General features: G+C 42.2%; 50 protein-coding genes and 1 tRNA gene (1 of these 51 running past the window's edge). 21 read left to right on the top strand and 30 right to left on the bottom strand.

The window, feature by feature from the left end; translation table 11 throughout:
• The 4 genes from VK664_RS19770 to VK664_RS19755 form a co-directional block, all read right to left on the bottom strand.
• Window positions 1-465, bottom strand: partial view of an MFS transporter gene (locus tag VK664_RS19770; protein ID WP_461400426.1) — the start only. The gene continues 852 nt to the left of window position 1, outside the view; 465 of the gene's 1,317 nt are visible here — the first part of the coding sequence; its start codon is at window positions 463-465; the stop codon falls past the left edge of the window.
• Between the two features lie 139 nt (window positions 466-604).
• Window positions 605-1,390, bottom strand: a complete 786-nt coding sequence (locus VK664_RS19765) for an undecaprenyl-diphosphate phosphatase (RefSeq protein WP_461400425.1) — start codon at window positions 1,388-1,390, stop codon at window positions 605-607.
• Between the two features lie 162 nt (window positions 1,391-1,552).
• Entirely contained in the window at window positions 1,553-1,807 is a 255-nt protein-coding gene (locus tag VK664_RS19760) for a DUF3098 domain-containing protein (RefSeq protein WP_461400424.1), read from the bottom strand.
• A gap of 86 nt (window positions 1,808-1,893) precedes the next feature.
• Window positions 1,894-2,778: a cell division protein FtsX gene (locus VK664_RS19755; protein WP_461400423.1), complete on the bottom strand. Its 885-nt coding sequence runs from the start codon at window positions 2,776-2,778 to the stop codon at window positions 1,894-1,896.
• Window positions 2,779-2,945: 167 nt separating this feature from the next.
• Here VK664_RS19755 and VK664_RS19750 point away from each other — a divergent pair, with 167 nt between their 5' ends.
• The gene (locus VK664_RS19750; protein ID WP_461400422.1) at window positions 2,946-5,831 is read left to right on the top strand and encodes a leucine--tRNA ligase; all 2,886 of its coding nucleotides are present in this window, start codon (window positions 2,946-2,948) and stop codon (window positions 5,829-5,831) included.
• A 131-nt stretch (window positions 5,832-5,962) separates the two neighbouring features.
• On the opposite strand, the gene VK664_RS19745 is transcribed toward VK664_RS19750, so the two are convergent.
• On the bottom strand, window positions 5,963-7,057 hold the full coding sequence (locus VK664_RS19745) for a hypothetical protein (protein WP_461400421.1): 1,095 nt from the start codon (window positions 7,055-7,057) through the stop codon (window positions 5,963-5,965).
• A gap of 141 nt (window positions 7,058-7,198) precedes the next feature.
• Here VK664_RS19745 and VK664_RS19740 point away from each other — a divergent pair, with 141 nt between their 5' ends.
• Window positions 7,199-7,693 carry a hypothetical protein gene (locus VK664_RS19740; RefSeq protein ID WP_461400420.1) on the top strand — a complete coding sequence of 165 codons (495 nt, stop codon included), beginning with the start codon at window positions 7,199-7,201 and terminating at the stop codon, window positions 7,691-7,693.
• 87 nt (window positions 7,694-7,780) lie between these two features.
• Window positions 7,781-8,752, top strand: coding sequence for a hypothetical protein (locus tag VK664_RS19735; RefSeq protein ID WP_461400419.1), 972 nt, complete (start codon window positions 7,781-7,783; stop codon window positions 8,750-8,752).
• Window positions 8,753-8,822: 70 nt separating this feature from the next.
• On the opposite strand, the gene VK664_RS19730 is transcribed toward VK664_RS19735, so the two are convergent.
• Entirely contained in the window at window positions 8,823-12,080 is a 3,258-nt protein-coding gene (locus tag VK664_RS19730; RefSeq protein ID WP_461400418.1) for a S41 family peptidase, read from the bottom strand.
• A gap of 391 nt (window positions 12,081-12,471) precedes the next feature.
• Between VK664_RS19730 and VK664_RS19725 the strand changes: the two genes are divergently transcribed.
• Together VK664_RS19725 and VK664_RS19720 are read left to right on the top strand one after the other, a co-directional pair.
• Window positions 12,472-12,954: an ankyrin repeat domain-containing protein gene (locus VK664_RS19725; RefSeq protein ID WP_461400417.1), complete on the top strand. Its 483-nt coding sequence runs from the start codon at window positions 12,472-12,474 to the stop codon at window positions 12,952-12,954.
• Window positions 12,951-13,640, top strand: a complete 690-nt coding sequence (locus tag VK664_RS19720) for a peptidoglycan DD-metalloendopeptidase family protein (protein WP_461400416.1) — start codon at window positions 12,951-12,953, stop codon at window positions 13,638-13,640. The genes VK664_RS19725 and VK664_RS19720 overlap by 4 nt, the downstream gene beginning before the upstream one ends.
• 129 nt (window positions 13,641-13,769) lie before the next feature.
• Here VK664_RS19720 and VK664_RS19715 read toward each other — a convergent pair whose 3' ends face one another.
• Window positions 13,770-14,054 carry a hypothetical protein gene (locus VK664_RS19715; protein ID WP_461400415.1) on the bottom strand — a complete coding sequence of 95 codons (285 nt, stop codon included), beginning with the start codon at window positions 14,052-14,054 and terminating at the stop codon, window positions 13,770-13,772.
• Window positions 14,055-14,330: 276 nt separating this feature from the next.
• On the opposite strand from VK664_RS19715, the gene ruvB reads away from it, so the two are divergent.
• Window positions 14,331-15,359: a Holliday junction branch migration DNA helicase RuvB gene (gene ruvB / locus VK664_RS19710; RefSeq protein ID WP_461400414.1), complete on the top strand. Its 1,029-nt coding sequence runs from the start codon at window positions 14,331-14,333 to the stop codon at window positions 15,357-15,359.
• Window positions 15,360-15,496: 137 nt separating this feature from the next.
• On the opposite strand, the gene VK664_RS19705 is transcribed toward ruvB, so the two are convergent.
• Window positions 15,497-16,204: a response regulator transcription factor gene (locus VK664_RS19705; protein WP_461400413.1), complete on the bottom strand. Its 708-nt coding sequence runs from the start codon at window positions 16,202-16,204 to the stop codon at window positions 15,497-15,499.
• A gap of 156 nt (window positions 16,205-16,360) precedes the next feature.
• On the opposite strand from VK664_RS19705, the gene VK664_RS19700 reads away from it, so the two are divergent.
• Together VK664_RS19700 and VK664_RS19695 are read left to right on the top strand one after the other, a co-directional pair.
• Window positions 16,361-16,738 (top strand): co-chaperone GroES, encoded by a 378-nt coding sequence (locus VK664_RS19700; protein WP_461400412.1) that lies wholly within the window; start codon window positions 16,361-16,363, stop codon window positions 16,736-16,738.
• Between the two features lie 63 nt (window positions 16,739-16,801).
• Window positions 16,802-18,382, top strand: coding sequence for a helicase HerA-like domain-containing protein (locus VK664_RS19695; protein ID WP_461400411.1), 1,581 nt, complete (start codon window positions 16,802-16,804; stop codon window positions 18,380-18,382).
• A gap of 164 nt (window positions 18,383-18,546) precedes the next feature.
• On the opposite strand, the gene VK664_RS19690 is transcribed toward VK664_RS19695, so the two are convergent.
• Both VK664_RS19690 and VK664_RS19685 read right to left on the bottom strand, forming a co-directional pair.
• A complete protein-coding gene (locus tag VK664_RS19690) occupies window positions 18,547-20,454 on the bottom strand; it encodes a RecQ family ATP-dependent DNA helicase (RefSeq protein WP_461400410.1) in 1,908 nt (635 codons plus the stop codon).
• Window positions 20,455-20,627: 173 nt separating this feature from the next.
• The gene (locus VK664_RS19685) at window positions 20,628-22,889 is read right to left on the bottom strand and encodes a heavy metal translocating P-type ATPase (RefSeq protein WP_461400409.1); all 2,262 of its coding nucleotides are present in this window, start codon (window positions 22,887-22,889) and stop codon (window positions 20,628-20,630) included.
• Window positions 22,890-22,986: 97 nt separating this feature from the next.
• Here VK664_RS19685 and tsaE point away from each other — a divergent pair, with 97 nt between their 5' ends.
• Both tsaE and VK664_RS19675 read left to right on the top strand, forming a co-directional pair.
• Window positions 22,987-23,394, top strand: coding sequence for a tRNA (adenosine(37)-N6)-threonylcarbamoyltransferase complex ATPase subunit type 1 TsaE (gene tsaE / locus VK664_RS19680; protein WP_461400408.1), 408 nt, complete (start codon window positions 22,987-22,989; stop codon window positions 23,392-23,394).
• Between the two features lie 78 nt (window positions 23,395-23,472).
• Window positions 23,473-24,687 carry an alanine dehydrogenase gene (locus VK664_RS19675; protein ID WP_461400407.1) on the top strand — a complete coding sequence of 405 codons (1,215 nt, stop codon included), beginning with the start codon at window positions 23,473-23,475 and terminating at the stop codon, window positions 24,685-24,687.
• 3 nt (window positions 24,688-24,690) lie between these two features.
• On the opposite strand, the gene VK664_RS19670 is transcribed toward VK664_RS19675, so the two are convergent.
• The 5 genes from VK664_RS19670 to VK664_RS19650 all read right to left on the bottom strand — a co-directional run bounded on the left by VK664_RS19670 (window position 24,691) and on the right by VK664_RS19650 (window position 30,177).
• Window positions 24,691-25,305, bottom strand: coding sequence for an ABC transporter ATP-binding protein (locus VK664_RS19670; RefSeq protein ID WP_461400406.1), 615 nt, complete (start codon window positions 25,303-25,305; stop codon window positions 24,691-24,693).
• Complete coding sequence (gene lpxA / locus VK664_RS19665) at window positions 25,286-26,263, bottom strand: acyl-ACP--UDP-N-acetylglucosamine O-acyltransferase (protein ID WP_461400405.1); 978 nt, start codon at window positions 26,261-26,263, stop codon at window positions 25,286-25,288. The genes VK664_RS19670 and lpxA overlap by 20 nt, the downstream gene beginning before the upstream one ends.
• Before the next feature lie 75 nt (window positions 26,264-26,338).
• On the bottom strand, window positions 26,339-27,745 hold the full coding sequence (locus tag VK664_RS19660) for a bifunctional UDP-3-O-[3-hydroxymyristoyl] N-acetylglucosamine deacetylase/3-hydroxyacyl-ACP dehydratase (protein ID WP_461400404.1): 1,407 nt from the start codon (window positions 27,743-27,745) through the stop codon (window positions 26,339-26,341).
• 92 nt (window positions 27,746-27,837) lie between these two features.
• Window positions 27,838-28,884, bottom strand: coding sequence for a UDP-3-O-(3-hydroxymyristoyl)glucosamine N-acyltransferase (gene lpxD, locus VK664_RS19655; RefSeq protein ID WP_461400403.1), 1,047 nt, complete (start codon window positions 28,882-28,884; stop codon window positions 27,838-27,840).
• Between the two features lie 72 nt (window positions 28,885-28,956).
• Entirely contained in the window at window positions 28,957-30,177 is a 1,221-nt protein-coding gene (locus VK664_RS19650; protein ID WP_461400402.1) for an HD domain-containing protein, read from the bottom strand.
• 166 nt (window positions 30,178-30,343) lie between these two features.
• Between VK664_RS19650 and porX the strand changes: the two genes are divergently transcribed.
• From porX to VK664_RS19620, 6 genes are all read left to right on the top strand, one after another.
• Complete coding sequence (gene porX, locus VK664_RS19645; RefSeq protein WP_461400401.1) at window positions 30,344-31,900, top strand: T9SS response regulator signal transducer PorX; 1,557 nt, start codon at window positions 30,344-30,346, stop codon at window positions 31,898-31,900.
• Window positions 31,901-32,069: 169 nt separating this feature from the next.
• Window positions 32,070-32,345, top strand: coding sequence for a hypothetical protein (locus tag VK664_RS19640; protein ID WP_461400400.1), 276 nt, complete (start codon window positions 32,070-32,072; stop codon window positions 32,343-32,345).
• Between the two features lie 10 nt (window positions 32,346-32,355).
• The gene (locus tag VK664_RS19635) at window positions 32,356-33,132 is read left to right on the top strand and encodes an MBL fold metallo-hydrolase (protein WP_461400399.1); all 777 of its coding nucleotides are present in this window, start codon (window positions 32,356-32,358) and stop codon (window positions 33,130-33,132) included.
• Window positions 33,133-33,203: 71 nt separating this feature from the next.
• A complete protein-coding gene (locus tag VK664_RS19630; RefSeq protein ID WP_461400398.1) occupies window positions 33,204-34,208 on the top strand; it encodes a ComEA family DNA-binding protein in 1,005 nt (334 codons plus the stop codon).
• A 150-nt stretch (window positions 34,209-34,358) separates the two neighbouring features.
• Window positions 34,359-35,501 (top strand): acyl-CoA dehydrogenase family protein, encoded by a 1,143-nt coding sequence (locus VK664_RS19625; protein WP_461400397.1) that lies wholly within the window; start codon window positions 34,359-34,361, stop codon window positions 35,499-35,501.
• Between the two features lie 267 nt (window positions 35,502-35,768).
• Window positions 35,769-38,201: an FtsX-like permease family protein gene (locus VK664_RS19620; protein WP_461400396.1), complete on the top strand. Its 2,433-nt coding sequence runs from the start codon at window positions 35,769-35,771 to the stop codon at window positions 38,199-38,201.
• A gap of 8 nt (window positions 38,202-38,209) precedes the next feature.
• Here the strand turns inward: VK664_RS19620 and VK664_RS19615 are convergent, their stop codons facing one another.
• From VK664_RS19615 to VK664_RS19585, 7 genes are all read right to left on the bottom strand, one after another.
• A complete protein-coding gene (locus VK664_RS19615; protein ID WP_461400395.1) occupies window positions 38,210-38,383 on the bottom strand; it encodes a hypothetical protein in 174 nt (57 codons plus the stop codon).
• A gap of 236 nt (window positions 38,384-38,619) precedes the next feature.
• Entirely contained in the window at window positions 38,620-39,858 is a 1,239-nt protein-coding gene (clpX, locus tag VK664_RS19610) for an ATP-dependent Clp protease ATP-binding subunit ClpX (RefSeq protein WP_461400394.1), read from the bottom strand.
• 107 nt (window positions 39,859-39,965) lie between these two features.
• The gene (locus VK664_RS19605) at window positions 39,966-40,619 is read right to left on the bottom strand and encodes a ClpP family protease (protein WP_461400393.1); all 654 of its coding nucleotides are present in this window, start codon (window positions 40,617-40,619) and stop codon (window positions 39,966-39,968) included.
• 31 nt (window positions 40,620-40,650) lie between these two features.
• Window positions 40,651-41,343: a ClpP family protease gene (locus VK664_RS19600; RefSeq protein WP_461400392.1), complete on the bottom strand. Its 693-nt coding sequence runs from the start codon at window positions 41,341-41,343 to the stop codon at window positions 40,651-40,653.
• 218 nt (window positions 41,344-41,561) lie between these two features.
• On the bottom strand, window positions 41,562-42,941 hold the full coding sequence (gene tig, locus VK664_RS19595; RefSeq protein ID WP_461400391.1) for a trigger factor: 1,380 nt from the start codon (window positions 42,939-42,941) through the stop codon (window positions 41,562-41,564).
• Window positions 42,942-43,053: 112 nt separating this feature from the next.
• Window positions 43,054-43,875, bottom strand: a complete 822-nt coding sequence (locus VK664_RS19590) for a universal stress protein (RefSeq protein ID WP_461400390.1) — start codon at window positions 43,873-43,875, stop codon at window positions 43,054-43,056.
• 62 nt (window positions 43,876-43,937) lie between these two features.
• Window positions 43,938-44,019: transfer RNA gene (locus VK664_RS19585), tRNA-Leu, on the bottom strand.
• A gap of 126 nt (window positions 44,020-44,145) precedes the next feature.
• On the opposite strand from VK664_RS19585, the gene VK664_RS19580 reads away from it, so the two are divergent.
• The 4 genes from VK664_RS19580 to VK664_RS19565 all read left to right on the top strand — a co-directional run bounded on the left by VK664_RS19580 (window position 44,146) and on the right by VK664_RS19565 (window position 49,794).
• Complete coding sequence (locus VK664_RS19580) at window positions 44,146-46,386, top strand: RelA/SpoT family protein (protein ID WP_461400389.1); 2,241 nt, start codon at window positions 44,146-44,148, stop codon at window positions 46,384-46,386.
• An 88-nt stretch (window positions 46,387-46,474) separates the two neighbouring features.
• Window positions 46,475-47,740 (top strand): adenylosuccinate synthase, encoded by a 1,266-nt coding sequence (locus tag VK664_RS19575; RefSeq protein WP_461400388.1) that lies wholly within the window; start codon window positions 46,475-46,477, stop codon window positions 47,738-47,740.
• A gap of 224 nt (window positions 47,741-47,964) precedes the next feature.
• Window positions 47,965-48,429 carry a hypothetical protein gene (locus tag VK664_RS19570; protein WP_461400387.1) on the top strand — a complete coding sequence of 155 codons (465 nt, stop codon included), beginning with the start codon at window positions 47,965-47,967 and terminating at the stop codon, window positions 48,427-48,429.
• Between the two features lie 57 nt (window positions 48,430-48,486).
• Window positions 48,487-49,794, top strand: coding sequence for an anthranilate synthase component I family protein (locus tag VK664_RS19565; protein WP_461400386.1), 1,308 nt, complete (start codon window positions 48,487-48,489; stop codon window positions 49,792-49,794).
• Window positions 49,795-49,921: 127 nt separating this feature from the next.
• On the opposite strand, the gene VK664_RS19560 is transcribed toward VK664_RS19565, so the two are convergent.
• From VK664_RS19560 to VK664_RS19535, 6 genes are all read right to left on the bottom strand, one after another.
• Window positions 49,922-51,085: a lytic transglycosylase domain-containing protein gene (locus tag VK664_RS19560; protein WP_461400385.1), complete on the bottom strand. Its 1,164-nt coding sequence runs from the start codon at window positions 51,083-51,085 to the stop codon at window positions 49,922-49,924.
• Window positions 51,086-51,224: 139 nt separating this feature from the next.
• The gene (gene gatA / locus VK664_RS19555; RefSeq protein WP_461400452.1) at window positions 51,225-52,682 is read right to left on the bottom strand and encodes an Asp-tRNA(Asn)/Glu-tRNA(Gln) amidotransferase subunit GatA; all 1,458 of its coding nucleotides are present in this window, start codon (window positions 52,680-52,682) and stop codon (window positions 51,225-51,227) included.
• Between the two features lie 83 nt (window positions 52,683-52,765).
• Window positions 52,766-53,008, bottom strand: a complete 243-nt coding sequence (locus VK664_RS19550) for a Sec-independent protein translocase subunit TatA/TatB (protein ID WP_461400384.1) — start codon at window positions 53,006-53,008, stop codon at window positions 52,766-52,768.
• Between the two features lie 216 nt (window positions 53,009-53,224).
• The gene (gene rplS / locus VK664_RS19545) at window positions 53,225-53,602 is read right to left on the bottom strand and encodes a 50S ribosomal protein L19 (RefSeq protein ID WP_461400383.1); all 378 of its coding nucleotides are present in this window, start codon (window positions 53,600-53,602) and stop codon (window positions 53,225-53,227) included.
• Between the two features lie 71 nt (window positions 53,603-53,673).
• Window positions 53,674-55,239 (bottom strand): ribonuclease Y, encoded by a 1,566-nt coding sequence (gene rny / locus VK664_RS19540; RefSeq protein WP_461400382.1) that lies wholly within the window; start codon window positions 55,237-55,239, stop codon window positions 53,674-53,676.
• A 229-nt stretch (window positions 55,240-55,468) separates the two neighbouring features.
• A complete protein-coding gene (locus VK664_RS19535) occupies window positions 55,469-55,765 on the bottom strand; it encodes a cell division protein ZapA (protein ID WP_461400381.1) in 297 nt (98 codons plus the stop codon).
• Window positions 55,766-55,892: 127 nt separating this feature from the next.
• Here VK664_RS19535 and VK664_RS19530 point away from each other — a divergent pair, with 127 nt between their 5' ends.
• On the top strand, window positions 55,893-56,150 hold the full coding sequence (locus VK664_RS19530; RefSeq protein WP_458922504.1) for a hypothetical protein: 258 nt from the start codon (window positions 55,893-55,895) through the stop codon (window positions 56,148-56,150).
• On the opposite strand, the gene VK664_RS19525 is transcribed toward VK664_RS19530, so the two are convergent.
• Both VK664_RS19525 and VK664_RS19520 read right to left on the bottom strand, forming a co-directional pair.
• A complete protein-coding gene (locus VK664_RS19525; RefSeq protein WP_461400380.1) occupies window positions 56,151-56,438 on the bottom strand; it encodes a hypothetical protein in 288 nt (95 codons plus the stop codon).
• A 1-nt stretch (window position 56,439) separates the two neighbouring features.
• The coding region (locus VK664_RS19520; RefSeq protein WP_461400379.1) for a phenylalanine--tRNA ligase subunit beta at window positions 56,440-57,671 on the bottom strand (1,232 nt) is incomplete at its 5' end.

The raw sequence follows: 57,671 nt of genomic DNA, 5'->3' as shown, positions 1-57,671 counted from the left end.
GCGGGCACTGATGCGGTCGCGATCCTCTTCTGCTGCAATCTCGGGCAGGTAAGAATTATAGAAAACCAGGCTACCGGAATAGCCTATAGCAGCAAGAACGAAAACCGATACACCATATTCAACATTTGATCCATCAAAAAAATATAAGGAGCAACAAGACAGCGCACCCAGGTAACAGAAAAACTGCATGAACTGTTTTTTGTTTCCTCTTGTGTCACTGATTGATGTAAGTATCGGGTATAATAATGCAATGATAAGATAGGCACCTGCCAGCGCATAGTCGTACAAAGCCGAATTTACATAATCGCGGTTCAGAAACGGGATATGCTCCGTTCCGAAATGATCCTTGGTAGCAGCCGCAAAATATATTGGGAAAAAGGTGGTGGTAATAACGAGATTATAGACCGAATTGGCCCAATCGTACATTGCCCAGCCATTGATAACTTTCTTTGAAGCAGTTTGCATGTATATGATTAAAGCCAAATATCGGGTATTTCCTCATTCATTGAACAGGCATCTATTCAATGATCGGATCCTTCCAATCAGAATCAGCTGATCATTTATTCAACTATCAAACCCTTCCATATCATTCTCAGCAAATCATCTATTCAACTATCAGCCCCTTCCATATCAATATGAGAAGTATGATACCGGCAATGATCCGGTACCAGCCAAAGATTCTGAAACCATATTTTTGAAGGAAGCCAATAAAAAACCTGATAGCTATGATAGCCACTATAAAAGCTACCAGGTTACCGATCGCAAGCAGTTTAACATGATCTGGGGTAAATGACTCATAACCCTTTAAAAGCTTGTATCCGGTTGCCGCGGCCATAGTTGGAACAGCAACAAAAAACGAAAACTCGGCTGCAAGTTTACGGGTTAGTCCCTGTTGCATTCCACCAATTATGGTGGCAGCACTACGGCTCACTCCAGGCACCATGGCAATGCATTGCCACATACCAATCACGAACGATTTACCAAAGCTGATTTCTGATTCTTCATTGATAGCTGCCCGCTGAAAAAACCTGTCGATGAATAAAAGGATTATACCACCAAGGATCAGCGTAATGCCAACCGTGGTCGGGCTTTCAAGCAGTGCATCTATGTTATCAGAAAATAGAAGACCCAGTATGATTGCCGGTATAACGGCGACGATCAGCTTAAGGTAGAACTGCCACTTTTTAAAGTCAAAAAACTTTCTCCAGTATAATACTACCACCGCCATTATTGCACCTAATTGTATTGCAACAGTAAACAGCTTTGTGAATTCCTCTTTCTCAATTCCCATGAGGCTGCTGGCTATGATCATGTGACCGGTGGAAGAAACTGGTAAAAATTCTGTAATGCCTTCAACTATGGCGATGATAACAGCTTGTAAAATATCCATGTGATAAGAATTGCTTTAGGGAACTGATATAACGTACAATATAAAGTACTGTTACGTAGAATATAAAGTGCAATAAAGTACAATATAGTGCACAATAAAAAACCGGTTGAAAAATCTGAAACTAATCAAATTTTTTAACCGGCAACTTGTGTTGTATATGAATTAATTTTTAGGTTTTCTGAATATGGCAAAAATCTCTAATGCCAGACCTAGTAAGATAAGTATGGGAGCAACGGTGATCCTTGTCTTACTATACACTTCTTTGGGGTCAAAAACATTCGGATCATCACTTTTTCCGCCCGCCATCAGGAACAATCCCAAAGCGATACTGACGATCCCAGCAATAATCCAGATATAATTTTCTTTCCCAAACAAATTATCATTGGTAACACTTACTGGCTGTTTTTTCTCGATCATGATCTGAAATTGAAGCTGCAATATAGCAAAAAATTGAAATGGAGGCTGCCGCTGTTGGATTCCTGGCCTGCTGCCGGTTTAATCCACTAATAAAGATCGTCCAGCTTCATCCTGAGATATTTAACCACGCTTCTGTGTGTGCTGAACATCGTGATACCGATACCCAGTATAAAAAGCAGCAGAAATACAAGTAAAAGGCTGCTGTTATTGCGTAGATCTTTCAAATCCGGCACAAAGCTTTCAAACAGTATAATAATACCGTAGATCATGGCAATGGCGATCAGCGCCGCTATGGATCCATTGATTACAGCCCTGGTATTCAGCGGGCGTGAGATAAAACTGCGTGTGGCTCCAACCATTTGCATGGTTTTGATCAGGAACCGGTTGCTATACATGGCCAGCTTTATAGTATTATCTATCAGGATAATAGAGAACAATGAAAAAATGCAGGCAAGCACAACCAGGCCGATCAGTATCCAGCGCATGGAAGGTCCCATTTTCTCGACCAGGGCAGAGGGGTAGTTGACGCTTTCAACTACCAACGTTTTCAGTTCCAGGTCCGTCTTAATATTCGCAATTGTGTCCTTATGAACATAGTTGTTGTTCAGATTGAAATCGATTGAGGCAGGGAGCGGGTTGTCCGTTACGAGGGCATCGAAGTTTTCACTTTTCTCATCATTTGAGGCGAGCCATTTTTCCTTCGCTTTTTCTTTATCGATGTATTCAAGCGTTTTGGTATAAGGTTTGGCAATAATATAAGCTTTGAGAGAGTCGATATCGGCCTGGCTGGCAGTTTTGCGGAGATAGACCTGGATCGTAACATCTTCCTTCAGTTTCTTCACATACATCTGAGCATTCAGAAAGAGCCATCCAAATATGCCAACAAAAAACAAAACAATAGTAACGCCCAGGATCGCCATAAAATACGACGGCTTGGAACGCTTGGCGGATGCCTTTCCGAATTGAGCCATAACAAAAACTGTTTAAAAAAATTGGTTAGAAATTTAGGGCTGGCGCAAAATTAACGGTTTTAACGCCACTTTGCATAAATTTGCCCCCTCCTTAACGATAGGAAGGATAGAAAAATTTCAACAAAAAAAAGGTTTTTAACTTTTTAACAACGCATCAGCTCAGATACATGGAATATAACTTCAGAAGTATAGAACAGAAATGGCAGGAGAAGTGGAAGATCAATAATGCGTACAAGGTCCGCAACCCTTCCCCTGGAACGCCTGCGAAGCCAAAGTTTTATGTCCTTGATATGTTTCCTTATCCAAGCGGAGCCGGCCTGCATGTCGGCCATCCCCTGGGATATATAGCCAGCGACATATTTTCCAGGTATAAAAGAACGAGGGGATTTAATGTATTACACCCGATGGGTTATGATGCGTTTGGATTGCCGGCAGAACAGTATGCTATTGAACATGGTGTACATCCCGCTGAGAGCACCGCAAAAAATATTGAGAACTTTCGCAGGCAACTTGACAAGATGGGTTTCTCCTTTGATTGGGAAAGACAGGTAAATACCAGTGAGCCTGATTATTATAAATGGACACAGTGGATCTTCCTCCAATTATTCAAATCTTACTATAACCGCAAAAACAAGAAGGCTGAATCTATAGATTCCCTGGTAGAAGCTTTTCAAAAGGAGGGTAACAAAACACATACTTGTCCGGGTGACAGCGGGATCCGTTTCGACCAGTCGCAATGGAACAGTATGGATGAAGCTGATCGGCAGGATATATTGATGAACTACCGCCTGGCCTATTGCGGGTATGGAGAAGTGAACTGGTGTGAGGCCCTGGGTACAGTGCTGGCAAACGATGAAGTTGTAAACGGTGTAAGTGAACGCGGTGGGTACCCTGTAGTTAAAAAGAAATTAAGACAATGGTATCTCAGGATAACTGAATATGCAGATCGTTTATTGGATGGGCTGGAGAAAGTTGATTTCAGCGATGCAATGAAGGAAATGCAGACAAACTGGATCGGCAAAAGTTATGGTGCTGAAATCGATTTTGAAGTGCAGGGTTTAGCCGGACAATTCCTGAAAGTATATACCACCAGGCCCGATACCATCTTTGGTGTGGACTTCATGGTGATAGCGCCTGAACACGAGCTGGTTGATATGTTAACGATGCCGGAACAACTTGATGCGGTTCAGGAATACCTGGCATATGTAAAGAGCCGGAGCGAAAGGGAACGTATGGCTGAAAAAAAGATTTCAGGTTGCTTCACCGGTGCTTATGTATTAAATCCATTTAATAACCAGCCGATCCCGGTCTGGATTTCTGAATATGTGCTGGCGGGTTATGGTACAGGAGCCATCATGGCAGTGCCTTGTGGTGATGAACGTGATCATAAATTCGCTCACTACTACGATATACCGATCACAAATATTATTGGCGAGGCTTATAACGGGCTTGAAGCAAATCCTACTAAAGATGCCATCCTTCATAACAGCTATTTCCTGGATGGAATGGTAATGCGGGATGCTATGACTGTTGCGCTCGAAAAAATCGAGGAAAAGGGTATAGGCCAGCGAAAGGTAAACTACCGGATGCGCGATGCTGCGTTTAGCCGTCAACGTTATTGGGGCGAACCTTTTCCTGTTAAATGGATCAACGGCATTGCTTATCCGCTTGATGAATCTGAACTGCCCCTTGAATTGCCTAAGGTTGACAAATATTCTGCAGGCCCGGAAGGTGAAGGACCACTGGCTAATTTACCGGAATGGACTGGTCAGCACCTCGAGACCAATACAATGCCAGGTTATGCAGGGTCTTCCTGGTATTTTTTGAGATATATGGATCCGCATAACCCGGCAGCCTTCGCTGGCCGTGCAGCTTCTGATTATTGGGGACAGGTTGATATTTATATCGGCGGTACCGAACATGCCGTCGGTCATTTGTTGTATAGCCGTTTATGGACAAAGGTTTTGTTTGACCTGGGTTATATCAGCCACGATGAACCTTTTAAAAAACTGGTGAACCAGGGTATGATACAGGGCAGCAGCCGTTTCCTGTACCGGCTGAATATTACCCTTCACGAAACCAACACCCCTGTATTGAGCCGTGAGGTATATCTCAGCAAAGGCATCGCCGATCGTTTTGCCGCTGAAGAACTTTCAGTAGCAGAGCTGGTTGAGGAACTGAAAGGACAGGGTGCTGATATATCAGCGGTTTCCGAAACAGATGTTATATCGGTTAGTCCTATACATATTGATGTAAATGCAGTTGATGGCGTAGAGTTGAATGTGGATTTGGCCAGGAAAACAAAGCCTAATTATCAGGATGCATATTTTATTCTCGAAAATGGCCAGTATATCTGTGGGGTTGAGATTGAGAAGATGTCTAAGACCAAGTATAACACAGTCAATCCTGATGACCTTGTAAACAGGTATGGAGCAGATACATTCCGTATGTATGAAATGTTCCTGGGTCCGGTAGAAATGAGCAAACCCTGGGACACAAAAGGAATTGAAGGTGTGCACCGTTTCCTGAAGAAATTATGGCGTTTGTTTTATGATGAAACAAAGGGACAGGTCTGGAAGGATGAAGCACCATCGGCGGCTGAGTTGAAAGTTTTACATCGTACGATCAAAAAAATTGAAGAAGATACTGAACGCTTCTCATTCAATACTGCGGTAAGTGCGTTTATGGTTTGTGTGAATGAACTACATGATCTTAAGAGTCATAAAAAACCGATTCTTGCAGACCTGCTTGTTTTGCTGACTCCCTATGCACCGCATATCAGTGAAGAACTATGGCAACTGTTAGGAAATGAAAATATACTGGATGCACCCTATCCAGTGTTTGATCCGAAACATATTGCTGAATCAGCGAAAGAATACCCTGTTTCAATTAATGGTAAAGTGCGCACTAATATAAATATCGCATTGGATGCTTCGCAGAATGATGTTGAAGAGATCGTTCTGAAAAATGATATTGTGAACAAATGGCTCGAAGGCAGGCCGCATAAAAAAATCATCTATGTTAAAAACAAGATGATTAACGTAGTGGTTTAATTTTTTTGTGGTAAAGTATCGAACTGGCTGGCAATCCAAGGATGGCCAGCCAGTTTACTTTTACAGGAATTGACTTTAGCTCGCCGCTTGGGTATTGATACCACATAATAACTCCTGATTCGAATGTGTCGTTATTGCTTAACAAACCTTATCAGCGCAGAGCTGTTTTCGTTTGCATATAAGCGTGCCTCATAACGTTTGTCGCCCACAATCGCCACCATAAATGAAGTGTTCGGTGGGATCGACCCGAGATTTTCGGCAACCATTACCAGTTCATTGTCATCACCAAGGTCGCTGGCGTTCAGCATAAGCGTATATGCCTGGTCGGTGAGTCTTATGTTTTTAAACAGCATCCGGCCATTTAAAAACAAAGCAATCGAGTCGCCATCAACCTGCGCATTGTCATAAAATCTTAATTCAATCTTTTCTGCAGTTACAGGAATAACGGTTTGTAATTTATTCGTCCTTCCTGCAAATTTTTGTTCTATAGATTGGATAGGCGCTTTTTTTCCGGTTGCTTCAGGAACAATAACAGGATCGGCTGTTGCAACTGATGAATGCTCTGCGGTTTTGGGAATTTTTATCTCCGCCGAAGCCTGTGGTAAAGTAGCAGTCTCAGGAATACGCGCTGCCTTTAGCGATGGATCCGTCCTTACCAACGGCGGAGTCAACGTGCCTTCAAATCCTTTTGGAACCGGTGGCTGCATAAACGCAATGTTGGCAACACTATCGATGATGTCCGGATGATTTGCGCCTACGAAATAATTTTCCAACACGTAATCCCATTCGTCTGTAAAAGTAAAGCCTGTTGTTTTTTCCATCTGGACCGGGCCGGTCTGTTCGTCCATATCATCCTTATCGCTGGATCTCCCTTCAAGCAACATCTTGTTTTCACCCGGACAGTTGAAATCAGCCACTGATAAAAAGGGTTCTTTATGACTAAAACCTGAACCGCTGCCTTTTTCTTCCAGCAATACATCATCCCACCAGATTACATTATTTGTTTCCGGATCGAAATAGCCCTTGATTGAATATCGTCTGTAATTGTTCTTGCCTGAATAATAATAGGAAGTCCCCATCAGGCTATCGCCTTTTTTGATCAGCTTCAGTTCTGTTCTCATGGAACCAATCTTCCCTTTCCAGGCACCAGTGATAGTCTGGCCGGAAACCTGGGTTCTAAAGGCAAAGGATACAGTTAAAAATGCGATGCAGGCGGATAGTTTCAAATCAAATGTTTTAAGATTCAACCGGATAACAACGATTGAGGTAAGTTTATATTACATGAGCCCGGAGTTTTTAACATTCTCCGTGTTTTTTTGCCAATATCAAAGTGGAGAGATGTTCACTTTTTTTCGGAAATTACACGTATGACAACGAACGTGACAGCTGGCAGCCTGGGAGCAAAAACGGATATCCTCGTCGGGGGTCTGAGAACAGCTGCAAACAATTTGCGGAGCGGCGCTTTTTATGCCTGGGGACATCACGGAGCGTGCAACTGCGGTCATTTGTTACAGGTAGTAACAAGATTAAGTAAGGAGGAGATACAGTCTTATGCGCATACTGGCTATGGTGAGTGGACAGAGATTGTTGAGGAGTCTTGCGCAGTGACTGGAATTCCCCTTGGTTTGCTGATTACTGAACTGCGTTCAATGGGACTTACCAATATCGATATACATAATCTTGAGTACCTGGAAGATAGCGCCGTGCTTAATAATCTGCCTGGCGGTTTCCGCTGGCTCAAACGAAATCAAAGAGAAGATGTAATTGTTTATTTCGAAACATATGCAAACATGCTCGAAGAGAAAATGCTTGAGCAAATTGAAATACCGTCTTTTGATTTAAAAGAACCTGTCAGCTTATAGTGCAGCTAAGGTCCAACGAATGGATCAAAGCCAATAAGTCCACTTCAGGTCATTTGGTTGACCCCGTCTATGAAGATCTCAAAAAAAATGAACAAGTTTAAAAAAATAACAAAACGATTAGAGGGCCTGCATTACCCACAGGAATATTTATGTCTCTCAAAAGAATCTTTTCAACTTCCGCTCCAGCTCAGTCTTATTGAAAAAGGTAACATTGTAGCAGACGTTACAAATCATCATGCCTTTACAGGTTATTGCCCCCTTATTTTGGCCTTATCTTCAAATTACAATACGCACAGCTCTGAAAAAATTACCATCAACTTCAGTCAGAATCCATTACCAAAAAACGGATCTTTCAAGCTTAATGCAACCATTGCAAAGCTGGAGTTAAAAAAAATAAAATCAATAAATACTGATGATGGCGATATTAACTTTTATAAAGGGGTTAATGGCGAACATCATTTCACATCTTTATTTGGCCAGGCAGCTGGTCAATTATATAACAGGCTTTATAACTATAAACCGGGTAACGTTTTTCTGGCAGGCAATTTATATAAGCAGGTACAAATAGCATATTCGCTTCCAAGAACGATTTCCCTTATTACGGTTGAAAAAAGTGGACTTTTCAACCTTTTCCCAACTGACCTCCACGGACAGGTAAGTGCCAACTATTATGTAATTTCTCTAAGGCACGGAGGCCTGGCTTGTGCTCAGGTAGAAGCTTCAAAAAAGATCTTACTGTCTGATATGAATGCCGCCGCTTTTAAAATGGTTTACAGCCTCGGAAAAAATCACATGCAACCTTTAAAGGAAGCACTTGTTTTTCCTTTTTCAGCCCTTGTGTCAAACGGGTTTCAGCTTCCTATCCCTGAAGGATCTGTCAGCTATAAAGAGCTTCAGCTTGAAAGATCTTTTGATGCAGGTATTCATAGATTATTTGTTTTTAGAATTATGACCTCAGGCCAGGTTGATAGTTCTCTCCAAACCCTTGCACACATCCACAATGTTTATGCTACCTGGCGTTTTAAACAAGGAATTCAAAATACCTTTTTTCTTCGATAATCGTGTTCTTCTTATCACACAAAAAAACCGGCAAAATCAATTGCCGGTTTTTGCATATAAAACGATCGCATTAAAAAGCCTTTTTTACTGGTTTATTTTTGATCTCGTTCAGCATTTCCTGTACAGCTCTTTCCAATTGCTGATCCTTGCCTGACAAAATCGCTTTGAAATCATTAGGCACTTTGATATCCGGCTCCAGTTGAAGATTTTCAGTAGGCCTGTTCTCCTTGCCTATTGTAGCAACCATTGGAATACCAAACACCAGGGTAGGATCTATCTGGGTTTCCCACCACACAGCCGTACCAGTACCTGGGACAGGCATGCCAATCAGTTTGCCGAGTCCGAGGCTTTTATAAGCATAAGGGAAAAGGAAAGCATCAGAATAATTGCTTTCGCTCATAACTACCGAAGAGGGTTTGGCCCATTTATTTCTTGGCTCACCGGAAGTTGGTTTTGCGCCCTGTGGAGAAAAATCGAGATATGGTTTACCGCCAAGAAAAGATACCAGGTCATCGTGCAGCCAGCCCCCGCCGTTAAATCTGGTATCAACTATCAGCGCTTCCTTATCAGCATTTTTACCAAGCACATCTTCATAAACTGTTCTGAAACTTCCATCATTCATGCCTTGCACATGTACATAACCAACCTTGCCACCGCTTAATTCATCCACTTTTTTACGCATCATTTTCACCCAACGATTATAAAGCAATCCCTGTTCTTCAACTTGGGTGATTGGTTTCAAACTTTCATCCCAACGTTCTTTGGTGGCAGGATTATAAACCGTTAGTAATACGTTTTTAGTTGCCTTTCGATTCAGTAATTTGTTCCAGTCCATATCTGCGGTGATCGTTTCACCATCAATTTTTTCAATCACAACACCCCTGGTAAGTTTTGTTTTTGCATTTAAAAAAGGACCCCCTTCCAACACCTCCATTACCTTAACACCCGGGCCATCGAAGGTTTCGTCATAAAGCAAACCAAGGCTTGCTGTGATATCAGGATTTGTAATTGCGGGTGCGTAACGTCCACCAGTATGCGAAGCGTTTAACTCGCCCAGCATCTCGCTCAGCAACTCCTGGAAATCATTATTGTTATTTATATGAGGCAGGAATTTCGCGTAGGTTTCCTTATAGAGTTTCCAGTCTACTCCCTTCATTTCCGGGTCATAAAACTTTTTCAAAACCTGGCGCCATGCATGTTCAAAAATATATTGTCTTTCCGCGGCGGTATTCAGGTTCATTTCGCCGTTCACGATCACAGGCGCAACACGACCGGCATCAGCATCGACCTTCATTATCTTGCCATCACTCACAACAAAAATGTTTTTTCCATCTTTTGAAATTTCCATACCAGCAGGACCTCCATCAAGTTTGGAAAGAATTTTTGTTTCACGCGTCCTGGTATTAGTCAGCCATAAATCATAGCCTTTTTCAACCCTCGCCAGGTAATACAATTTCTCTCCATCCGTGGATAACAAATAATCTGAAATGTTACCGGAGTTGATAGTGAGCCTGACTTTACGGTTTTCCAGGTTTTCAAATAAAGGTTTCCAGTCTTTCTCCTTTTTCGCAATAGCATCCTGCAGCGCGGTATCCTTTTTTTCCTTTTTCTCGTTTTCTTCTTTTTCTTTTAAGAGTGAAAAATCATCTTTATTCAACTTGAAACGGTCATACAATTCCTGGTCGAAAAACATGGCATAAACATCCACTTCACGTGCACCCTGGAAAGCCAGTGGCTTTTTGCCGTCACGGTCAGTAGTCCAGATGATTGCTTTTCCACTCATGGTCCATTTTGCACCGCCATCAAAAAAACCGCTTTGGGTCAGATTAATTCTTTCACCTGAACCATCAGCTTTCATCAGTGAAACTTCAGCCCTGCTCCATGCTCCCTCTGCAGAATTAAAAGCTAACCATTTGCTATCAGGTGACCAGGTAAAATACTGGTCGCCATCAGCATAAGAAAAGTTTATTCCTTTTGGTACGATGGTCCTTGATTTTTTATCAGCGATGTTATAAACCCTGATGAGATTCCTTTCTTCCAGGTAAGCGATTTCCTTTCCATCTGGTGAATAGACCGGTTGAAATTCTTCTGCTTCGGTAGTTAGCAATGGCTCTTCTTTCAATACGGTTGAAGTATAGAAATAGGGTTCTTCTTTTCTTTCAATGGTAGAACGGTAAATGTTCCAGCTATTGTTTCTTTCTGAAGCGTAGACCAATGAACGGCCATCAGGACTGAATTCAACAGTTCTTTCCTGCACCGGGGTATTGGTTATACGTTTTGTAATTCCTCCTTCTACCGAAGTCACAAATACTTCACCACGAACAATGAAGGCTATTTCTTTTCCATTAGGAGAAAGTGTTGTTTGAGTAACACCGGTATTGATCGGGATAATTTTTTCGGTATTTGTTCGGCCATCAGTGTTGATTGTTATGGCAACTTTTTTGGGTGAATCGTTTTCCTTTAATGTATAAATCGAACCGTCATAAGTAAAACAAAGCATATTGTCATTGGAACGTGTAAGATGTCTTACCGGGTTTTTTGTAAACTTCGTCACCTGTATTTCAGCAGATTTTTCTCCGACAGTTGCCTTATATATATTCTGGGTGCTGCCATTTTTTTCACTCAGGTAATAGAGCGATTTATCATCTGCAGAAAACAAAGGCTCCCGGTTTTCGCCTTCAAACCCTGAAACCTGCTGATAGTCATCTTTTTTGACATCATATAACCAGATATCCCTGGTAACTGAAGATGTATGATGTTTACGCCAGGGATCTTCGAAACCCTTCCTGTCCTGGAAAATCAGTTGATCACCTTTGTTATTGAAACGGGCAAATTCAGATCCTGCCGAAAGAAACATCACTGATCTTCCGCCTTCAACCGGCACCTTATAAAGTTTACTGAAAATATTCCTTATTGGGAACCTGGCACTGGTATAGATATCATTTCTGCCTGTGCCAAACAATACAGATTTCCCGTCGGGTGTAAAGTCGTAGGGATAGTCGTTTGCTGAATGATAGGTCAGTCGTTTTGCTTCACCTCCGTTGGAAGGCATCACGAATACATCAAAATTTCCATACCGGTCGCTGGCAAACGCAATCGATTTGCCATCCCGGCTCCAGACCGGCATATAATCATGTGCTTCATGAAGTGTTAGCGGTGTCGCTTCACCTCCGGCAGAGGCTACCTTATAGAGATCACCTTTGTAGCTGAAAACGATCGTTTTTCCGTCTGGTGAGATAGCGGGATAACGCATCCACATGGGACTGTTTTGTGACATGACAGCAGTGGCCGTCACCAATAAAAGCAGTAAGCTGGTCAGTTTTTTCATGCTGTGTTAGTTTTGACTGGTCCTTTGATAATTGACGATTCCTAAGTTAAATGATTATGGATTCCAAAAATTCAGAAATTGATAAGCGGAAGGATTTTTGATTCCGGGAATGAAAATTGAAGATGAATTGAGGCGTCAGCCATGAACCATTTGAAAATTCAATAACTTTAGACGGCCTGTTCTTCAAAACGGGGCATTTTTAAAACCAGCAGAAAAAAGCCAGTTTGTACTGCCTGACCAAAACGCGGCCAAAACAAGCCAACTTAAACAAAAAGGTACTGACCAATGAAATGCTTATTAATTAAATGAAAACCTGATTAATAAAATGAAACTCTGAGCAGGGAAGGTATCTGAAAAATCCTGAACTGTTCATCTCAATAAATCAATTATAATGGCCGTTGACAACAAAATTTTTGATGCTGCAAGAACCGGTGACACCGTATTGTTACAGCAATTGATAGCAGGTGGTGCCGAAGTTAATTGTTCGGACGCGAGGGGATATACGCCGCTAATCCTTGCTACCTATAATAATCAACCGGAGGCAGCACGCATATTGTTAGAAGCCGGAGCTGATATAAATGCCGGGGATGCAGGTGGCAACACGGCTTTGATGGGAGTAAGCTTTAAAGGTTATACTGAGCTCGCGAAATGGTTGCTCGGGAATGGCGCAGATATAAACCTCAAACATGGTAACGGCGGGACAGCGTTGATGTTTGCAACCATGTTTGGCAGAAACCAGGTTGTAAGGGTTTTGCTTGAACATGGTGCTGATGTAACAGTGACTGAAAACCGTGGCCTGACTGCTTTTGACCTTGCTGTTCAACAAGGTAACGTAGAAGCGATTGAAATCATGGAAGAATTTGCAGGCTCTTGAATAATATACTTACCAGGTACCAGTCGCAATACCATCATGTTGTTCCCTTTGATGCGGCAAACGATAAATTACTGCTATTGGATCTTACAAAGGCCAATCCCGAAATCAGTTCTGCAATAGTCAGCGATACCAATTTGTTTTCTAAATATATCAGCGGCAGGTTAAAAGCGGCCAACGCGAGATATGGTATTGGTGGATATAATGAACATCGCACGGTTTATAGCCGGAGTACGGTATTTGATGCAGGCAGATCGGGTGACGAACCAAGACGCTTACACCTTGGCACAGATATATGGGGCGAAGCAGGAACGCCGGTTTTCGCACCACTGGGTGGGATGGTTCATAGTTTTAATTATAATAATCATTTTGGAGACTATGGGGCAACAATTATTTTGTTACACCAGCTCGATGGCCTTCCTTTTTATACTTTATACGGTCATCTTAGCCTTCGCGATATTGATCACCTGTCTGAAGGTCAATATGTGGTAAGGGGTGAAGAAATTGCGCATTTCGGACCGACTGCTGAAAACGGCAACTGGCCACCCCATCTGCATTTCCAGGTGATCTATGATATGGGAACTTTCCGCGGTGATTATCCCGGTGTTTGCCGGGTGTCGGAAAAGGCAAAGTGGTTAAGCAATTCGCCTGATCCGGACGTCATTCTTCAACTTAATAAGTTTGTTTAATATAGTTGTGAGTTGTGAGTGGTGCGTGGTGAGTTGAGTTAAAGAAATAAAAAATGATAAATTTTATTTTGGAACGTTTTTTTATATTCACACACTCAGCACTAATTCACTCAAACTCACCACTGGATCCTAAATTAACGCTTTAACTAAGGCCTCCCATTCCATTTCCAGGGAGATGGTTGGGACGGGTTTGCCGGCTTTCCGGTACCAGTAGGCGGCATTGCCCGGATCGCCTTCTTTGCGATGAAGATAGGCATGGATCCATGATCCATCGTTGGAATGTATATCCTGTGCTATGTTATGAGAACCGGTCCAGTCATTTTTGCCATCGTACCATAAAGCCAGTAACAAAGGACTTATACCACCGGGAGGTGTATCTTTTTTCAGCGAGGCGATAAAATCATCGAAAGTCATAGGTTGTGGTTTAATACTTTTGATTTAATACTTGAGGTCAATTCTTGTGATTAATACTTGTGATTAATACTTGTGGTTAATACTTGTGGTCAAATCTTGTGGTCAATTCTTGTGGATTATTTCTTGTGGGTTAATATCTGAGGGTTAACATTTTTGGATCTAATATTTTCATTTAAGAGCCTTCTATTAACTGATCTGGTGAGGTACCCAACCTGTATTTACTGGTCCATTTCAATGGCTAATCAGCTCAATTGATGTAGTTTTACGATATAACAGATGGCAAATCCAAATTTAAACAACGGCAAAGAAATACTTTCTAATTCTGATAAAGAATTCGAAAATAATATCAGGCCCCAGGAAATACAGGATTTCGCGGGGCAAGGTCAGATTATTGAAAATCTGAAGATTTTTATCAAAGCGGCTAAACTACGCGGAGAAGCGCTTGATCACATTTTATTTCACGGACCCCCGGGCCTTGGAAAAACAACGCTGTCGAGGATAGTTGCAAACGAACTGGGCGTAAATATTAAAGAAACTTCAGGCCCGGTGATTGAGAAACCGGGAGACCTGGCAGGCTTGCTGACTAATCTTGAAAAACATGATGTGTTGTTTATAGATGAGATTCATCGGTTAAGCAACGTGGTGGAAGAATATCTCTATGCCGCCATGGAAGATTTTCGTTTGGATATCATGATCGATAGCGGTCCAAGCGCAAGAAGCATTCAAATCAACCTGGAGCCTTTCACATTGGTTGGGGCAACAACAAGAAGTGGGCTGTTAACTGCTCCCTTGTTATCGCGTTTTGCCATCAAATCAAGGCTTGAATATTATGATGCAATTACTTTACAGGGAATTGTATTGAGATCTGCTCAAATCCTTTCAACAAAAATCACTTCTGACGCCTCATTTGAGATCGCGCGACGTAGCCGCGGTACTCCAAGGATAGCGAATGGTTTGCTGAGAAGGGTTCGCGATTTCGCACAGGTACTGAGCAATGGAGTAATAGATATTGCCATCACTGAACATGCATTGAAGGCATTGAATGTAGACTCTCATGGTCTTGATGAAATGGATAACAAGATCCTGCAAACAATTATAGAAAAATTTAAGGGAGGTCCGGTCGGAATTACGACCATTGCAACAGCGGTAGGTGAAGAAACTGGTACGCTGGAAGAAGTTTATGAACCATTTCTAATCCAGGAAGGATTTATTAAACGTACACCACGTGGCAGAGAAGCAACGGAGAAAGCATATGCACACTTAGGTAAGATACCTGGCGCGCAAACGGGAACAACGTTATTTTAGGTATGAGTTATGAGTGATGAGTTATGAGTGAGTTGTGGAGTGTGTTAGTGATGCATGGGAACCAGGTTCCAATTTCTTAACTCACTCATAACTTATTCAAATCATAACTCACTCATAACTCATCACTCATAATTCTGTTAAGCTTGCGGCACAGGAACAACTAACCTAAACCCGTTGCCATGAATATTAACAATTTCAATTGCCGGGTCATCTTTAAGGTATTTGCGTAGTTTGGCTATATATACATCCATACTACGACCGTTGAAATAAGTATCACTTCCCCAGATTTTTTTCAGTGCCTGTTCCCTTGGCAAAAGATCGTTCAGGTGCTCGGCAAGCATTTTCAGCAATTCATTTTCTTTTGGAGACAGTGTTTGCATTTTGCCGGAATGGCTCAGCTCACGAAGTTTCGGATTAAAATGATAACTGGCAAGATCGTATTCTTTATTCTCCTGTTCGCGGTTACCTTCTTCATTTCTTTTCAGGATTGCTTTGATCTTAAGCAGAAGCACTTCACTGTCAAATGGTTTGGTAATATAATCATCTGCCCCAAGTTTATATCCCTGGATGATGTCTTCCTTCATGGTTTTTGCGCTCAGGAAAAACAATGGGATGTCTGGATCAACATCACGTATCTCTTCCGCCATGGTGAATCCGTCCATATGCGGCATCATTATATCTAGCAGGCATAAATCAAATTTTTCACGTTGAAATGCAGCCAGCCCGAGGCGGCCATCACGCTCAAGAGTAACATCAAAATCGTTCAGTTCCAGGTAATTCTTCAACACCATTCCAAGATTCTGATCATCTTCGCATAGTAAAATTTTCGGTTTTTTCCCTTCCATGTTTTTTATTTTTTATTTCTCTAACAAATAAATGTCATTAGATGTTGGGTAATCAATAAGGCTGGATAATCTTTTGTTAATAATGCACTTTATGCATCAATTTTATAACTCCTAAGTTATCGTTTAAATATTAATTTTTGTCGTTTATTTACATATATGGCACTACATGTAACTGCTGAGAACAGATTCAAAAAACTCATAGTAATAGGGGACCGGGTCCTGGTGAGGTTGACCAAAGCCAATGAAAAAACAGATAGTGGCCTGTACCTGCCTGCAGGGGTACAGGAAAAAGAAAAGGTACAACAGGGTTATGTGATCAAGACCGGGCCGGGCTATGCAATCCCCATGCCGGTTGATGACGAACCCTGGAAACACCAGGAGGACCCTGTGAAATATATCCCTTTACAGACCAGGGAAGGTGACCTTGCTATTTTTTTACTCAGTGGAGCCACCGAAGTTATGTATGAAGGGGAAAAATATTACATTGTTCCGCAAAGTGCGATCCTGATGCTGGAAAGAGAAGAAGATCTCTGAGCATTCGATACACCTGGGTAAGACACTGGCAATTGCTGCATGATTTAAGTAATAATAATTTTTATGGCTGACAAGACTGCTTTTACAGACCTGCTCAAACAGGCTTATACTTTTAAAGGTGAATCATTTCGCGCCGGCACCGCTATGCTGGATGGCGAATTAATAAAAGGTGCAGACGTCCATATTCCTTTACGTACTATGAACCGTCATGGCCTCATTGCAGGCGCTACGGGCACCGGTAAAACGAAAACTTTACAGGTTCTTGCCGAAGCACTGAGTGATGCCAGTGTGCCGGTTCTGTTGATGGATATCAAAGGTGATCTGAGTGGTATTGCTGCGCCAGGTGAGATCAGTGACAGGATTACGGAGCGGATGACCAGGATGGGGGGCGATTTTAAACCTGTTGCTTTTCCCGTGGAGCTCCTGAGCCTGAGTACGGAAAAAGGTGTTCGTTTGCGTGCTACCGTGAGTGAATTCGGCCCGGTGCTGCTTTCAAAAATACTGGGTCTCAACGATACCCAGGAAGGAGTTGTTTCCATGATCTTTAAATATTGCGATGATAATAAAATGCCTCTGCTTGACCTGAAGGATTTTATAAAGGTTCTGCAATTTGCAGGCAATGAAGGCAAGGCTGAGATTGAAAAAGAATATGGTAAGATATCCACAACTACTACCGGAACGATACTGAGAAAAGTGATAGAACTGCAGCAGCAGGGTGCCGATGTGTTTTTTGGTGAACCCAGTTTTGAAGTTGATGACCTGATGCGTATTTCGAATGACGGCCGCGGCATGATCAGCGTATTAAGGGTCACCGATATGCAGAACAGGCCAAAGCTTTTCTCGACGTTTATGTTAAGCCTTCTTGCCGAACTTTATGGTTCACTGCCTGAGGAAGGTGATATGGATAAGCCGAAACTTGTATTGTTTATTGACGAGGCACACCTGGTTTTCCAGGAGGCTACAGATGCATTGCTTCAACAGATTGAAACGGTGATCAAACTGATCCGCTCAAAAGGAGTAGGTATTTTCTTCTGCACTCAGAATCCGCAGGATGTACCGGCGCCGGTTTTAAGTCAGCTTGGTCTCAAAATACAGCATGCATTGCGTGCGTTTACGGCAGCCGACAGGAAGACTATCAAACAGGCTGCACAAAATTATCCCGAAACCACTTTCTATGACGTTGATGAATTACTGACTCAACTGGGAACAGGTGAAGCATTTATTACAGCCTTAAATGAAAAGGGTATTCCAACACCGCTGGTACATACCATGTTGGTACCACCTAGATCCAGGATGGATGTGCTGTCTGATATGGAAATTGATTCACTGGTTTCGGGATCCAAACTGGCTAAAAAATATGCTGAGGTAGAAGATACGCATAGTGCCTATGAAATATTAAACGCCAAACTGGAAGAAGCGGCACAAATCGCTTCGGAGAAAGCTGCCGAAAAAGAAGCTCAAAAAACGGTTGCAAAAAAATCTTCGGGCAGGGCTGAAAAATCAACCCTGGAAAAAGTTCTTGACAATTCGGTTACCCGCCAGATCGGGAGAACTGCAACTACAACCATCGTCAGGGGATTATTAGGAGCATTGGGGCTGGGGGGAAGAAGTTCTACGAGAAAGAAAAAAAGTTCCTGGTTCTAAAGATCTCAGTTAGATACAGTCTGTGTATTACTGGCAATGATGGATGATCAGAGAAATGATGGATGATCAGAAAAATGATGGATGATCAGAAAAATGATGGATGATGAGAAAAATAATGGATGATCAGAAAATTGACCGCATCGTTGGATGTATGTAAAAGATGATCAGGGTAAACTGATCTCATCGCGGTCGTTGATAAGAATCTTGTTTTCTGCCTGCAGAAAACTGAGGACTTTTAGCAATTTATCTTTCCGTATACCCTGGAGCAAACGAAAAAACTCATCACCGGGAATTTTCCCGTTACTAACGATCTCGGCTATGCGAAGATGTATGGTTTCAAATTCGGCTGCTGTAAGAGGCAATGATTTTTTCTTCAGGCAATTGTCGCAGATACCACAGTCCTTTATCTGTTCATCACCGAAATACAAACCTATATATGTGCTTCTGCAGTCAGAAACTGTGGTAGTAAACTCAATCATTTTGCTGATCCTTTCTTCCAGTTGTTTTTTTCTTTGTTGATATAACTCCTGGTTTATGCGAACCTGGTCTTCACGTATCCTGTCCTGGATCAGCAGGAGTTGTGGTTTATCCTTCTGGGCCTGGTAACTTACAATTCCAAAGGCCTGCAGTTTTTTAAGACCATCTTTTACCTGGTTGATGTCTGATCTTACCAGGTAAGAAAGGTTTTTCTCGAAAATGGGTACCGGTTGATCAAAGATACCTTCATAGGTTCTGAGTAAGGTTTTGATCAGTGGGGTAAGTTCAGGATTTGTATTTTCAAAATCACTAAGTGTGTTTTTGCCGCAGATGAACTGCAACCTGGCAGGCAGGAAAACCTGCTCATTAAAGCTCATCATTTCTTCCTGTTCCAGTGCTTTAAGTGCATGAATCACCAGCTGGGTGTCCAGCTTAAACTTCTTCAGAAAATCGTTCAGGTCAAAATCATAATATCTTCCTTCTCCCAGTCCGGTCGGGATCTGCAGGTAGTTAACAAGTGCCTGGTATACTTTTCTGATTTCATAGATGCCGGGAAAACGGATTTCCGGTTGCTTTTTAAGTTCATCCAGTTCTTTGGCATCATACAGTAGGACTGCATATGATTTTTTCCCATCACGCCCGGCACGGCCTGCTTCCTGGTAATAATTTTCAAGGCAATCAGGAGTGTCAGCATGAATTACCAGTCGTACATCTGGTTTGTCGATGCCCATGCCGAACGCACTTGTACAAACAATAGTCCTGGTTTCATTTTTAATCCAGCTTTCCTGTTTGCGGCTTCGGTCTTCCTGTGAAAGCCCTGCATGATAAAAGTCTGATTTGATACCCTGCATGAGCAGCAGGTCACTGATAAATTTTGTGCGCTTCCGGCTCTTGCAATAAACCAGTGAAGTGCCCGGAATTTTTTTAATTATTTCTATGATCCGGTTTATTTTTGAATCGGTGCTGAAAGCAGAATAGGAAAGATTTGGTCTTGCAAATGATTGCCTGAAAACCAGCTGTTTTTTAAACTGCAGCTGTGTACAGATATCATCCTGGACCAGGGTAGTTGCAGAAGCACTCAGGGCCAGTACGGGAACATTGGGTAATTCTTCTCTTAAGGCAGCAATACGCCGGTAAGGCGGCCGGAAATCATAACCCCATTGCGAGATACAATGCGCTTCATCTACGGCAATAAGATTTATGCTGAGAGCGGGAAGATATTCTTTGAACAATCTTGTTTCAAGCCGCTCCGGCGATACATACAAAAACTTACAGTTGCTTTGCATGGCGACTTCCAGCACATTAATCACTTCTTTGCGGCTCATTCCCGAAAAGATCGCATAGGCCGTAATCCCCCTGCGACGCAGATTTTCAACCTGGTCCTTCATCAAAGCAATCAGCGGACTGATCACAAGACATAAACCTTCGGTGGCCATGGCAGGCACCTGGAAGCAAATCGACTTCCCACCACCTGTTGGAAGTAGCGCCAATGTATCTTTGCCGCTCAGTATTGACCGTATAATCTCATCCTGCAAAGGACGGAATGAATCATAACCCCAATAATTTTTTAATACCTGGTGAATCGGTTCTGCCATGCGGAAGTAAATACTATCTTCTTAAAATTCTTATTATTAATGGATGCTCACAAGCTTAATGGATACTTATTATTAATGGGTACTCACAAGATTAATAGATACTTATTATTGATGGGTACTTACTGGATTAAGTGATACTTACAATCGTAATAAATAGCTCTGAGCTGCCTAAACTACACTACTTTCTTAACAAACAAACGAACCGAGTTAACTGCAAGTACCACATCGCTAAGACCCATTACCAGTGCACCAAAGGTTGGAGTGAGTAATCCTACCGCAGCCACAGGTATTGCCACGATGTTATAAATAAATGCCCAGAATAAGTTTTGCTTGATGGTAAGATAGGTGTGTTTGCCAAGGCCCAGTGCCAGGGGAAGATTCTTCAGCCCTTTGTTCATAAGGATAACGTCACCGGTTTCAATGGCAATCTGTGAGGCATCGGCCATAGACACACCAATGGTTGCTTTGGCAAGCGCCGGGGCATCGTTGATACCATCGCCAACCATCGCGGTCGGTGCCATTGCCGTTAATTCTCCAACAAAATCGGCCTTCTGCGCGGGACTCTGTTCTGCCATCACTTTATCTATTCCCAGTTCCTTTGCAACCAATATGGATTTTGCTTTCCGGTCACCGCTCAGCAACCAGGTTTTTATACCCTTTGATTTAAGATAACTAACAACTTGTTTTGCTTCGGGACGAATCTCGTCTTTCATATCAACCCATCCGGCAAGTTCACCGTTTATGGTTAGATAAAGATTGTGTCCATCTTCCAGCCCATCCATATCCCCATTTCCGGCTTCAACAGTTGCTGTCTTATCCGCCTTCAGATATCCACCGGAACCATGGTTCGCACCGGAACCAAGGTCCACAACGGAAACTGCGGCCGGGAGACTATCCTTCAGTTCAGGGGTAACCGAACGAATGATGTGGGTGTATGAGCCGGCCATGTATATGTTACCCTCCTTGTCTGTGGCCTGCATGCCGCTTCCTTTTATTTCTTCCACTTTAGCCCAGCGGATTTCATTTTTTGTTCTCCAGGCTGAGCTGATCGATTTGGCAATGGGGTGATTTGAATATTTTTCGATAGAAAATAAGATCCGTTTAAAAGCATCATCATCTATCCGGGTATTAAGAATTTTATAGTTGTCTATTACAAAATGCCCGGTGGTCAAAGTGCCTGTTTTATCAAAAACCACCTGCCTGATATCCTTAAATAGTTCCAGGCTCTGTGCATGACGGAACAAAACGCCATTTTTTGCGGCCCTTCCTAAACCAACCGCAATTGCTGCCGGCGTTGCAAGCCCCATTGCACAAGGGCAGGCAATTACAAGTACAGCAATACTGCGCATCAGGGGATCCGCAAAACTGCCAAGCACCAGGTAATTAATAACGAAGGTTATCAATGATATTACCAACACTACCGGTACAAAAATGGCACTGATCTTATCTGCGAGTTTCCTGATCTCCATCTTTTCTCCCTGCGCCTGATTAACAAGATTGATAATGTTGGATAGGACTGAATCCCTGGCTTCAGCGGTCACCAATACTTTCAATGTACCATCAACCACTACGCTGCCCCCTATAACTGTATCTTTTGCATGTTTCTCTACCGGGAGGCTCTCCCCGGTTATGATGGATTCATCAATACCTGCATCACCCCATAATATTTTGCCATCTGCAGGAACCTGCTCGCCGGATTTGATCAGCACCAGGTCTCCATGTTTCAGTACTGTATTTTCTACTGGGAAAATCAGCTCCTGGTGGTCACCATCAAAGGCAATCATGTTCGCCATTACCTTTTGTGAACGTGCCAGTGACCTGATGGCTCTTTGTGTTGTCTGGATTGAAACGTCTTCCAGATAATTACCAAACAAAACAAGGGTTATTATAGAAGCAGTTGTTTCATAAAACAGGTAATCCGGACCCAGGTTAAGAATAGTACCAGTAAGGCTATAAGCAAAAGATGCAACTGCGCCAATCGTAACCAGCACATTCATATTCGGATAGCCGTTGCGGATGCTTTTGATGGCAGATCTCGCAAAAAAGTCCATTCCGGCAATAAAAACAGGGAGACATAGGGCCAGCTGAACATAGGGATTCATCAACCAGTGAATATGGATCCACCGGTCAAACATGTGGAGCATCAGTGGAACCGTAAAAATAAGACAGAACAGTAACCGCTGCCTGTGATTCTTAAAAATTCGCTTGTCGGCAACTGGTGCCTCACCTTCGGTTTGAACCACCTGGTAACCCAGGGATCCTATGCCTTTGATGAGATTTGGCTTATTTGCCGCATCTTCTATCTGAAAACTCACTTCACCGTTTATCGGATTCACTTTTACCTGCTCCAATCCCTGTTTTTGCAGGTAATTATTGACCGTCAGCGCACAGTTTGAACAGGTCATTCCTTCAACTATCCATTGCACCTTTTCCATTAATACAAAGATATTCTATATTCAAGATTATTGTGAATGTTTGGATGGCGGGAAGGTACCGTTTTAACCCTTGGTAAATCTTTGATATTTTTGAACAATGGAGTTGATTTTCACCCTGGAAGAAATTGAAAACGCAGCACAAAAGTTCCGGCAGACATTTAAAGATGATAAGGTCTTTGCTTTTCATGGTAATATGGGTACGGGAAAAACAACATTTATCACCGCAATTTGCAGATCATTGGGAGTAGAAGGACCGGTTTCAAGCCCGACTTTCTCTATTATAAACGAGTATAACGCCCGTGGCTGTACCATTTATCATCTCGATCTTTACCGTCTCAAAAACAGCGATGAAGCCGTGGAGGCGGGAGTAGAAGACGTGTTATATTCCGGTGAAATCTGCCTGGTGGAATGGCCGGAAAGGGCACCCGGGATTTTTCCGGATAATACGGTAAATGTATTTCTTGAATTAATCGATCCGTCAACCCGAAAATTAATAGTAACATAGCGAATCCGGGATTAGGGAAAGATTTTAAATCGTAAATTGTAATCCCGAAATTGCTCGGGAATAAATCGTCATTGGCGCATGTCGCAACAAAAACCTGTAATCAGTACTTCTTTCAGCTACGAGACTTTAGAGGAAACTCTTGATGTAAAACCACTTGGTGCACTTTTACACATCGGCATACCCAAAGAAACCGCTTTCCAGGAAAACCGGATTGCACTTACCCCGGAGGCGGTGGGTGTACTTGTGAGTAATGGACACCAGGTGGTAATTGAGCATAATGCAGGTGAAGCCGCTCACTACCGCGATAAAGATTATAGCGAGGCAGGAGCGAGGATCGTTTATGAAAAGGCCGAAGTTTTTAAAGCGCCGATCCTGGTGAAATCGGCCCCACCCGTGGATGCCGATCTTCCTTATCTGCAAATGAACCAGGTGATCATTTCCCCGATTCATCTTTCAGCAATGAAAGCTGAATTACTCGAAAAAATGATGGAGAAAAAGATCACCGCCATTTCTTTTGAGAACCTGAAAGATGACAGCGATAGCTATCCCATAGTAAGAAGTATGAGCGAAATCGCCGGAAGTGCGGTGATGCTTATTGCTGCCCAGTATCTAAGCTCGGCTAATCATGGTAAAGGAGTTTTGCTGGGAGGGATCTCGGGTATTCCTCCAACAAAAGTGATAATTCTGGGGGCAGGGATTGTTGGTGAGTTTGCAGCACGGGCTGCACTTGCTTTGGGTGCCTCCGTGAAAGTATTTGACAATAGTGTTTATCGTCTCAAAAGACTTCAGAACAATATCGGACAACGCATGTGGACCTCCGTTATGGAACCCCGGATCCTGTCCAAACAATTAAAAACCTGTGAAGTAGCTGTAGGAGCACTTGGTTCTCAAAGTGGCAGAACCCCGGTGGTTGTTACTGAAGAGATGGTCAGTAATATGCGTCCCGGCAGCGTTGTAATAGATGTAAGTATTGACAGGGGAGGATGTTTTGATACTTCTGAAATCACTACACACGAGCAGCCCATTTTTATGAAATATGGAGTGATCCATTATTGCGTACCTAATATTCCTTCCGGTTTTGCGCGGACGGCTTCCCAGGCGATCAGTAATGTATTGATGCCGTTACTGCTTGAGGCCAGTGATGAAGGTGGCTTTGAAAGCCTGGTCTGGCACAAAGTACATCTGCGAAGCGGGATTTATTTATTCAAGGGAGCGCTGACGAATTTTCATCTTAGCCAACGCTTTGATCTGAAGTATACTGATTTAAATCTGCTGATAGCGAGCCAACGCTGAGGGTTATTTATAATCTGTAATACGTATTACATGTTCGCAAAAACCATACTCCTGGATATCATTTGAGCTTACGATGATAGTCCGGTTATTTGCAAATTCGTGAATAAGTTGCTGGTAAAGCTGTATGCCTTCGGTATCCAGGTTGGTACAGGGTTCATCCAGCAAGAGACAATCCACATCAGAAAATATTGCCTGGATAAGTTTTACCCTTTGTTTCATACCGGATGAGTAGTAGCGGATCTGTTTATTCTCAGCTGCCGTTAGTCCAGCAAGCGATATAGTATGTTTTGCTGTGATTCCTTTAAGAAATGGTTTGAATTGCTGATGAAACTGAAGGAATTCAGCCAGGGTCATCTCCTCAATAACTTCGAGATATGGGGCGGCAATGGCTATCTGCCTGAAAACATCATCAATTGAAATGGTTGAAGCGCCTTCATAGCTTATGCTACCCTCGCTGGTTACGAGTGCACCTCCTATAACCTGTAAAAGGGTGGATTTACCGGATCCGTTCGGGCCGGTAATGGCATAATGTTGACCGGCTAAAAATTGATAGTTGAAATTCCGGAAGATCCAATCGCGGTTAAAGCGTTTTCCGCAATTAGTTAACGATATCTTCATCCACACTATTTTTAGAATAGCGTTTAATGATACCCCTGTCGCTTTCCCGGATAAAAGTTACGACTTCATCACGCTCATCAGTTGCCGGAAACTCTTCTTCCAACACTTCCAGTGCCTGGCTGGTATTAAATCCCCTGTTATATATAACGCGGTAAATGTCAAGAATATGGTTTATCCTGTCAACCGTGAACCCTCTTCTCTTCAAACCTACAGAATTCACACCCGCATAACTCAAAGGAGAACGTCCGGCCTTGATATAAGGAGGTACATCTTTACCCACCAGGGAGCCACCGCTGATGAAAGCGTGCTGGCCGATTTTTACAAACTGGTGAACCGCACAAACTCCGCCTAATCCCACCCAATCACCTAATTGAACGTGCCCGGCAAGTTGTGTGTTATTACTTAACGTGCAATTGTTGCCGATATGGCAATCATGGCCAATATGACTATAAGCAAGTATCCAGCAATTATTTCCAACTACGGTTTTCCATTTGTCCGAAGTGCCACGATGAATGGTTACAAACTCGCGGATAGTGGTGTTGTCACCGATCTCAACCAAAGTATCTTCACCGGCAAACTTGCGGTCCTGGGGAATTGCGGCAATCACTGCACCCGGAAATATGCGGCAGTTGTTTCCGATTCTTGCACCTTCCATTATTGTCACGTTGCTACCTATCCACGTGCCCTCACCAATTTCAACATTCTGGTGAATCACAGTAAACGGGTCAATTTTGACATTGGTAGCCAATTTAGCGTTAGGATGGATATAGGTATGAGGGTGAATCATTTTATTTACATTCTTGAGTGGTGATGCTGAAAATTCTTTAGAGGCATCAGGCAACTGATCTCCTGTGGAGGCTGGACGAAGATCGTCATTTAAAGAGCTTTTATGGAGCGATTGACGTTTGATATAGTTTGTTATCTTATTAGAAACTAAAAAAATATAACTGACCGGCAAAAATATAATTAATTTGATAAAACCTAATAACTTAAGTTTTAACAAAATACCCTAGCAGGTCAAGAAAAACTGTTTCTAATTCCTCTTTATCACCTGGGCCATCAAATCCGCTTCAGTCGCTATCTTATTACCTATATATACGGTTCCCCTCATTTCGCATATACCTCGCCGTATTGGAGACAATAACTCCATTTTCAAAATCATAGTATCTCCGGGAACGACTTTTAACTTGAATTTACAATTATCTATTTTTAAAAAGTATGTGTCGTAATCACCGGGTGGTAAGGCGTTTATGCAAAGAATTCCACCGGTTTGTGCCAGCGCTTCGATCTGAAGTACGCCAGGCATAACCGGGTTACCCGGGAAGTGACCTACAAAAAAAGGTTCATTGTAAGTGACATTTTTTATACCAACAATATGTTTGTCAGTTAGTTCGATGATTTTATCTACGAGTAAAAAAGGGTAACGGTGGGGTAGGGTTTTTTCTATCTGCTGTAATGAATAAACTGGTGGAAGGGAAGGATTGTAAACCGGAATATCCTTCGCATTTTTATTTTTCTTAATATAATTTTTTATTTTCTTGGCAAATTCAACGTTACTTGAATGGCCGGGACGATGGGCAATGATATGTCCTTTTATGGCAAAGCCAACCAGCGCGAGGTCGCCAATTACATCCAATAATTTGTGCCTGGCAGGTTCGTTTGGATATCGAAGTTCGAGGTTATCCAGGTAACCTTCAGATTTGACATCGATTGTTTCGCGGCCAAAAGCCTTGGCCAGCCTTATCATTTCATCTTTGGTAACTGGTTTATCAACCACCACAATGGCGTTATTCAGATCTCCGCCTTTGATCAGGTTATTGTCCAGCAGCGCCTCCAGTTCATGCAAAAAACAAAAAGTGCGGCAGGGCGATATTTCAGCTTTGAATTCACGCATTGATTTCAGGCTGGCGTGCTGGGTGCCAAGAACCGGGCTGTTGAAATCAATCAGTGTGGTGATTTTATAGTCGGTTGCGGGCAACACAACCATTTCAACTCTTTTTTTCTCGTCATAATGTGTAAGATTCGTATCCAAAGTGTACCAGACCTTGGCCGCATCCTGTTCCACAACGCCTGCGTCCTCAATTATTTCCACAAAAGGTTCCGAGCTGCCATCTATTATCGGAATTTCGGGGCCGTTAAGCTCGATCAGGCAATTGTCGACTCCCATACCTACCAATGCAGCCAGGATATGTTCTACCGTGCTTATTTTCACTCCCTTATCTTCCAATGTCGTTCCCCGGGATGTATCTGTTACCAGGTCGCAATCTGCCTTTATCAACGGCTTGCCAGCAACGTCTACCCGCTGAAACTGGAAACCAAATCCTGCATTTGCCGGTTTCAGCGTCATATCAACGTTAATTCCTGTATGAAGACCTGTTCCTGAGATACTGACTGGTGAACCTAATGTATGCTGCTTGTCAGAGTTGAATAATGCGTCCATTAAAAGAAAGGAGTTACTTTTTGTTTAATTGTTTGTACCAAACCTTGAAAAGAAGTGGCAAATATAGGAAATAGTGTGCTTTCCCCCGGTTTTCAGCTCTTTTCAGTAGTTAATTGCTGAACGAGTTTTTCAAGAAGTATGAGTCGTTTTTCAAGTTCAGGAAGGTTGCGGCTAACTGCCTGGCTGCGCAAAGCACTGGTATAATCGAAAGCAGGACTGCCCGTCACTGCACTGTTCGGGACCTTGATTGATTTGCTGACCCCGCTCTGGGCATTGATGCGGGTGCCATCGGCAATTGTAATATGTCCTACAATGCCTACCTGTCCGCCTATCATTGAGTTTTTGCCGATCTTGGTACTACCGCTGATACCGCTTTGAGCCGCTATTACGGAATTCGGGCCGATTTCAACATTATGCGCAATCTGGATCAGGTTGTCAAGTTTGGCACCGGTCCTGATGAGTGTTGATCCAATGGTGGCGCGGTCGATGGTTGCGTTTGCGCCGATCTCCACAAAGTCTTCCACCACCACGTTACCTATCTGGGGTACCTTCTTAAAACTTCCATCAGACTGTGGGGCGAACCCAAAACCATCTGCTCCAAGTACGGAGCCCGCATGAATAGTTACATTTTTCCCGATAACACAGTCGTGGTATAATTTCACGCCGGGATGAATGATACAATTATCGCCCAGTTTTACATTGTTACCGATAAAAGCATGCGGATAAACTTTTACATTATTCCCGATCTCCACATCATCACCCAGATAAACAAATGCACCTATAAAAACTTGTTCCCCGATCTTAGCGGTCTTGCTGATATAAGCAGGTTGTTGTATACCTGTCAGCTGCTGTTGCATCATTTCCTGGTAAGTTGAAAGAAGCGTGGCAAAAGCAGTATAAGCATCCGGAACACGGATAAGGGTGGCGTTTATCGGTTCCCGTAATACCTGGTTTTCATTTACGATAATGATAGAAGCACTGGTGGTGTACAGGTGATCTTCATATTTAGGATTTGCGAGAAATGCAAGCTGTTCATTCTTGGCTTCTTCTATCTTGCCAAAAGAGTTAACTGCTGCATCAGGATTACCTTCTACTTTCCCGTTAATCAGAGTGGCAATTTGTATAGCTGTGAATTCCATAATTTTTTATTGTTAATTCTGGTCAGAATGGATTTTTGAGGGTCATGTTAATATCGCCATATTGATATGGCATTAACAGTTATAGTAACAAATATAATTTTTTTTCACAGGGGTAGACAGATTATGCTGTATCAGTGCATTATCTACATTTGAAATGTCTCTTACACTTCCATCTTTGAAAAGTATATTGATACTTTCTTCTGAAGGATCATAGGTGGTATTAACTGCGATGCCACCAAAAACAAAATAGTCACACTCATTTCCTGTTAAGTCAAACTTCATGCAAATCCTGCTCCTGATTTGCTGAACCCAGGTTTCATCGATGGGATCAACCTGCAATTTCACTTTTAACAATCTTCTTTCAACCAGGCTCCTGCAGAGTATTGAAAGCACTTTATCTTCATGGAAAGTCCAGTTTTTTATCGCCGCAAGCATATCGTAATCATCAAGCAGGCAGAATTTATCAAGATGTTTTTCGATGGGCGTTTCAACACCGTCGTAATGAAGAAAAAAATCGAGTACGGGAGAGCATGCCTGCACGGTTTTACCAAGGCTGATCAATTCTTTTGCGCGCTGTACAATTTTCACCAGCATTTTTTCAGCTGCCAGCACTGTCTTGTGAAGATACACCTGCCAGTACATCAACCTCCTGGAAACAAGAAATTTTTCGATGGTATAAATTCCTTTTTCTTCAACCATGAGGTCGCCATGATTTACTGTAAGCATTTTAAGGATACGGTCGTAACCGATCACACCTTCTGACACTCCAGTGAAAAAACTGTCACGGGTGAGATAATCCATCCTGTCAACATCCAACTGGCCGGATATAAGCTGATGCAAAAATGGTTTATGATAATTATTTGTAAAAATCTGTATTGCAACTTCAAGCTGCCCGTTAAATTCTTCATTAAGCACGCGCATGATCAGGATAGAAAGTGCCTCATGTGAAATTCCGGGAATGAGTATGTTTTCCAATGCATGCGAATATGGACCATGTCCAATATCATGAAGCAGGATTGCAATTTTGGCAGATACTTCTTCCTCCCTGGAGATATCAATTCCCTTGCCCTTCAATTCAGTGAGCGCATTGCACATCAGGTGATAGGCTCCCAGGGAATGATGCATGCGGCTATGAACCGCACCGGGAAACACAAGTTGTGCAAAAGCCATTTGATGGATACGTCTTAATCGCTGATAATATGGATGGGAGATAACCTTATAAATCAGTGGGTGATCTATAGTCAGGAATCCGTAAACTGGGTCATTGATGATTTTTCTTGGGTTAACCGGCATGCGCTGCTTTCAGTTTTGTTAAAATTACTGCCAATTGCAGCGATCAAAAGTACAAAGGGAAATTAGATTAAATAATTTTGTTAGCTTTCGACATACAGTTCATCTGCCTTTTTAGACAAGCCTTGGGTAATTGGTGTTCGCAATCATTCATTTTTTAAATTTTATTATGGCATTAGGAAAGATACTTTGGGTAGATGATGAAATTGAGAGCTTGCAGTCACAGATCATGTTTCTGCGAAATAAAGGTTATGAAGTTAATGCGCTGACAAATGGTTTTGACGCGGTTGATTATGTGAAGATAAATCCCGTTGATGTGGTTCTGATGGATGAAACGATGCCAGGAATTACGGGATTGGAAACACTTGCAAAAATTAAAGAGGTAAATCAGCAAATACCGGTGGTGCTGATCACAAAAAATGAAACCGAAAACCTGATGGATGATGCCATCGGTTCCCAGATAAGTGATTATCTTATTAAGCCGGTAAACCCAAACCAGGTTTTATTAAGTCTGAAAAAAATAATCGATAACAAAAGACTTGTTGCCGAAAGAACAACATCTGCCTACCAGCAACAGTTCCGTAATTTATTTATGGCGCTGAACAGTAATCCGGATCACAATGAGTGGATGGAGATTTATAAAAAGCTGGTCTACTGGGAACTGGAAATGGAAAAAAGTGATAGCCCGGAAATGCAGGAGGTCCTGCAATCTCAAAAGAGTGAAGCCAATACAGAATTCTTTAAATTTGTTTCAAAGAATTATGCAAAATGGGTAAATCCAAAAGGCGACAGCGGGCCCATCATGTCTAATACCCTTTTTAAATTTAAGGTATTGCCACATGTTGAAAAAGGTATACCAACTTTTTTCGTGTTGCTGGATAACCTGAGATTCGATCAGTGGAAAGCGATCCAGCCGATTTTTTCTGATAATTTCCGCATACATGAAGAAGATACTTTTTACAGTATACTGCCAACAGCAACACAGTATGCACGCAACTCAATTTTCGCAGGGTTGCTTCCGGTTGAAATAGAAAAGCAGTTCCCGCAACAATGGAAAAATGATGACGATGAAGGTGGTAAAAATCTGAGTGAAGAAGATTTTTTCCGCGCACAATTGAAAAGACTTAAGAGAGAGGATATAAAGTTTTCCTATACCAAGGTGGTTAATTACCAGGCAGGGCAGGATCTTGTCAATAACATGCATAACCTGTTGGGAAATGATATAAACGTGATCGTTTATAATTTTGTGGATATGATGAGTCATGCCCGTACCGAGATGGAAGTGCTTAAAGAACTTGCGGGAGATGAAATCAGTTATCGTTCAGTTACCAAAAGCTGGTTCGAGCACTCCCCGCTTCACCAGGCATTGAAAAAAGTAGCAGATAAAAAGATAAATATCATACTGGCCACAGATCATGGAAGTGTTCGTGTGAAAACGCCTACTAAGGTGATCGGTGACAAACAGACAACCACAAACCTGCGATATAAACACGGCCGGAACCTCAATTACGAACCTAAGCAGGTGCTTGCATTCCGCGATCCCAAAGAAGCCGGATTGCCGGTTCCTACTGTGAATTCCTCCTATATATTTGCCCGGGAGGATGTGTTTCTTTGCTATCCGAATAACTACAATTACTATGTGAATTATTATAAAAACAGTTTTCAGCATGGTGGGCTGAGCCTGGAAGAAATGATCGTTCCCGTAATCAGGATGACCAACAGGTAAACCAGGCTGTAAATCATAACCAGACAGTTTGCCAAGATTTTATATTAGGTACCAGGTCTTTCATAACTCATAATTCATAATTCATAATTCTCTTCAAGCTATTTTTCGTTTAAATTTGCAGGCTGACAGAGTTTATTAACAGGCTGACAGGGATCATTAAAATAAACGGATGAAATATACCCAAAACACGCTGGATAAAATAGAAAAGATACTGGATGAAGCTTCCTATGTCGTGCGCTATGAAAGGGGAACTTTTCAGAGCGGTTATTGTATACTGGAAGACAGAAAAGTTGTTGTACTGAATAAATTTTTACAGACTGAAGGCCGAATAAACACTTTGTTTGATATTATTCCACAGCTTTCAATTGACCCTGAAAGCTTTACTCCTGAAACAAGGAAACTCTATCTCGAAGTGATGAACCGCAAGCCTGAAAGCCTCAGCTGACAAATTCCAGATGAATACTCCACCACTTACAATCACGTTTTTAGGAACCGGCACAAGCGGGGGGGTACCTATGATCGGGTGTGATTGTGAAGTCTGCAGATCAACAGATAAAAAAGATAAGAGACTGAGGTCAAGCATACTCATCAGATCTCCACATACAACACTTGTTGTTGATTCAGGTCCGGATTTCCGCTACCAGATGTTGAGGGCAGATGTAAAACATCTTGATGCTATCGTTTACACGCATTCTCACAAGGATCATGTGGCTGGCCTCGATGATGTACGTGCCTATAACTTTTTTTCCGGTCAGCCGATGCCTGTATATTCAGATGAAATGACTCAACAGGTACTGATCAGGGAGTTCCCTTATGCGTTTAAGGATACCCGTTACCCCGGCGTTCCGGAGATACAGCTGAACTCTATAGCGCTTGAACCTTTTACGGTTGGCGACATACCCGTGATACCGGTACAGGTCTGGCATCTTAAGATGCCGGTGCTTGGCTATCGTTTTGGTAAGTTCACCTATATTACAGATGCGAACCGGATCGATGAATCCGAAAAACAAAAAATCAGGGGAAGCGAAGTTCTCGTGTTAAATACCCTGAGAAAACAGAAACATATCTCGCATTTCTCCCTGCAGGAAGGCATTGATCTGGCGCGCGAGCTGGATATCCCGCAGGTATGGTTCACGCACATGAGTCACCAGATGGGGAAACATGCGGATGTTTGTGCAGAGCTGCCTCCGGGGATTTCGCTTGGTTATGATATGCTGCAGATAACAGTATAATCCGGTTTTTTTCTTCCTGCTCCCGGTTATTTTTCTCATTTCTCCCAGGCTTTTAAGTTCCAGTTTCGCATATGCGCGAGACTATAAAAGAATACCTCACATTCAGTAAAAAAGAGCGGACCGGAATCCTGATTTTGTTGTCTATAATCATTATCATAGCTGTGGCTCCGTCTTTCTATAGCTCAAAAAATGTTGGATTTGGTGATAGTTCTGCTCTTCATGAGTTTAAGGACCAGATTGCTGTACTTGATGCACCTGATAACTATGGTAATGGAGTCGAATCAATATCGTCTTCAGTACCTCGCAAATACCGGAACGATGGAAAGTATCCGAACGCCAGGAAATACCCAGACAAACAATACCCTCGAGGCAATGGTGAACCGCCCAAAAATAAGGTCGTCATGTTTGATTTTGATCCTAACACCATCTCAACTTCCGGCTGGATTCAATTGGGGGTAAGCGAAAGAACAGCCATGACCATTGACAAATACAGATCGAAAGGTGGCAAATTTCGAAAAGCAGATGACATATTGCGTATTTATGGTTTGCCTGAAGAGGATAAAATGAGATTATTGCCATTCGTAAAAATAACAACAGGGGATACAAGCAAACGGAAACCTGTTGCAACTGATGATAATGATCAGCCTATAGTCCGTGGACTACAATTCAAACGAAAAGTTCCTGAAATTATCGATGTTAATACCGCTGATACCAGCGGCTGGAGTTCTTTACCAGGCATCGGGCCTGTTCTGTCACAACGCATCATAAAATACCGCGACAGGCTGGGGGGATTTTACTCCGTTGAACAGGTTGCAGAAGTATATGGTTTGCAGGACAGTGTCTATCAGAAGATCCGGCCTTTTCTGACCCGGGTAGCTGCAGTTCACAAAATTAATGTGAATGCGGCAACACCGGATATCCTGGAACAACACCCATATCTGAAAAGGCAGTTGGCCAGGGCAATTGTTGATTACCGGTCCCAACATGGCATCTTCAAAGAAATCGGCGAATTAAGGCAGGTTGTGTCAATAACTCCCGAATTGTTTGATCGTATCTCGCATTACATTGGACTTTAGGTAAAAATAAAACTAACATTTGTTAGCATTTGTCGGCTTAAATTGTTAAATTGCATTAACCATTAACCAGAGCATTAAGTTAATGGTTTAAGGTGTTAACGAATTGCACCGCCTGTCAACGATTGCTTGCCTTTTAATCATTTTCAAAGTATGAATTTTCAGTCTTCAGAGCTGACGCAGCAAGTGGCTCAGAGTACCCGTGATTTTGCATTACAGTATATAAAACCCCATGTAATGAAGTGGGACGAAGTACAGGAATTTCCTATAGATGTACTTCGTGAAATGGGGAAATTGGGATTGATGGGTGTTTTAGTTCCTGAAGAATATGGAGGTGCCGGGTTGAGTTATTTTGAATATGTAACCGTCATCCAGGAAGTCGCAAGGGTTTGTGGATCAATCGGATTAAGTGTGGCTGCGCACAATTCTCTGTGTACAGGTCATATCCTGAATTTTGGAAACCATGATCAGAAAAACAATTGGCTTCCGAAACTGGCCTCCGGTGAATGGTTGGGCGCCTGGGGTTTAACGGAACCAGGCACTGGCAGTGATGCCGGCAATATGAAAACAACAGCTGTACGTGATGGAGACAATTGGATACTAAATGGTACAAAATGCTGGATCACACATGGTATTTCTTGCAATGTTGCGGTAGTTATAGCCAGAACAGGGGAGCCAAGGAGTAAAAATAACGCTACGGCTTTCGTTGTCGAAAAAGGTACTAAAGGTTTCGCAGGCGGGAAAAAAGAGAACAAACTCGGAATGCGCGCCAGTGAAACGGCTGAAATGATCTTTGATAATTGTATTATTCCAGATAATAACCGCCTGGGTGAAGTAGGAGAGGGTTTTAAACAGTCCCTGAAGATCCTCGATGGGGGAAGAATATCAATAGCGGCACTTTCACTTGGAATCGCTAAAGGGGCATATGACGCTGCAGTAAAATATTCGAAAGAGAGATATCAGTTTGATCAACCGATTTCAAATTTCCAGGCCATCTCTTTCAAGCTTGCAGATATGGCCACTGAAATCATGGCTGCTGAACTTCTGACTATGCAAGCCTGCGATCTGAAGATCCGGGGTGAACAAATGACAAAGGAAGCTGCGATGGCTAAATATTATGCCAGTGAAGTAGCAGTAAAAGTAGCTAATGAAGCAGTGCAGGTTTTTGGAGGTTATGGATACACCAAAGATTTCCCAGTCGAAAAATTTTATAGAGACTCTAAACTTTGTACAATCGGAGAAGGTACTTCGGAGATTCAGAAATTAGTAATTGCAAGAGAAGTACTAAAAGATTAAGAAGTACTGAAATATTAAACTTTGTTTTATTGATGATTGCTTGTCATCCTAATTCCCCTGCCGGATTTCGCAGGGGTTTTTTTTGTTTCTGAATGCCGTAAATGAACATTACCTGTATCGAAATCAGACACCAATATGGCTGGATTCTACCGGAATTGATTGCATATCAACCGGTTGATAATCTGGCACTTCATTGGAATGGCAAGCATGTATCCAGGGCCTTCATGTTCTAAAACCATTAGGGCATTCATATTCTAAAACCATTACATGCTTTTTAAGAATTATCTGAAGATCGCTTTCCGGAATATTGCCAGGTCAAAAACCTTTTCAATAATTAATATCCTTGGCTTGTCTGTAGGGTTGGCTACCTGCATCATCATCACACTTTATGTACTTAATGAATTGAAATATGATGCTCATCATGTGAAAGGTGACCGTGTATACAGGATAGCCACTGAAGGTACTGAAGCCGGCGGACAATGGGCTGCCTGTCCGGCTCCGGTGGCCTGGGCATTAAAATCAGACCTGCCGGAAGTAGAGCAAGTGACACGCCTGATGACTTTTCCTGATATTGAAAAGATGTTGCTTCGTTATGAAAATGGCCATGAATCGAGGCAGTTTTTTGAACATAATGGGTACTATGTTGATTCAACTTTTTTTGAACTTTTTACTTATAACTTCAAATATGGGCAGGGAAAATCGGTACTTGATCTCCCAAATTCGATAGTAATTTCTGAGCCGATGTCTGTCCGGTTTTTCGGAAATACAGATCCGGTTGGAAAACCACTGAATATACAGACACCTTTTGGTCAGTTCAATTACACGGTTACCGCTGTATTTAGAACTGAAGGTACCAGGACGCATATCCCGGCGAATTTTTTCCTGTCGATGCATAATAATGATATGTGGAACTGGGTCCGGAATCAGACGAACTGGGCTACCAACAATGTATTTTTTACTTATGTGAAATTAAAAGAAAAGGCCGGGGCGAAATCTTTTGAAAACAAGCTGAATACTTTCTTCAAAAAACGTGCAGGATCTGACCTGAAAATGTCTGGAATTTCAAAGAGCCTGTTTATCCAACCCTTGAAGGATATTCATCTGCATTCTTCAATCGGAAATGAGCTTGAAGTAAATGGCAATATTTTATACCTCTATATTCTTGGTTCTGTCGCCATCTTCATTCTTATGATAGCTTGTATCAACTTTATGAATCTGTCGACTGCCAGATCTGAGCGAAGGGCAAAAGAAGTTGGTGTTAGAAAAGTAATGGGAGCCCGGAAAACTTCACTGATCCTGCAATTCCTGGGTGAATCTTTTATGGTTTGCCTGATGGCACTAATAGCAGCATTATTATTTACAAAAATCACTTTGCCTTTTTTTAATAATCTGTCAGGCAAGGAACTCCAGTTATCTGACAGTCCTGCACTCTTGATCGTAATTACGATACTAACTATAGTTACAGGTATTATCGCGGGCCTTTACCCTGCCTTTTATTTATCATCGTTCAGACCGGCTTCTGTGCTGAAAGGCAAGATGCTCAATAACTTCTCCTCAACTACCATAAGGAAAGGGCTGGTGGTGTTTCAATTTACCATTTCAATTTTTCTGGTAATCGGTGCAATTGTTATCTGGCAGCAATTGAATTATATGAGCAATCAGCACCTCGGCTTTGACAAATCAAGGAAGATAGTATTACCGCTGAACTATAACAACACCGACTCTTATTTTACGAGACTAAGAAATGAACTGCTGAAAAACCCTGGTATCAGGCAGGTAACAAGTGGATCAACCTACCCGGGCATCCCCAATATAAACAGCATGTTGTTTTACCGGGGCGATCGCACAGATGCGGAAGTAATAGACCTCGAGCTTTCAGCAATCAGTGATAATTACATACCAACCCTTGGATTTAAGATATTGGCAGGCAGATCATTCTCCTGGGACTTCAAAGCGGATTCAGCTTCCCTGGTCCTGAATGAATCAGCAGTCAGAAAGTTTGGTTTGCAGCCTGGTGAGGCCATCGGAAAACAGATCAGCTTTGAATTCCAGGGAATGAGTGGCACTATGAATATTGTGGGTGTCGTAGCGGATTTTCATTTCGAAGGCTTACAGAAAACGGTAAAACCTTTTGCTTTTACCACTGGTATTTTCGCAAACAAATACACCTATATGATAGCTGACCTGGCTACAAGTGACTACCAGCAGCTCATAAAAAATATTGGGGACACCTGGAAAAAACTGGATCCTGCAACGCCATTTGAGTTTTCATTCCTGGATGAAGATTTTCAACGAAACTACGAAGCCGAGAAACTGACTTCAGGAATAGTAGCTGGTTTCACAATCATTGCAATCGTGATAGCTTGCCTTGGACTATTTGGCCTGGCTGCATTTTCGGCTGAACAAAAAACAAAAGAGATCGGAATCCGAAAAGTGCTGGGAGCATCGCTGGGTGATATTTCAAGGCTGCTTTCCAGGGAATTCCTGGTGCTGGTAATCGTGGGTATTCTCATCGCTTCGCCGATTGCCTGGTATGTGATGAATCGCTGGCTTAACAGCTTTGCATATAAGATAACCCTGAGCTGGCAGGTCTTTGCAATAGCCGGATCGATAGCTATCGTAATTGCTTTGCTTACGGTGAGTTCCCAGGCAATACGAGCCGGGTTGGCTAATCCGGTCAAAAGCCTGAGAAATGAATAAACCAGGTATTAGTCCAGGAAATCGTTATCATCTTTCGGTTTGTATTTATCAAACAGCTTATCAATGGCTCCGCTAAACATAGGAAACTTTTCTTTGGTGAAATCCTTGACAATGCCAATGGCTGCATAAGCCTGTTCTTCAGTTAAACCGGCTGCTTTTAAACGTTCTACCAGATCTTGCATATTTGAAAAGTTTTATAGATGTAATACGTATTAATAAATTAAAGGTATCAATGATTGGTTGCATAAAATCCAGTCGGATCACTCTACTGAAATGATTTTATTGTCAACTGAAATGATGTTATTGATGATGACAATAAAAATTTGACGATGTGACAACAAAAAACCGGGCTTTGCCCGGTTTTTTGAATTATATATAACATCTAAAGTGGAATTAAATCCAGGAATCAAATTCCGGCTTAAGCTACCTTGAGCAGACTCATTTTGCTGTGATCAAACTTATCGCGTGCGTACTGGATATTCACATTGAAAGCAGTCTGTTTGGTTGAAGGCATTTCAAACATAGCATCAGTGAGAATACTTTCGCAGATACTTCTAAGGCCTCTTGCTCCCAGTTTATATTCAAGCGCTTTGCTTACCATGAAATCAAGAACTTCTTCTTCAATGGTTAATTGAATTCCTTCCAGCTCAAATAATTTCCGGTATTGTTTGTATAAGGCATTTTTTGGTTCCGTAAGAATCGAACGAAGTGTTGACTTGTCAAGCGGATTCAAATGCGTTACAACAGGCAAACGGCCCAACAGTTCCGGGATCAATCCAAAACTTTTCAGATCCGTTGCGTTGATATACTGAAGCAGGTTTTTCTTCATACTTTCCTGCAGCTCTTTATTCACATTGAAACCAATTGAATTGGTATTAACCCGTCTCGCTATTACTTTATCTATACCATCAAATGCACCACCACAGATGAACAGGATATTCTGTGTGTTGATCTTGATAAGTTTTTGCTCAGGATGTTTACGGCCGCCTTGTGGTGGTACCAACACATCAGTACCTTCCAATAATTTCAACAGACCTTGTTGTACTCCTTCACCACTTACATCCCGGGTAATTGAAGGGTTGTCACCTTTGCGGGCGATCTTATCAATCTCATCAATATAAACTATACCCCTTTCCGCCGCGGTAACATCGTAGTTACAAACCTGCAGGAGCCTGGTGAGAATGCTTTCCACGTCTTCACCAACATATCCGGCTTCTGTAAACACCGTAGCGTCAACGATCGCAAACGGAACGTTCAGCAATTTAGCTATGGTTTTTGCAAGCAGGGTTTTGCCGGTACCGGTTTCACCCACCATTACGATGTTGCTTTTTTCTATTTCGATATCGTTATCAGCCGGTTTTTGCTGTAATCTTTTATAATGATTGTATACTGCCACGGCAAGTACACGTTTAGCCTCGTCCTGCCCTATTATGTATTCGTCCAGGAATCGTTTAACTTCCACTGGTTTTTTTACATTGAGCTTGAACTGGGAGGCAGATGTTGAGTTGTCGTTCCTGATCATTAGCTCCTGCTCAATGATTTCACGTGCATGCTCAACACAATTCTCACAGATATGACCTTCCTGCCCGGCGATAAGAATCTTTACTTCGTCACGGCTTCGGCCACAAAAGGAACAATGTAATGTTGTTTTTGCCATTTTATTCAGTCTGATTGCAAAGGTATCCAACAAATTGGATTATACTACCAATTTCTCAGGATATATTGCTTAGGGCCAGCTATTAAGCCAGCCATTTCAATACAAAATTATAATTTCTCAACTAATTGATCTACAATGCCGTAGTCAATTGCCTCTTTAGCGTCCATCCAATAATCACGATCAAAATCTTTCATGATCTGTTCGGGCTTTTTTCCGCAGTTCGAGGCGAGGATGCGGGCGCCGATTTCCTTTACACGTTTTGTTTGTTTTGCCTGGATTTCAAGGTCAACAGAAACTCCCTGGATATAACCACCGAGACTGGGCTGGTGAATCATCACTTCGCCATGTGGGTAGATAAATCTTTTACCCTTTACGCCACCGCTTAGCAGGATAGAACCCATAGAAGCTGCCAGGCCCATACAAATGGTGCTTACCGGGCTCTTAAGCATACGCATAGTGTCATAAATAACCATACCACTGGTTACAACACCCCCCGGGCTGTTAATAAAAAATTTTATCTCTTCACCTGGCTTGTCAGCATCCAGCAACAAAAGTTTGGTCGTAACATCTTTTGCAGATTTATCATCCACTACACCCCATAAATACACAGCACGATTCTGAAAGAAATATTTTTCCAGTTTCTTGGCATACATCGCCGCTTCCACGCCTTTATCCTTTACAGGTTTTTCTTCCGGTTCGTCATCATCATCTCCATTATCATTGACCAGGGGTTTCAATAAATATTGTGAATTAATATTCATAAGTTTTACTTTGATAAATTTAATAAGTCAATTAATCTTTCTTATCCTTTCTTGGGTTGGTCACCAATACCTCATCTACAAGACCGTATTCTTTGGCTTCATCAGATGTAAGCCAGTAATCACGGTCGCAATCCTTTTCAACCTGTTTAAGCGTTTTGCCGGTATGATTGGAAATGATATCGTACAGATTCTTTTTGATCTTTTTTATTTCTGCAACAGTTATTTCTATATCACTTGCCTGTCCGCCGATTGCACCACTTGGCTGGTGAAGCATCACACGGCTATGCTTAAGCGCTGTCCTCTTACCGGCTGCTCCGGCAGTCAGTAGAACAGCACCCATAGAGGCAGCCATACCAATACAGATAGTAGATACATCGGGTGTAACATACTGCATTGTATCGTATACGCCCAGACCTGAATAAACACTGCCACCGGGGCTGTTTATATACATCTGGATATCGCGTTGACGGTCGGTACTGTCGAGGAATAACAACTGGGCAGTGACAATGTTGGCAACTTCGTCGTTGATCGGGTATCCCAGAAAGATAATACGATCCATCATCAAACGGCTATACACATCCATAACCGCAATATTCATTGGTCTTTCCTCAATGATATTAGGAGTCAGGTTAGTGATCATGTGTTTGTTGTAAGCGTTCAATGTATTACTGGAGATCCCGCGGTGTTTAACCGCGTAGTTTTCAAATTCTTTTCCTAAATGCATATGATATTGTTAATGAGTAATTTTTAATAGTGACCGGCAATTTAAGCCATTGTAGGAAACCAAATACCATGCAAAATAAAAAAACGGACAAATTGGCGCACCTGGCAAAGAAAACCGGCATAAAAAGCAGCCAAACGGCTAGCCTTTCATGCCGGTCAAACTTTATAGTTGATTCGCAGAAATTTTACTCGCAACTCAATAACCGGAACAGATTTGTATTAATGCTGATGATGCTGATGTTTTGCTGTTTCTTTTGCAAAATCATCCACGCTGATCTCCTGTTCTACGGCATTAACTTTCTGATCTGCAAAACTGAATACTTTGTCAGTCTGTATACGGTGATATGCATCCTCTACAAATTTCTTATCCTGCATCATTTTGTTAACATATTCGGTTATCCAGGGTTGTTCTGCATCGCCAATATTCATTCCCATATAACCGAAAAGCTGTTGTTTGGCAAAAGCCTTAAGATCTTCCGGAAGCACTTCAATATTATTCTCGCGAACAATTTTATCGATAATCAGTGTCCACTTCAACTGGTTTACAAAAGAAGGAAATTCAGCTTCAACTTCTTCTTCACTTTTTTTCTTCTCTTCGTTGGTCTGCATCCATTTTTTCAGGAAACTTTCCGGGAAGCTGATATTGGTATGATCAAGTAAAACGTGATAAATCTCATGCTGAAGGTGATTACGGCTCTGCGTCTCCCAATAAGATTCAATATCTTTCTTTATTTCAGCACGGAATTCTTCTTCAGTAGTGATAGTCTTTCCTGGCAAAGCCACCTTGTAGAATTCTTCATTCAGTTCTGATTTCTCAACATATCCTACCTTGGTTATATCAAGGCGAAATTGTTTTTCCGCAGCTGCGGAATCGTTTTTGTCCAGGCCAAGATCGCTGATGATCCATTCTCTTTCTTTTGGTTCAAAAACCTGTGAAAGCTGGATATTAATAGTGTCGCCGGTCTTTTTGTCCATCAGGTTCGGGCGGAAACTTTCTGAAAAATATTTAACAAGAAGTGAGTTGTCTTTTTTGATACCGCCTTCTATTTCTTTGCCATCAGCATCAATTTCTGTGAAGGTAAGGTTCAGCACATTTTCATCACCGGTCACTGATTCAGGATCGGTCATTTTACCGTTTCTGAGACGTAAGCGCTCAATTTCATCATTGATCATTTCTTCGGTCACAATCACCTTGTAACGGGTGAGTGGCTCAGTTCCGAGATCAGGTAACTGGAATTCGGGTTTCAGGCCGACCTCAAAGGCAAAAGCATATTCGTCCGGTTTATTCATGTCTATCTGGTGCGCGTCATTTTCAGATAGCGGAAGGGGCTGGGCGAAGATTTCCAGCTTTTCAGATGTCATGAAAGTATTGAGCTCCTTTTCAACGGTTCTCAGCACTTCTTCTGTAAATACAGCGGGTCCATGCATCTTTTTGATCATACCGGCCGGAACCATTCCTTTACGGAAGCCCGGGATATTTGCAGATTTGCTGTAGGTTTTTAGTGCTTTTTCAAAAGAAGGCAGATAATCATTGGTGCCTACTTTCACGGTGATTTTGTCATTCAGCAGACCAATATTCTCTCTTGTTACTGTTGCCATATGTAGTTATTTGAAAATGTACCCAAATTTTATTTTGGGGTGCAAAGGTAAGAATACCGTTGAATATTTTCAGATCGAATATTTTAACTTTTATTAAGCGTTTTGAGCCTGTTCAGCTATCATGCAGTACCAATAAGGGGATCTTTGTTTGATAGGCCATTTCAGTAGTGTGAATCTTATTGAACAATCTTTCAAAAAAAGTATGTTTATGAGCTACCATCACCAGCATCTGAACATCATGCTGAGCGACATAGTTGTTGATACCATGGGTGATTGATTCATCGGTAATGATGGTAAACTCATGCTGAATTGAGCCAAGCAACCCGGAAATAATATTTTTTGAAAGGATTTCTCTTTCACTGTTTTCTGTAACGCCCCCCTTCCGGATATGAACTATATGCAACTTCGCCTGGAACATTTCCGATATTTCCAGTAAGGATCTGAATAGGTTCCTGGAAGAAGAATAACTGAAGTCGCTGGCGTAAACAATTTGCTTTACCGGGTTGAATAAAGCATTATGCGGCACAACTAAAACGGGCGTTTTTGCTTTTCTGACCACGCTTGCAGATGTGTTACCAATTAATTTATCGAGTCCGCCGGCCCCACGCATACCAATTACAATCATGTCTGCATTAGATTCCACGGCTGCAAGGGTAATTTCATCCGATGGCATTCCAATCTGTACCTGGACCCCGACTTCCACGCCAAAATTTTCGTGTAATACCGCCGCTTCCCGCCGTATCATCTGTTCATTTTCAGTCTGAAGCTCATTTACAGAAATCATAACATAGGGAACTTCAGTAACCGGTGTCGGCATCATGTAAGCGTGGAACAATATCAATCTTGCTTTAAATGCTTTTGCAAGTGATGCCGCATAAATACTCGCGGTTCTTGATGAAGGGGAAAAGTCGATTGGAACAAGTAGTGTATCCATAACCGTAGTTTTATTAAAGTTACAAATATAAAACGGCCCCGGTTACTCACCGGGGCCGTTTGTGCGCATGGAGGGACTCGAACCCCCACGGATCACTCCACCAGATCCTAAGTCTGGCGCGGCTACCAATTACGCCACATGCGCAATCTGTAATCGGATCCATCCTTAAAAGTCAGCAGGACTTTCCTTTAAGGTTTGCAAAAGTAGGAGTTTTAATAGAAATAGAGAAAACACTTTCTTTTTTGTAAATTCGTAGAGATAAAAAGATGAATGGATACAGTTGCTGCAATACCCAAATATAACCTGAACGAAGAGCAGGAAAAGAAGTTGATTTTGCGTGAGTACCGGGCATTGCTTCGGGGATTAAAACCTAAATTAAAACCGGGAGATAAAGAACTGGTGCGGGTTGCATTTGAGATGGCTGCCGAAGCCCATGTTACCACGCGCCGTAAAAGTGGTGAGCCATATATTCTGCATCCACTTGCTGTCGCGCGTATTTGTATAGAGGAGATTGGCCTTGGTGTGCGGTCAACAATCTGCGCCTTGCTGCATGATACCGTTGAGGATACAGATATAACTTTAAGAGATATCGAGCGCGAGTTCGGCTCCGAAATCGCCCGTATCGTTGATGGTCTTACAAAGATTTCAAATGTTATTGATGTAAATGCTTCCCAGCAGGCAGAAAACTTTAAAAAAATTCTCCTCACATTAACTGATGATCCGAGAGTGATTCTCATCAAACTGGCAGATCGTCTGCATAACATGCGGACCATGGACAGCATGAAAAGAGAGAAGCAACTCAAGATCTCCTCAGAAACTGTTTATGTTTATGCACCCCTTGCTCACCGCATGGGTTTATATAATATCAAAACGGAGATGGAAGATCTTTCCATGAAGTACCTCGAGCCGGAAGAGTATAAAGAGATAGCAAGAAAACTGGCAGAAACAAAAAGAGAAAGATCGCGCTATATCAATGAATTCGTAAAACCGATCAAAGAAAAACTTGAAAAAGGAAATTTTCAGTTTGAATTATACGGACGCCCTAAAAGCATACATTCTATCTGGAATAAAATGCGAAAAAAAGGAGTGGCCTTTGAAGAAGTTTATGATCTGTTTGCCATCCGGGTTATTCTGAACTCGCCCCAGGAACGTGAAAAAGAAGATTGCTGGAAGGTGTATTCACTGATCACGGATGAATATACCCCGGCACCCGAACGCCTGCGCGACTGGTTAAGCAATCCCAAAGCAAACGGGTACGAAGCCCTGCATACCACGGTTATGGGTCCCCAGGGGAAATGGGTGGAAGTTCAGATCCGGACCAAAAGAATGAATGAAATCGCTGAAAAGGGGTTGGCAGCTCACTGGAAGTATAAAGAAGGTACAACCGATGAAAGCCGGTTTGATAAATGGTTTCACCAGATCCGGGAGATGCTGAACAATCCGGATACGGATACGGTAGATTTCCTCCAGGATTTTAAAACAAGTTTTCTTGCCGAAGAGATCTATGTCTACACGCCCAAAGGTGATGTAAAGATGCTGCCAGTCGGTTCTACTGCGCTGGATTTTGCTTTCGCCATCCATACAATGGTCGGATCCCAATGTATTGGTGCCAAATTGAATCACAAACTGGTTCCTATCAGTCATAAACTTCGCAGCGGTGACCAGGTTGAAATTATTACTTCAGCCAAACAAAAACCAAACGAAGACTGGCTAAAGCTGGTTGTTACCGCAAAGGCAAAAACCAAGATCAAGGATTCGCTGAAAGAAGAAAAAAGGAAGGTGGCCGATGATGGAAAATACATGCTGCAAAAAAAGCTGGAAAACTTTGGTGCTGCCTACAATCAGCACAATGTTGATATCCTCACGGCTTACTATAAACTGCCTTCTCCACTCGATCTGTATTACCAGATCTCGGTGAAAACCATTGACCTGAAAGAATTGCAGGAATTCCAGCTGCTGGGCGATAAACTTGAACCGCCAAAACCGGTCCGGATTATCCAGGAAATAAAAACAGAAAGTGCGGCCCATGCTGCGATGGCGAAAAAAGATGCTGAACTTATCATTTTTGGTGAAAGCAGTGACCGGATTGTTTATAATCTTGCGAACTGCTGTAAGCCGATACCCGGTGATGACGTATTTGGTTTTGTAACCACTGGGAAGGGGCTTACCATTCATCGTACCAATTGCCCGAATGCCGCCAAGCTAATGGCGAATTACGGTCACCGTGTGGTCAAAACAAAATGGGCTAAAAACAAGGAAATTTCCTTTCTCACCGGTCTTAAAATTGTTGGTCTGGATGATGTCGGCGTGATTCATAAAATTACCAACCTTATTTCCGGCGAACTCAAGATCAACATCAATGCTATGACCATTGAGGCCAAGGAAGGTTTGTTTTTCGGCAATGTCAGGATATATGTTCATGACAAGGAAGAGCTTGATGAGCTTGTGATCCGGTTAAAAAAACTTCCCGGAATCGAAACAGTCGACCGTTATGATACCGAATCACCATAATGCAACCTATGGCTGTAAAATGCCTTCCGCATATTAACCTAATCTACCTATTTTTGCCGCTCTTCAAGCAAAACTTAAAAGCAAATCAATGGTTGATGTATTATTAGGTCTTCAGTGGGGCGACGAAGGCAAAGGTAAGATAGTGGATTTTTTTGCGCCTCAATACGACGTTATCGCACGCTTCCAGGGCGGGCCGAATGCAGGTCATACTTTATACGTGAACGACAAGAAGATTGTTCTTCACCAGATACCTTCAGGCATTTTTCACGAGAACACGATAAATCTAATTGGCAATGGTGTGGTTCTTGACCCCGTCACCCTGAAAAGGGAATGCGAATCAGTAAAAGCGTTTGGTGTTAACTACAGCAAAAATCTTTATATAGCCCAGCGCACACATGTGATTTTACCTACTCACCGCGCGCTCGACAAAGCTTCAGAACTTATAAAGGGCAGTGAAAAGATAGGCTCTACTCTAAAGGGTATCGGGCCGGCTTATATGGATAAGACCGGTCGCAATGGATTAAGAGTAGGTGATTTGTTTGATAAAACTTTTACGACCCAGTATATCAAGCTCAGACTGAAACATCAGAAATTGCTTGATAGTATGAATTTTCATGAAGACATTTCTGCCTGGGAAGAAGAATTTTTTGAGGCAGTGGAGTTCATGAAGGAATTTAAAATTGTAAATGGCGAGTATTTTATCAACGAAAAAATAAAGCAGGGAAAACGAGTGCTGGCAGAAGGGGCACAGGGTTCTATGCTTGATGTTGATTTCGGTACTTTCCCTTATGTCACCTCATCTAATACTATCTCCGCAGGGGTTTGTACAGGCCTGGGAATTGCACCGCAACATATTAAGGAAGTGATCGGTGTTACCAAGGCATATTGCACCAGGGTGGGTGGAGGACCTTTCCCCACCGAACTTCATGATGCCACAGGTGAAGAGCTGAGGAAAATTGGTGCCGAATTTGGGGCAACTACAGGCAGGCCACGCAGATGTGGCTGGATCGACCTGGTAGCATTGAATTTCGCCTGCATGATAAATGGCGTTACCAGCCTGGTGATGACAAAAGCCGACGTGCTTGATGCATTTGAAGAACTAAAGGTGTGCACAGCCTATAATATCAACGGTAAACAGACAAAAGAAGTCCCTTTCCAGATGACCAGGCTCAAAATTGAACCCGAATTGCAGTCGTTCAAAGGATGGAGCAAAGACATCACAGCCCTAAAATCAACTAATGAATTGCCAGGAGAAATGTCTCAATATGTGGACTTTATCAATAAATATCTCGGGGTAAATATTCACTATATCTCTAATGGACCGGGCAGGGATCAATTAATAAAAATTCACTAACTTGATTAGATAAAATTGTTGAAACAGAAAGGTGGTTTCTTAAAAAAAATGCCGCAGAAAAATATTTAAAGAAAAGTTTGGCGAATTAAAAACTTCGCTGAAATTTTACAGTAATCTTATTATTGCAATTGGATTAAGAACAAAAGAAACCCGGGCTTTTCAATTGATCCAATTTTAATTTATTAAATGAAAAATCTTTAACCCCCGGTAAATCTTACCAGACTATGGCCACAAAATCTGACAAAGACAAAAAGACCGGCGGTGCACCAAAGTCTTCTAAGGAAGTTCTTAAGAAAGATGCATCTAAGCCGAAGAAACAAACAGAGGATGATGAGGATGATGAGTTGAGTGATGATGAGGAGCTGGAAACTCCGAAGGCTGCAGCCAAGAAATCGGCAAAAGGCAGTACTGCGAAGAAAAAAGACGCAGATGAAGAGGATGATGATGAAGATGATGCGGCTGACGAACCAGATGATTGGGAAAAACCAGAAGAAGAAGAAAACTGGGATCCTGACTTCGAAGAGTTTGACCTGCCAAAGTCAAAGGTTAAAAAAACGGGTGGTACTACCGGGGCTGGCAAAAAAGCAGGTAAGGGTGAGGAAGACGATGACCTTAGCGTGGATGAAGAGTTTAAGGACCTTGACCTCTTCAATGACCGTGGCTTTGACGATGACGATGATGATTACTGATTATCACGCAGCCGAAAATCATCAGGTTGATTTTGTGGTAGCGTTCCAACTAACTAAGTGAACAGAACTTTCGTTTCATTTCCTATACAGGACTTCGACAACACAAAACAACAAATGTTGAACTGGGCAAACCGATTCAACATTTGTTGTTTTTTGGATAACAATGGTTATCAATCCGGTCATCATAAGATAGAATGCCTGCTGGGTGTGGGCGCTGTTCAATCCTTATCAGCTGCTGCTGGTAATGCATTGGACCAACTTCAGAAATTCGGATCTCAACACAAAGACTGGCTATTCGGACATCTCGGTTATGATTTGAAAAATGAGACCGAACATTTGAGTTCTTCCCATCCGGATAAGATCAATTTCCCTGACTTGTTTTTTTTTGTACCTGAGATAGTTGTCGAGCTAACGGCTAACACTATGCGAATTGGTTCTATTGGTGTCAAAGCTGATTCAGTATATAGAGAAATCATCAGTATTCGGTTAACGGATAAAAAGGGTAAAGCTGAAACAGTCAGCGAATCGCATAAAGGAATCGGGATCCGTGAGCGTTATACAAGGGATGAATATCTGCAGACGATAAATCTTCTTAAACAACATATACTAAGGGGCGACTGTTATGAAATCAATTTTTGCCAGGAGTTTTATGCTGAAGATATCACCATCGACCCGGTAGAGATTTTTTTAAAATTGAGCCGGCTTTCCCCTAACCCGTTTTCAGCATTTTATAAACTCGATGATAAATATCTTATTTGTGCAAGTCCAGAACGTTATCTCAAAAAAGATGGGCTCAAAGTTATCTCACAACCAATCAAAGGCACGCTAAAACGTACAGGCAATGATGCTGAAGCTGATTCAGCCAATCAGCAACGGTTATCCGAAAGTGCTAAGGACAGGTCCGAAAACGTGATGGTCGTCGACCTGGTACGAAATGATCTTTCCCGCATCTGCATAGAAGGATCAGTGGTGGTGGATGAACTGTTCGGGGTTTACAATTTCCCCCAGGTTTACCAGATGATCTCCACTGTGAGCGGAGAATTAAAGTCTGAATCGGACTGGGTTGAAGTTATCAGGGCAACTTTCCCGATGGGATCCATGACCGGCGCACCAAAGCAAAATGTACTCCGGCTCATTGAAAAATATGAGCGCACGAAGCGTGGCATATTCTCCGGTGCGATTGGCTATATCAATCCTGAAAAAGACTTTGATTTCAATGTGGTGATCCGTAGCCTGATCTATAACCGTTCTGGCCGGTATCTGTCATTTCCGGCAGGTTCAGGAATTACTTTCTACAGCGATCCGGAAGCTGAATATGAAGAGTGCCTTGTAAAAGTGGCGGCTATCCGTGACATACTTCAATAAATCGCCACAAAATATTACCGGAAAAGCTAAATGCCCTTAAAGTCGGGAAAATAAAAAGCAAAAAGTAAACACAAAAAAAGGGAACCATAAATATGATTCCCTGTTGATTGTATTAAGAGTTTGAAGGCTATCTTCCTGCGTCGCTTCTAACGGTCATCACCGTGTTGGAGTTTAACAATGATTGCACCGAATCATTCAGGATATTATACTTGTTGGCGTTAAAGAGTTCCATTTTGTCTGCAGGCAGTTTAAGTTCATAAACATTGTCACTGCTTGACATTTTTTTGTCGAATTCAGGATTGTAACGAAGAAAATCTTCGTGGCTCATCATGATATTTTTTGAAATCATTTCAGAGCGATACTTACCGGATACGATCAGTGTTTTTGCGTTTGCTTTCTCTTTATTTGTAATCTTCCGGTTAAGTAAATAGGTGGCTGTAACACCTATTTGTTTTTTTGCTTCCGCATTGGTAAGTGTAGTTACTCCTCCGGAGCCTTCAAATATATAATGAGTTCCAATAAATTTTTTAACGTGGGTTCTCGATTCAGCTGGCAGGAAATTCTGTAATTTCCAGAAGTTACGGCTTCCACCGCTCTTTTTAATGGCGCTGTATACATTACCAGGACCACCATTATAAGCGGCTATCACCAATAACCAGTCACCAAATTCTTTATAAAGATCAATCAGGTATTTAGAAGCGGCGTGGGTGCTTTTTTTATAATCATATCTGTCATCCCTGGATTTGTTAACGGTAAGTCCAAGTTCACGGGCGGTAACCGGCATCAGCTGCCACGGTCCACATGCTCCGGCCCATGATTTTGCCTTGATTTTTAACTGGGATTCGATAAAGGCAAGGTATTTCAGTTCAAGCGGTAATCCATATTGAGAAAGAATACCTTCAATAGTTTTGAAGTAGGGGGTACAGGAGGTCTTCATGGAAAGGAGATCATCAGAGTTCTTCTCCATATAATCTTCCACGAATTCAACCGCCCGTGCATTTAAAAGAATGCCGGACCTGGTATCTTTCTCGAAAAGATCTTCGAAGCCTTCAGTAGAAACAGTAGTATCAAATTTACCAGGCGACTGTATAGTATCCTTAAGGATAATAGTTTTTACAGGTGGTGTTTTTTTTGATACTGCCTTGGCCGGGGTCTTTTTTGCTGAACTTGTTTTCTTTGTGACTGAAGTTTTTGAAGAAGAAGGTTTCTTCTTTTTGTCTTCATCATTTGCAGATACCAGATTCAGAATTCCGAGGCTCAAAATGGCGAGCAGAAATAATTTTTGTTTCATCATCATTTTAATTTGCTCAACAAAGCCGACGCTCAGGTATGGATTAAAAGGGATGATTTCTTATAGGACGATAGGAAAGAAATGCATAGGATAATTGGTGGAAAATCAGCACAGAAGGTAAAAAACCGGGGTCGAATGGTTAGGGTCTTTCATTGCCGGTTGATCTGTACAACTGCATCCATTGGTGTGATAGCTGCAGTAAAGATAATTCGCAAAATCGGTTTGTCATAGCTTGTACGCCAAATGGTAAGCCATTACTGTGCCAAAAAAGCGGGATGGAAATTCCGGGAAGGCCTGTTAAATTGGAAAAGACTGTAAAAATGTCAGCCAGGTACATGGCGATGGGATCGTCTGTTTTCTCACCTGCTGAAAATGCCGTAGTAGGGGAGGTTGGTAGAAGTAACACGTCAAACTCGTTGAAAACCATGTCGGTTTTCTGAACGAGGAGCTGTCTTACCTGCTGGGCTTTGGTGAAATATGCGTCGAAATAGCCGGCACTGAGCACAAAGGTTCCCAACATGATCCGACGTTTAACTTCTCTGCCAAAACCATCAGATCTGGTTTTTTTATAAAGGTCCGTTAAATCGTTATTTTTATCCACATTACGATATCCATACTTGATTCCATCGAATCTGGATAGGTTGGATGAGGCCTCAGCTGTTGTAAGCACATAATAGGCGGGAACAATATAATCCAGGTATTCAAAACTCACGGGCTCTACCTGGTGCCCATCCGCTTTTAAACGGTCGATCAGGGAAAATATTGATTTTTTTATTTCAGGATCTAAAGCATTGCTGTTCAACGCTTCATCAAAGTAAGCGATACGAAGCATCTTATTGGGAGCCTCTGTTATTGCCCCAGGACTGAAGTCGATTTTCTCCGGGGAAACGGTACTGTCAAAATCATCCGGACCCGAAATCACATCCAGGACCAGGGCAGTATCGGGTATATTGTTGGCGAAGATTCCGATTTGATCGAAGGATGAAGCATAGGCAATCAATCCATAACGGGAAATGGTTCCATAAGTGGGTTTCAGTCCGACTATGCCGCAAAAATCTGCCGGCTGCCGGACGGATCCGCCTGTATCGCTACCAAGGCTCACCATGCACAAGCCAGCCTGCACGGCCACCGCAGAACCCCCTGAGGAACCGCCAGGTACGCGGGTTTCATCAATAGCATTCAGCACCCTGCCATAACAGGAGTTCTCGTTGGTTGAACCCATGGCAAATTCATCGCAGTTGGCATTACCTATAATTATGGCGCCTTCTTCAATCAATTTATTAACAGCAGTCGCATTGTAGATGGATGTAAAACCAGCCAGGATTTTCGATGCGGCAGTTACACGGTGATCTTTGTAACAGATTACATCTTTTAAAGCGATTACGACTCCATGTAGCTTACCTATTGGTTTGTTTTCCAGCAATTGGCGGTCGAGGAAATCAGCACGTTCAAGCGCTTCCTGTTTATACACTTCAACAAAGGCATTCAGGTGTTTTTTAGCTTCTATCTGAAATAAAAAATGTTGAACAGTACTCACACAAGTGGCAGTACCATTCAACAATTCCGTATGATATTGTGCGATCGATTCGAATTTCACCAAAACATGGACCGGCGGGTTAAATAGCAGATAGTTAAGAATTTATCAGCTTATAACCGGTGTCCGCGAAGGTAACAAAAGAATTAATTCTGAGATGGAGAAGAAGTAGACGTTGTTTGCTTTTCTTTTTCACTCATACCTTCTTCGATCTCTTTCTTCACATTGGTTTTCGCGTCATTGAACTCACGGATACCACGACCGATACCTCTCATAAACTCAGGTATTTTACGACCACCAAAGAGAATTAACACAGCTAATACAATGAGGATCCACTCAGTACCGCCGGGCATTGAGATCATCAGGAAGTTGGAATTTAAGATAGACATGATACTGATTTTTTTATTAAGTATAGATACAGTTACGAAATTACAGCTTTTTGCGATCTAATAACGTTAATTGAATTGGCTAATTGCCAAATGAAATCAATAAAGATGAACGGTACTATAAAACTATTATTGTTATGTAAATAAACGGTGGGTTCAATAAAAAAAGGGCAGGATCTTTTTATGACCCTACCCTTTGAATTATTTTGTTGTCTGAAATTATGACTTGGCGGGTGCGGTGGCCACAGCTCTTCTTTTCTCCTGGATCCTTGCACTTTTACCGCTACGGCTCCTCTGGAAGAATAACTTAGCCCTGCGAACACGGCCAGATTTATTTACTTCAATAGAATCAATATTCGGCGAATAAATAGGGAAAGTTCTTTCAACTCCGATACTATCAGATATCTTTCTCACGGTGAAAGTAGCAGTATGCGCAGTGCCCTGGCGTTTAATAACATCGCCGCGGAAACTCTGGATACGTTCTTTGCCACCTTCGACGATTTTATAGTTGACAGTTACATTGTCACCAGCTTTGAATTTTGGAAATTCTTTCTGGCCTGTTAACTGTTCGTGTACAAATTGGACTGCGGTACTCATAACATTCACTTTTTTTAAGGGAGGCAAAGGTAATTAAAAAAATTAAAATCCGTCAGATATTGCAAGTTTTTTTACCTGGCAACATTCACTGCACGTTTTTCCCGTATCACAGTCACCTTAATCTGGCCCGGGAAAGTCATTTCATTTTGTATTTTCTGGGCTATCTCAAATGAAAGCCTGTCTGAATCTGCATCACTCACTTTTTCTGACTCAACTATTACACGAAGTTCACGTCCTGCCTGGATAGCATAGGCCTTCTCAACCCCTGGATAAGCCATTGCCAGATTCTCCAGATCCTTGATCCTTTGCAGGTACTGCTGCATAATCTCTCTTCTTGCTCCCGGGCGTGCACCACTGATGGCATCACAGGCCTGGACAATCGGCGAGATTACATACTGCATTTCCATTTCATCGTGGTGAGCTCCGATAGCATTGATTACCGCCGGATTCTCGCCATATTTTTCAGCCAGTTTTGCTCCCAGCAATGCATGGCTTAATTCAGTTTCCTCATCAGGAACTTTACCGATATCATGTAAAAGACCCGCACGTTTTGCCAATTTAGCATTCATTCCAAGCTCAGAGGCCATGATAGCGCAAAGATTTGCCACTTCACGACTGTGCATAAGCAGGTTCTGACCATAAGATGATCTGAATCGCATCTTTCCAACAATTCTGACCAGGTCCTTATGAAGACCATGGATACCAAGCTCTATTACAGTTCTTTCACCTATCTCCATCACTTGTTCTTCTATCTGGCGACGGGTTTTTTCAACAACTTCCTCGATACGGGCAGGGTGAATACGGCCATCAGTCACCAGCCTGGTTAAGCTTAAACGGGCGATTTCACGCCTCAGCGGATCAAACGATGAGAGGATGATTGCCTCCGGGGTGTCATCCACTATCAGGTCGACGCCGGTAGCCGCTTCGATTGCACGGATATTTCTTCCTTCCCGGCCAATGATCTGGCCCTTGATTTCATCACTTTCCAGGTTGAAAACGGTTATCGAATTTTCAATTGCCTGTTCTGCTGCGGTCCGCTGTATAGACTGGATAATAATCTTCCTGGCTTCCTTGTTGGCTTTTTGCTTGGCGTCATCAACAATCTCCTGCTGAATGGCAATCGCCTGTGTATGCGCTTCCTGCTTAAGGCCTTCGATAAGCTGAGCCTTGGCTTCTTCCGCAGTGAGACCTGCAATTTTTTCGAGCTTACGCATATGCTCTTCCTGGTGTTTTTCCAGTTCGGCCCTTTTCAGATTGACCACTTCAATCTGGCGATTGAGTGTTTCTTTAATGGCGTCATTGTCTTTTACCTGTTTTTCCAGTTGCTCGAGTTTCTGGCTGGTGGTCTGTTCTTTCTGACGCATCCTGTTCTCCGCATCTCCCAGCTTCCTGTTGCGTTCAAGAACATCTTTATCATAATCTGATTTCAGCTGAAGGAACTTTTCCTTGGCCTCCAGCATTTTCTGATTTTTCTGATTTTCTGCGTTTGTTTTTGCGTCAGCGATAATTTTTGATGCTTCTGACTCTGCTTCACTGATTTTAGCCTGTGTATTCTTGGCAAAGATGAGCTTTCCGGCTATGATGCCGGCTATTAGAGCCACTATGCCAACTATATAGGTTATTGTGTTTGGTTCCATTTTGTACAAATAATTTAGATTGTTCTTTCATATTCAGCGCTCGCTATCTGTTGTGATTCAAGTAGAACGAGAGGGTAATTTGCGAAAATAGTGAAAAAGAATTATGAATTATGAATTATGAGTTATGAAAAGAGAGGTATGAGTTATGAATTATGAAAAGGGGAAGAAGAGTTGTAAGTGGTTAGTGGTCGGTGGTGAGTGGTGAGTGAGAGGTTTGAAAAACAGATCGTTAGCTTTTTTTCTCCAGGGCCTTGTCGAGGACGGATTCGAGGAGGTTGAAGCTGGTGGAAATTTCTCTGAGGGCAGACTCACCGGCTCCGCGTTGTTTCATGTCGGTGGCATACCATAATATAACCATTGAGATATAATCCTGCATATCCTTACCGGCAAACTGGTTTTTATATTCAATGATTTTGTCATTGATCAGTTTCAGCGTTTTGCGGACAACTTCCTCGTCGGCGGGTTCGATCTTTATCCGGTAACTGCGGTCGGCAATAATAATATTAATAGGAATCAGTGTGTCCATACTTGCATTTTTGAAAACCTTTGATTAAATTTAGTCCATATAAGTGTCACGGCTTATTTGGACAGTTTTTACGGATCGTTTGGATAGTTATTGGAACAATTATTTTTTAATCCATAACCCAACGATTATGATTTTCGCTACAATTAAATCGCCTGTCTTCATTGACATGCTGAGCTTCGAAATGGTTGCTACTCTTGCCTGCAGTATCTGCGCTATTCTACGCGATGATGCCGGATATGAATGCAGCCGTTTTGAAAGAGAAATCCCTGAAGGCAACCAGGTTGTAACCTGGAACCGTCTCAATGATCTCCCTTATGGCGTTTACACCCTGGAACTTTCAAATGGCCAGGAAGAAATGAAAATGCGCCTTGTAAAAAGGGTTTAGCTATTCGCCCAGCATGGTGATACAGCGATCGATCTCCTTGATATAAAGATTGAGTCTTTTCTCTAATTCCTTTTTATCAGTCTCGAGTAACTGACCTGTTGCCATTTTGAGCAAAGAAATTTTTTGTTCCAGTTCATCAATTTTCCTGAGCTGGTCATCTTGAATTTCCTTTGCGTGCCGGAGGTCTGCGTTTAACTTTTCATTGTCCCTGAGCAACAATTGATTTTGCTTCACTAAAAGTTGAAGCTTTTCATTGATTCTTTTTAGTTGTTGCCCGATGTCAATCATGTTATTTTCTTATTTCAACCTGCAGATCTTGTGTCAGGGTTTTTATTAATTGTTGCATCATATCATCGATCTCTGTATCGGTAAGCGTCTTCTGTTCGTCAAGGAAGGTGAAACTTACTGCTAATGACTTCTTATCCTTTCCGAGCTTTTCAGATTCGAAAACATCGAAGAGTTGTAGTTTTTCCAGTTTCTGTAGGCGCAGTTTCCTGATCGAATTTTCTATAGCCTCATAAGGTACTGCTTTGTCTACAACCATAGCCAGGTCTCTTAATACCGGCAACTGCCTTGGTAATTCACGATATTGAACTCCCTGTTTTGGTCTATGATCCAATAACTTCTCCCAACTGAATTCGGCAAAATAAACCGGCTGCCTGATATCGAAACGTTTTAGTTCTTTTTCTGCTACAATTCCGATTTCTATGACCGTTTCATTTTTTAGTGTGATCTGCAAACCGGATTCAAGCTTTGTACCCGTTCCCGCTTCCCAATCCGCTTTTTCAACCCCGATCAGTTGCAAGATTCTTGCCACAACTCCCTTAATATAATAAACATCAGATCTGTCAGATTTACCCTTCCAGCTATCAGTACCCAGGTTACCCGTAACATATAGACAAAGTTTTTTTGTTTCCTGGTAAGAGCCAGGACCTGACTGCAGATAGGTTTTGCCAAATTCAAAAAACCGCAGGTCCGCATTTTTCCGGTTGATATTATATGCGAGGGCTTCCAGGCCGGTCTCCAGCATGGATGGCCGCATCATATTATGATCTGCACTCAGGTTGTTCAATAGCCTTACAGACATGTCCAGCTCTTTCTCATCATAATAAGCCGAATTGGTAATAGAGTTGGTCAGAATTTCGTTGAAACCAACAGAGGCCAGGTAACCGGCTGTTTTCTCAGTTAATACCTGGCGGAAACCATCTACTTCAATCGAAGGTGAAATGGTTATTGAGCCGGGAATCTCAACATTATCCAGGCCATCAATACGCATGATTTCTTCTACCAGGTCGGCCGGCAGCGCGATGTCAGGTTTACTGAATGGAACCTGGACTGTTAACGCTTCATCGTTCCCCACGATAATTTCAAAACCTAAAGCAAGCAGGATTTTTTTTGATGTTTCGGGAGTATAACTTTTGCCGCTCAGTTTTTTCAGGAATTGATGCCGGAGGGTTACTTCCGTTTTTTTCCGTGGATTGGGATAAACATCTACAACCTTTGAAGCAATTTCGCCACCGG

The organism is Flavitalea sp. (assembly GCF_035489435.1).
In the GTDB taxonomy this organism is placed as follows: domain Bacteria; phylum Bacteroidota; class Bacteroidia; order Chitinophagales; family Chitinophagaceae; genus DATHKG01.
The sequence above is the reverse complement of the archived record's forward strand: the minus strand, read 5'-3'. Positions and strand labels throughout refer to the sequence as shown.

Coding starts and splice junctions, on each gene's coding strand:
- VK664_RS19525 (WP_461400380.1), bottom strand. CDS start 56,438: ATGATTGACATCGGGCAACAACTAAAAAGAATCAATGAAAAGCTTCAA.
- VK664_RS19535 (WP_461400381.1), bottom strand. CDS start 55,765: ATGGACACACTGATTCCTATTAATATTATTATTGCCGACCGCAGTTAC.
- VK664_RS19670 (WP_461400406.1), bottom strand. CDS start 25,305: ATGAAGATATCGTTAACTAATTGCGGAAAACGCTTTAACCGCGATTGG.
- VK664_RS19570 (WP_461400387.1), top strand. CDS start 47,965: ATGGCCACAAAATCTGACAAAGACAAAAAGACCGGCGGTGCACCAAAG.
- VK664_RS19530 (WP_458922504.1), top strand. CDS start 55,893: ATGATTTTCGCTACAATTAAATCGCCTGTCTTCATTGACATGCTGAGC.
- VK664_RS19705 (WP_461400413.1), bottom strand. CDS start 16,204: ATGGAAGGGAAAAAACCGAAAATTTTACTATGCGAAGATGATCAGAAT.
- rny (WP_461400382.1), bottom strand. CDS start 55,239: ATGGAACCAAACACAATAACCTATATAGTTGGCATAGTGGCTCTAATA.
- VK664_RS19630 (WP_461400398.1), top strand. CDS start 33,204: ATGCGCGAGACTATAAAAGAATACCTCACATTCAGTAAAAAAGAGCGG.
- VK664_RS19660 (WP_461400404.1), bottom strand. CDS start 27,745: ATGGACGCATTATTCAACTCTGACAAGCAGCATACATTAGGTTCACCA.
- lpxD (WP_461400403.1), bottom strand. CDS start 28,884: ATGGAATTCACAGCTATACAAATTGCCACTCTGATTAACGGGAAAGTA.
- VK664_RS19695 (WP_461400411.1), top strand. CDS start 16,802: ATGGCTGACAAGACTGCTTTTACAGACCTGCTCAAACAGGCTTATACT.
- tig (WP_461400391.1), bottom strand. CDS start 42,941: ATGGCAACAGTAACAAGAGAGAATATTGGTCTGCTGAATGACAAAATC.
- VK664_RS19590 (WP_461400390.1), bottom strand. CDS start 43,875: ATGGATACACTACTTGTTCCAATCGACTTTTCCCCTTCATCAAGAACC.
- VK664_RS19765 (WP_461400425.1), bottom strand. CDS start 1,390: ATGGATATTTTACAAGCTGTTATCATCGCCATAGTTGAAGGCATTACA.
- porX (WP_461400401.1), top strand. CDS start 30,344: ATGGCATTAGGAAAGATACTTTGGGTAGATGATGAAATTGAGAGCTTG.
- VK664_RS19685 (WP_461400409.1), bottom strand. CDS start 22,889: ATGGAAAAGGTGCAATGGATAGTTGAAGGAATGACCTGTTCAAACTGT.
- VK664_RS19550 (WP_461400384.1), bottom strand. CDS start 53,008: ATGTCTATCTTAAATTCCAACTTCCTGATGATCTCAATGCCCGGCGGT.
- VK664_RS19715 (WP_461400415.1), bottom strand. CDS start 14,054: ATGACTTTCGATGATTTTATCGCCTCGCTGAAAAAAGATACACCTCCC.
- VK664_RS19730 (WP_461400418.1), bottom strand. CDS start 12,080: ATGAAAAAACTGACCAGCTTACTGCTTTTATTGGTGACGGCCACTGCT.
- VK664_RS19735 (WP_461400419.1), top strand. CDS start 7,781: ATGAACAAGTTTAAAAAAATAACAAAACGATTAGAGGGCCTGCATTAC.
- VK664_RS19750 (WP_461400422.1), top strand. CDS start 2,946: ATGGAATATAACTTCAGAAGTATAGAACAGAAATGGCAGGAGAAGTGG.
- VK664_RS19640 (WP_461400400.1), top strand. CDS start 32,070: ATGAAATATACCCAAAACACGCTGGATAAAATAGAAAAGATACTGGAT.
- VK664_RS19725 (WP_461400417.1), top strand. CDS start 12,472: ATGGCCGTTGACAACAAAATTTTTGATGCTGCAAGAACCGGTGACACC.
- VK664_RS19700 (WP_461400412.1), top strand. CDS start 16,361: ATGGCACTACATGTAACTGCTGAGAACAGATTCAAAAAACTCATAGTA.
- VK664_RS19690 (WP_461400410.1), bottom strand. CDS start 20,454: ATGGCAGAACCGATTCACCAGGTATTAAAAAATTATTGGGGTTATGAT.
- VK664_RS19650 (WP_461400402.1), bottom strand. CDS start 30,177: ATGCCGGTTAACCCAAGAAAAATCATCAATGACCCAGTTTACGGATTC.
- VK664_RS19605 (WP_461400393.1), bottom strand. CDS start 40,619: ATGAATATTAATTCACAATATTTATTGAAACCCCTGGTCAATGATAAT.
- rplS (WP_461400383.1), bottom strand. CDS start 53,602: ATGAGTACCGCAGTCCAATTTGTACACGAACAGTTAACAGGCCAGAAA.
- VK664_RS19755 (WP_461400423.1), bottom strand. CDS start 2,778: ATGGCTCAATTCGGAAAGGCATCCGCCAAGCGTTCCAAGCCGTCGTAT.
- VK664_RS19635 (WP_461400399.1), top strand. CDS start 32,356: ATGAATACTCCACCACTTACAATCACGTTTTTAGGAACCGGCACAAGC.
- clpX (WP_461400394.1), bottom strand. CDS start 39,858: ATGGCAAAAACAACATTACATTGTTCCTTTTGTGGCCGAAGCCGTGAC.
- VK664_RS19625 (WP_461400397.1), top strand. CDS start 34,359: ATGAATTTTCAGTCTTCAGAGCTGACGCAGCAAGTGGCTCAGAGTACC.
- VK664_RS19675 (WP_461400407.1), top strand. CDS start 23,473: ATGTCGCAACAAAAACCTGTAATCAGTACTTCTTTCAGCTACGAGACT.
- VK664_RS19580 (WP_461400389.1), top strand. CDS start 44,146: ATGGATACAGTTGCTGCAATACCCAAATATAACCTGAACGAAGAGCAG.
- ruvB (WP_461400414.1), top strand. CDS start 14,331: ATGGCAAATCCAAATTTAAACAACGGCAAAGAAATACTTTCTAATTCT.
- VK664_RS19560 (WP_461400385.1), bottom strand. CDS start 51,085: ATGAAACAAAAATTATTTCTGCTCGCCATTTTGAGCCTCGGAATTCTG.
- VK664_RS19740 (WP_461400420.1), top strand. CDS start 7,199: ATGACAACGAACGTGACAGCTGGCAGCCTGGGAGCAAAAACGGATATC.
- VK664_RS19615 (WP_461400395.1), bottom strand. CDS start 38,383: ATGCAAGATCTGGTAGAACGTTTAAAAGCAGCCGGTTTAACTGAAGAA.
- VK664_RS19760 (WP_461400424.1), bottom strand. CDS start 1,807: ATGATCGAGAAAAAACAGCCAGTAAGTGTTACCAATGATAATTTGTTT.
- VK664_RS19620 (WP_461400396.1), top strand. CDS start 35,769: ATGCTTTTTAAGAATTATCTGAAGATCGCTTTCCGGAATATTGCCAGG.
- VK664_RS19600 (WP_461400392.1), bottom strand. CDS start 41,343: ATGCATTTAGGAAAAGAATTTGAAAACTACGCGGTTAAACACCGCGGG.
- VK664_RS19575 (WP_461400388.1), top strand. CDS start 46,475: ATGGTTGATGTATTATTAGGTCTTCAGTGGGGCGACGAAGGCAAAGGT.
- tsaE (WP_461400408.1), top strand. CDS start 22,987: ATGGAGTTGATTTTCACCCTGGAAGAAATTGAAAACGCAGCACAAAAG.